Source organism: Shewanella sediminis HAW-EB3, from assembly GCF_000018025.1.
GTDB classification, from domain to species: Bacteria; Pseudomonadota; Gammaproteobacteria; order Enterobacterales; family Shewanellaceae; genus Shewanella; species Shewanella sediminis.
In genome coordinates this window covers 346,029-403,699 of sequence record NC_009831.1, presented here as the reverse complement: position 1 = coordinate 403,699, position 57,671 = coordinate 346,029, and the positions used below count along the sequence as shown (strand labels likewise).

The 57,671-nt window shown below is 48.7% G+C and carries 53 protein-coding genes and 1 pseudogene (2 of these 54 cut by a window edge); 41 read left to right on the top strand and 13 right to left on the bottom strand.

The features are described 5' to 3' along the window. A protein-coding gene (locus tag SSED_RS01785; RefSeq protein WP_190273182.1) for a sigma-54-dependent Fis family transcriptional regulator crosses the window boundary here: on the bottom strand, positions 1-1,248 show its 5' portion. The gene continues 276 nt to the left of window position 1, outside the view; only the first 1,248 of its 1,524 coding nucleotides appear in the window; it begins with the start codon at positions 1,246-1,248; its stop codon lies beyond the left edge, outside the window. A gap of 647 nt (positions 1,249-1,895) precedes the next feature. On the opposite strand from SSED_RS01785, the gene SSED_RS01780 reads away from it, so the two are divergent. From SSED_RS01780 to SSED_RS01765, 4 genes are all read left to right on the top strand, one after another. After that, a complete protein-coding gene (locus SSED_RS01780; protein WP_012140696.1) occupies positions 1,896-3,053 on the top strand; it encodes a hypothetical protein in 1,158 nt (385 codons plus the stop codon). Between the two features lie 476 nt (positions 3,054-3,529). Next, a complete protein-coding gene (locus SSED_RS01775; protein ID WP_012140695.1) occupies positions 3,530-5,089 on the top strand; it encodes a flavocytochrome c in 1,560 nt (519 codons plus the stop codon). A gap of 26 nt (positions 5,090-5,115) precedes the next feature. After that, the gene (locus SSED_RS01770) at positions 5,116-6,759 is read left to right on the top strand and encodes an HAL/PAL/TAL family ammonia-lyase (RefSeq protein ID WP_012140694.1); all 1,644 of its coding nucleotides are present in this window, start codon (positions 5,116-5,118) and stop codon (positions 6,757-6,759) included. 44 nt (positions 6,760-6,803) lie between these two features. Beyond that, on the top strand, positions 6,804-7,184 hold the full coding sequence (locus SSED_RS01765; RefSeq protein ID WP_012140693.1) for a cytochrome c3 family protein: 381 nt from the start codon (positions 6,804-6,806) through the stop codon (positions 7,182-7,184). Between the two features lie 423 nt (positions 7,185-7,607). Here the strand turns inward: SSED_RS01765 and SSED_RS01760 are convergent, their stop codons facing one another. After that, complete coding sequence (locus SSED_RS01760) at positions 7,608-7,793, bottom strand: hypothetical protein (protein ID WP_012140692.1); 186 nt, start codon at positions 7,791-7,793, stop codon at positions 7,608-7,610. 292 nt (positions 7,794-8,085) lie between these two features. Between SSED_RS01760 and SSED_RS01755 the strand changes: the two genes are divergently transcribed. Then, on the top strand, positions 8,086-9,561 hold the full coding sequence (locus SSED_RS01755; RefSeq protein ID WP_012004479.1) for a DUF3360 family protein: 1,476 nt from the start codon (positions 8,086-8,088) through the stop codon (positions 9,559-9,561). A 434-nt stretch (positions 9,562-9,995) separates the two neighbouring features. Here the strand turns inward: SSED_RS01755 and SSED_RS01750 are convergent, their stop codons facing one another. The 3 genes from SSED_RS01750 to SSED_RS01740 all read right to left on the bottom strand — a co-directional run bounded on the left by SSED_RS01750 (position 9,996) and on the right by SSED_RS01740 (position 13,210). After that, entirely contained in the window at positions 9,996-11,072 is a 1,077-nt protein-coding gene (locus tag SSED_RS01750; RefSeq protein WP_012004478.1) for a phosphotransferase enzyme family protein, read from the bottom strand. Continuing rightward, entirely contained in the window at positions 11,069-12,037 is a 969-nt protein-coding gene (locus SSED_RS01745; RefSeq protein WP_012004477.1) for an NTP transferase domain-containing protein, read from the bottom strand. The genes SSED_RS01750 and SSED_RS01745 overlap by 4 nt, the downstream gene beginning before the upstream one ends. 105 nt (positions 12,038-12,142) lie before the next feature. Further along, on the bottom strand, positions 12,143-13,210 hold the full coding sequence (locus tag SSED_RS01740; RefSeq protein ID WP_012004476.1) for a DUF805 domain-containing protein: 1,068 nt from the start codon (positions 13,208-13,210) through the stop codon (positions 12,143-12,145). Between the two features lie 366 nt (positions 13,211-13,576). On the opposite strand from SSED_RS01740, the gene gmk reads away from it, so the two are divergent. The 29 genes and pseudogenes from gmk (at position 13,577) to SSED_RS01595 (ending at position 42,623) form a co-directional block, all read left to right on the top strand. Further along, on the top strand, positions 13,577-14,200 hold the full coding sequence (gene gmk / locus SSED_RS01735; RefSeq protein ID WP_012004475.1) for a guanylate kinase: 624 nt from the start codon (positions 13,577-13,579) through the stop codon (positions 14,198-14,200). Positions 14,201-14,256: 56 nt separating this feature from the next. Next, positions 14,257-14,541 carry a DNA-directed RNA polymerase subunit omega gene (gene rpoZ / locus SSED_RS01730; RefSeq protein WP_012004474.1) on the top strand — a complete coding sequence of 95 codons (285 nt, stop codon included), beginning with the start codon at positions 14,257-14,259 and terminating at the stop codon, positions 14,539-14,541. Positions 14,542-14,554: 13 nt separating this feature from the next. Further along, positions 14,555-16,660, top strand: a complete 2,106-nt coding sequence (gene spoT, locus SSED_RS01725; protein ID WP_012004473.1) for a bifunctional GTP diphosphokinase/guanosine-3',5'-bis pyrophosphate 3'-pyrophosphohydrolase — start codon at positions 14,555-14,557, stop codon at positions 16,658-16,660. Between the two features lie 89 nt (positions 16,661-16,749). Then, positions 16,750-17,133: a deaminase RidA gene (ridA, locus tag SSED_RS01720; RefSeq protein ID WP_012004472.1), complete on the top strand. Its 384-nt coding sequence runs from the start codon at positions 16,750-16,752 to the stop codon at positions 17,131-17,133. A 67-nt stretch (positions 17,134-17,200) separates the two neighbouring features. Beyond that, complete coding sequence (gene trmH, locus SSED_RS01715) at positions 17,201-17,896, top strand: tRNA (guanosine(18)-2'-O)-methyltransferase TrmH (RefSeq protein ID WP_012004471.1); 696 nt, start codon at positions 17,201-17,203, stop codon at positions 17,894-17,896. Between the two features lie 257 nt (positions 17,897-18,153). Continuing rightward, positions 18,154-19,809: an AMP-binding protein gene (locus SSED_RS01710; protein ID WP_041421490.1), complete on the top strand. Its 1,656-nt coding sequence runs from the start codon at positions 18,154-18,156 to the stop codon at positions 19,807-19,809. A 171-nt stretch (positions 19,810-19,980) separates the two neighbouring features. Further along, on the top strand, positions 19,981-20,913 hold the full coding sequence (locus SSED_RS01705; protein ID WP_012004469.1) for a calcium/sodium antiporter: 933 nt from the start codon (positions 19,981-19,983) through the stop codon (positions 20,911-20,913). Positions 20,914-21,093: 180 nt separating this feature from the next. After that, the gene (gene recG, locus SSED_RS01700) at positions 21,094-23,169 is read left to right on the top strand and encodes an ATP-dependent DNA helicase RecG (RefSeq protein WP_012004468.1); all 2,076 of its coding nucleotides are present in this window, start codon (positions 21,094-21,096) and stop codon (positions 23,167-23,169) included. A gap of 186 nt (positions 23,170-23,355) precedes the next feature. Beyond that, on the top strand, positions 23,356-24,225 hold the full coding sequence (locus tag SSED_RS01695; RefSeq protein WP_012004467.1) for a DUF3014 domain-containing protein: 870 nt from the start codon (positions 23,356-23,358) through the stop codon (positions 24,223-24,225). A gap of 244 nt (positions 24,226-24,469) precedes the next feature. Beyond that, positions 24,470-25,186: a beta-ketoacyl synthase chain length factor gene (locus SSED_RS01690; protein ID WP_012004466.1), complete on the top strand. Its 717-nt coding sequence runs from the start codon at positions 24,470-24,472 to the stop codon at positions 25,184-25,186. Next, a pseudogene (locus SSED_RS01685) lies at positions 25,179-26,026 on the top strand (lysophospholipid acyltransferase family protein). Before SSED_RS01690 ends, SSED_RS01685 begins: the two are co-directional and overlap by 8 nt. Further along, positions 25,974-26,228 carry a phosphopantetheine-binding protein gene (locus tag SSED_RS01680; RefSeq protein ID WP_012004464.1) on the top strand — a complete coding sequence of 85 codons (255 nt, stop codon included), beginning with the start codon at positions 25,974-25,976 and terminating at the stop codon, positions 26,226-26,228. Before SSED_RS01685 ends, SSED_RS01680 begins: the two are co-directional and overlap by 53 nt. 8 nt (positions 26,229-26,236) lie before the next feature. Further along, positions 26,237-26,485 carry an acyl carrier protein gene (locus SSED_RS01675; protein WP_012004463.1) on the top strand — a complete coding sequence of 83 codons (249 nt, stop codon included), beginning with the start codon at positions 26,237-26,239 and terminating at the stop codon, positions 26,483-26,485. After that, on the top strand, positions 26,485-27,033 hold the full coding sequence (locus tag SSED_RS01670) for a COG4648 family protein (RefSeq protein WP_012004462.1): 549 nt from the start codon (positions 26,485-26,487) through the stop codon (positions 27,031-27,033). The genes SSED_RS01675 and SSED_RS01670 overlap by 1 nt, the downstream gene beginning before the upstream one ends. Further along, complete coding sequence (locus tag SSED_RS01665) at positions 27,030-28,394, top strand: AMP-binding protein (protein WP_012004461.1); 1,365 nt, start codon at positions 27,030-27,032, stop codon at positions 28,392-28,394. Before SSED_RS01670 ends, SSED_RS01665 begins: the two co-directional genes overlap by 4 nt. Further along, complete coding sequence (locus SSED_RS01660) at positions 28,387-28,764, top strand: ApeI family dehydratase (RefSeq protein ID WP_012004460.1); 378 nt, start codon at positions 28,387-28,389, stop codon at positions 28,762-28,764. The genes SSED_RS01665 and SSED_RS01660 overlap by 8 nt, the downstream gene beginning before the upstream one ends. After that, positions 28,764-30,467, top strand: a complete 1,704-nt coding sequence (locus SSED_RS01655; RefSeq protein WP_012004459.1) for a glycosyltransferase family 2 protein — start codon at positions 28,764-28,766, stop codon at positions 30,465-30,467. Before SSED_RS01660 ends, SSED_RS01655 begins: the two co-directional genes overlap by 1 nt. Further along, the gene (locus SSED_RS01650; protein WP_012004458.1) at positions 30,468-32,027 is read left to right on the top strand and encodes an HAL/PAL/TAL family ammonia-lyase; all 1,560 of its coding nucleotides are present in this window, start codon (positions 30,468-30,470) and stop codon (positions 32,025-32,027) included. After that, the gene (locus SSED_RS01645) at positions 32,027-32,506 is read left to right on the top strand and encodes an acyl-CoA thioesterase (protein ID WP_012004457.1); all 480 of its coding nucleotides are present in this window, start codon (positions 32,027-32,029) and stop codon (positions 32,504-32,506) included. The genes SSED_RS01650 and SSED_RS01645 overlap by 1 nt, the downstream gene beginning before the upstream one ends. Beyond that, entirely contained in the window at positions 32,503-33,306 is an 804-nt protein-coding gene (locus SSED_RS01640) for an outer membrane lipoprotein carrier protein LolA (protein WP_012004456.1), read from the top strand. The genes SSED_RS01645 and SSED_RS01640 overlap by 4 nt, the downstream gene beginning before the upstream one ends. Beyond that, complete coding sequence (locus SSED_RS01635) at positions 33,303-35,717, top strand: MMPL family transporter (RefSeq protein WP_012004455.1); 2,415 nt, start codon at positions 33,303-33,305, stop codon at positions 35,715-35,717. The genes SSED_RS01640 and SSED_RS01635 overlap by 4 nt, the downstream gene beginning before the upstream one ends. Next, on the top strand, positions 35,717-36,979 hold the full coding sequence (locus SSED_RS01630) for an NAD(P)/FAD-dependent oxidoreductase (RefSeq protein WP_012004454.1): 1,263 nt from the start codon (positions 35,717-35,719) through the stop codon (positions 36,977-36,979). Before SSED_RS01635 ends, SSED_RS01630 begins: the two co-directional genes overlap by 1 nt. Before the next feature lie 28 nt (positions 36,980-37,007). Next, positions 37,008-37,640, top strand: a complete 633-nt coding sequence (locus SSED_RS01625; RefSeq protein WP_012004453.1) for a DUF3261 domain-containing protein — start codon at positions 37,008-37,010, stop codon at positions 37,638-37,640. A gap of 82 nt (positions 37,641-37,722) precedes the next feature. Then, positions 37,723-38,916 (top strand): beta-ketoacyl-[acyl-carrier-protein] synthase family protein, encoded by a 1,194-nt coding sequence (locus SSED_RS01620; RefSeq protein WP_190273181.1) that lies wholly within the window; start codon positions 37,723-37,725, stop codon positions 38,914-38,916. Then, complete coding sequence (locus SSED_RS01615; protein ID WP_012004451.1) at positions 38,913-39,401, top strand: hotdog family protein; 489 nt, start codon at positions 38,913-38,915, stop codon at positions 39,399-39,401. Before SSED_RS01620 ends, SSED_RS01615 begins: the two co-directional genes overlap by 4 nt. Positions 39,402-39,407: 6 nt before the next feature. Then, on the top strand, positions 39,408-40,133 hold the full coding sequence (locus SSED_RS01610) for a 3-ketoacyl-ACP reductase FabG2 (protein WP_012004450.1): 726 nt from the start codon (positions 39,408-39,410) through the stop codon (positions 40,131-40,133). A 37-nt stretch (positions 40,134-40,170) separates the two neighbouring features. Next, positions 40,171-41,418, top strand: coding sequence for a beta-ketoacyl-ACP synthase (locus tag SSED_RS01605; protein ID WP_012004449.1), 1,248 nt, complete (start codon positions 40,171-40,173; stop codon positions 41,416-41,418). A 16-nt stretch (positions 41,419-41,434) separates the two neighbouring features. Next, positions 41,435-42,178: a hypothetical protein gene (locus SSED_RS01600; RefSeq protein WP_041421914.1), complete on the top strand. Its 744-nt coding sequence runs from the start codon at positions 41,435-41,437 to the stop codon at positions 42,176-42,178. A 124-nt stretch (positions 42,179-42,302) separates the two neighbouring features. Further along, positions 42,303-42,623, top strand: a complete 321-nt coding sequence (locus SSED_RS01595) for a rhodanese-like domain-containing protein (protein ID WP_012004447.1) — start codon at positions 42,303-42,305, stop codon at positions 42,621-42,623. A gap of 165 nt (positions 42,624-42,788) precedes the next feature. Here the strand turns inward: SSED_RS01595 and SSED_RS01590 are convergent, their stop codons facing one another. From SSED_RS01590 to SSED_RS01565, 6 genes are all read right to left on the bottom strand, one after another. Next, the gene (locus tag SSED_RS01590) at positions 42,789-43,382 is read right to left on the bottom strand and encodes an FMN-dependent NADH-azoreductase (protein ID WP_012004446.1); all 594 of its coding nucleotides are present in this window, start codon (positions 43,380-43,382) and stop codon (positions 42,789-42,791) included. Between the two features lie 192 nt (positions 43,383-43,574). Further along, positions 43,575-44,048 carry a thioesterase domain-containing protein gene (locus tag SSED_RS01585; protein WP_012004445.1) on the bottom strand — a complete coding sequence of 158 codons (474 nt, stop codon included), beginning with the start codon at positions 44,046-44,048 and terminating at the stop codon, positions 43,575-43,577. 2 nt (positions 44,049-44,050) lie between these two features. Further along, positions 44,051-44,488, bottom strand: coding sequence for a D-aminoacyl-tRNA deacylase (dtd, locus tag SSED_RS01580; RefSeq protein ID WP_012004444.1), 438 nt, complete (start codon positions 44,486-44,488; stop codon positions 44,051-44,053). A gap of 68 nt (positions 44,489-44,556) precedes the next feature. Then, positions 44,557-45,126, bottom strand: a complete 570-nt coding sequence (locus SSED_RS01575) for a hypothetical protein (protein ID WP_012004443.1) — start codon at positions 45,124-45,126, stop codon at positions 44,557-44,559. After that, complete coding sequence (locus tag SSED_RS01570; protein WP_012004442.1) at positions 45,123-46,076, bottom strand: alpha/beta fold hydrolase; 954 nt, start codon at positions 46,074-46,076, stop codon at positions 45,123-45,125. The genes SSED_RS01575 and SSED_RS01570 overlap by 4 nt, the downstream gene beginning before the upstream one ends. Further along, positions 46,076-47,032 (bottom strand): virulence factor BrkB family protein, encoded by a 957-nt coding sequence (locus SSED_RS01565; protein WP_041421489.1) that lies wholly within the window; start codon positions 47,030-47,032, stop codon positions 46,076-46,078. Before SSED_RS01565 ends, SSED_RS01570 begins: the two co-directional genes overlap by 1 nt. Before the next feature lie 89 nt (positions 47,033-47,121). Here SSED_RS01565 and SSED_RS01560 point away from each other — a divergent pair, with 89 nt between their 5' ends. Together SSED_RS01560 and SSED_RS01555 are read left to right on the top strand one after the other, a co-directional pair. Beyond that, positions 47,122-47,349: a hypothetical protein gene (locus SSED_RS01560; RefSeq protein ID WP_012004440.1), complete on the top strand. Its 228-nt coding sequence runs from the start codon at positions 47,122-47,124 to the stop codon at positions 47,347-47,349. A 41-nt stretch (positions 47,350-47,390) separates the two neighbouring features. Further along, complete coding sequence (locus tag SSED_RS01555) at positions 47,391-48,038, top strand: DUF2959 domain-containing protein (protein ID WP_012004439.1); 648 nt, start codon at positions 47,391-47,393, stop codon at positions 48,036-48,038. A gap of 211 nt (positions 48,039-48,249) precedes the next feature. Here the strand turns inward: SSED_RS01555 and SSED_RS01550 are convergent, their stop codons facing one another. Then, complete coding sequence (locus tag SSED_RS01550) at positions 48,250-49,893, bottom strand: sigma-54-dependent Fis family transcriptional regulator (RefSeq protein WP_012004438.1); 1,644 nt, start codon at positions 49,891-49,893, stop codon at positions 48,250-48,252. Positions 49,894-50,261: 368 nt separating this feature from the next. Here SSED_RS01550 and SSED_RS01545 point away from each other — a divergent pair, with 368 nt between their 5' ends. The 5 genes from SSED_RS01545 to SSED_RS01525 all read left to right on the top strand — a co-directional run bounded on the left by SSED_RS01545 (position 50,262) and on the right by SSED_RS01525 (position 56,130). Next, positions 50,262-51,788: an FAD-dependent oxidoreductase gene (locus SSED_RS01545; protein ID WP_012004437.1), complete on the top strand. Its 1,527-nt coding sequence runs from the start codon at positions 50,262-50,264 to the stop codon at positions 51,786-51,788. Between the two features lie 66 nt (positions 51,789-51,854). Next, a complete protein-coding gene (locus SSED_RS01540; protein WP_012004436.1) occupies positions 51,855-52,193 on the top strand; it encodes a cytochrome c3 family protein in 339 nt (112 codons plus the stop codon). Between the two features lie 139 nt (positions 52,194-52,332). Beyond that, positions 52,333-53,529, top strand: coding sequence for an MFS transporter (locus tag SSED_RS01535; RefSeq protein ID WP_150104300.1), 1,197 nt, complete (start codon positions 52,333-52,335; stop codon positions 53,527-53,529). A 172-nt stretch (positions 53,530-53,701) separates the two neighbouring features. Next, a complete protein-coding gene (locus tag SSED_RS01530; RefSeq protein ID WP_223295941.1) occupies positions 53,702-54,631 on the top strand; it encodes a SphA family protein in 930 nt (309 codons plus the stop codon). Positions 54,632-54,915: 284 nt separating this feature from the next. Continuing rightward, on the top strand, positions 54,916-56,130 hold the full coding sequence (locus SSED_RS01525; RefSeq protein WP_012004433.1) for a 4Fe-4S binding protein: 1,215 nt from the start codon (positions 54,916-54,918) through the stop codon (positions 56,128-56,130). Positions 56,131-56,444: 314 nt separating this feature from the next. On the opposite strand, the gene typA is transcribed toward SSED_RS01525, so the two are convergent. After that, positions 56,445-57,671, bottom strand: the 3' portion of a protein-coding gene (gene typA, locus SSED_RS01520) for a translational GTPase TypA (RefSeq protein ID WP_012004432.1). It continues 597 nt past the right edge of the window; only the last 1,227 of its 1,824 coding nucleotides appear in the window; its start codon lies off the right edge, out of view; the stop codon is at positions 56,445-56,447.

The window sequence follows — 57,671 nt, the reverse complement described above, 5'->3', positions numbered from 1 at the left end:
TCTCTCAAGCACGTTTATCAGCTCCCTGACATTACCGGGCCAATGATACTGACTCAGAATGGCCAGCTGTTCTGGCGCAACCCGGGGAAGTTGATCTTGGTTGAATTTTGCCGACAGCATCTCGATAAAATGCTGCACTAGCAGAGGAATGTCGGTACGCCTCTGTCTCAGAGAGGGAATCTCAATCGGGAAAATAGCCAAGCGGTACCAGAGATCTTCACGAAACTCGCCCGTTGACACCATCGCCTTGAGGTTACGGTGCGTCGCGGCGATGACTCTGATATCCAGCTGCACGGAATCGTGGCCACCTACACGGGTAATGGTACTATTTTGCAATACCCTGAGTAGCCTGACCTGGACCGACAGTGGTAGCTCACCGATTTCATCCAGGAAAATAGTGCCGCCATTGGCTTGCTCAAAATACCCGGCCTTGCGAGACTCCGCGCCGGTGAAAGCCCCCCTCTCATAGCCGAACATTTCAGAATCGATCAGGCTCTCGGGAATCGCACCACAGTTGACCTTGATAAATGGCTTATTGGCGCGCAATGAGAGTTCATGAATAGCATTTGCTATGACCTCCTTACCACAACCGGTTTCGCCCAACATCAAGACTGTTGTATTGAGTTTGGCAATAGACTCAACCTGTTGCATCACATGCTTCAGACCAGAATGAGCACCGACAACACCATTACAGATGTTCAAGGTACGCTTAAGAGACTGATTCTGCTCAGCCAGAGCTTCATTGGCTCTGAGCAAGTTGCGCCCCTTAAGGTTAAAAGCGGTTATCAAAGAGAAAGTCTGCATGTGGGGCTCAAGCATATCCACATGTCGTGGCCTGAATACGCCGGCTTGCTTGGCATAAAAGCCGACGACCCCAAGGTGGGTATTTCCGGAAACCATTCTCAACAAGATGACTGATTTAATTTCGGGAATGACCTGAGGGGCGACAAATTGGGTCACAGTATCGAGCTCAATATCATTAACGATACGAATAATTGGCCTGTCGAGATCCTGAAGAGCCTCACACATCTCGTTACTGATAGGTATCCGTCTATCCAGGGTAGAAGACTGCTGATCATTTACCTGTGCGATAAACTGAATATCGCTGAAATCGGGACGATAGATATTCAGATAGATCCCATCGATTGGAAGATGGGATTTAATGTAATCAAAGTAGCTCTGTAGTGACTCTTCTAACTGAAGACTACTGCATAAACATTGAGTCGCTTTGTAATAGAACTTTTCCATTGATTCTTCTGAATGGCTACCGTTAAATATCATTGTAGTTCGTTATATTTCGTGATTCCGTGTTACCGATCAAAAAATTAACTTGATAATAACTATAGCTACCCGCCAAGTTCAATTAATGTGACATCAATATATTCCTCCGACTCAAAATCACAAAACCCCATAGGTATTTGTGATCAAGATTGTATTTATATAAATAACATGAGCCACCAACCTTTTATCAAATACACTAGCGCTATATCGCCATTACTTAAAAAGCGTTAAACAGATCGCATTAGATGCAGAATACAGATGTAACTAATTTAACGAAACCTAGATGTTTTCACGGCATTTAGTGTTATCGCTTGTTGATATTTCGTGTTTTGTTGACTCACATCTAATTAACTGCCATTTCCACGTATCATTTATAGCTTGGCATACTTACTGCTTTATTAAGTCTACGGTTATCAGTTTATATGCATAATTGATTCAGCCGATTAGAGATGAAAATAAAATTCAACTTATGCTGTTCGACAATAATTAATTGTTTGTGATAAAGGTCAAACTTTATATTTCACAGGCAAGAAAATCTGGATAACAGTGCCTTTTTATAAATGGCTGAACAGCATAAAAATAACTCAATAATAAACAGTAGTAACAGGAAAATGATGATGAAAAAATCCACTCAACTTATGCTGTCCGCTGTAGCGACAGCTGTGGCAATGGCCGGTTCGATCGGTTGTGCTCAGGCTCAGGAAGATGGGATTAATATTGGTGGCTCGGTTCGGGTCAACTATGGCCTGAAATTATACGATGACAGCTCAAAAGACAAAGGCGGAGACCTGGTTTTCGACACTGCGACCTTAGTCATGAAGGGAAAGAAGGGAGATTTCGGCCTGGCCGCCGAATATCGTTTCACCAAGAGCACCAACTTTATCAAATATGGTTACGGCTACTATGATATAGACCCTGACTGGCAGCTCCAGTTTGGTATTAACAAGGTTCCCTTCGGTAACCCTGGCTTTATCTCTAATAGCTGGTGGTTTGGCCTGCCTTACTACCTGGGCTTCGAAGATGATCATGATATCGGTATCAAGGCAGTTTATGAAAAGAATGGCTGGCATACGGATCTGGCCTTCTATAAAGGCGCCGAATATGGTCCGTCTGAGATCAAGCGCTACGCTACGGATCTCTTCACCGGCACCATAGATACCACCTATGACGGTATCGACAATGGCACCGAGTACAACAACGAAGAGACGAATCAGTTAAACCTCCGTCAAACCTACACCATGGAGCATGAAGGCGGTTCGACCACCTTTGGTGCATCGGTCGAAGCGGGCCAGATCTACAACAACAAAACCGGCAACAATGGCGACAGGTATGCCGTTGCTGCGCACATGGAGACACTCTACAACGGTTGGAAGTTGCAACTACAGGCGATGCAGTATGAGTATGACGCCGCCGATGCCGCAGACGACAACAAGATCGGTGTATCGGTCGTTAACTGGCAATATGAAATTGCCTCCAAGGGTCAGGTTTACAGCCTTAACCTCGCCAAGACAATGCCAACATCATGGGGTAGCGTTAAGTGTTACAACGACTTCGGTTTAATGACACCCGATGTTGCGGATTCAAGTTATGATGACAGCATTCAAAATGTTACAGGCTGTGCGGTTTCAGCTGGCCCGACTTACACCATGATCGATTTTATCATGGGCAAAAACATGACATTCTCAACGAAGAATAATGACCATGTTGGCCTGCCTGAATTTGGCGACGATCTGGACAAGCGTATTAACATTAACTTCGGATATTACTTCTAAGCCTTATCCATTACATATCGGATAAGCATATAGAAATATCACGAAGTAATTAAAGATTTAATTCCCTGCCGCCATTATTGTGATGGCACCTTAAAAAGGTTCTATGATATATAGAGCCTTTTTCATTTACTGTCACAAACTAATCTTTTTATAGATAGAGTTGTTTCCCCTCTACAGTTTCCCTGTTTACTTACCATCTAAAGATACTAGGCTTCTATTTTTCAACTCTATGAAATAAAAATAAAAATAACACATTAGTATATAGCATTATCTAACCGTTCTTACTGACCGATATTTCAAGTTCAACACGAAACTTCGTGGTCCCAATTCATCATATTTCGTGATTTGGTGTTGCAGATCATAAACCGTCGCCATTCTCGCCAATTTAGAGCAGTTGGCATAGTCACTGCAGTTACCTGTGTAATAAAGAAGATAAACAGATCGATATGCCCGGAAAGATTAAGGAACACACGAGAATGAGTGACAAACAACCAATAAGCCTTCGCAGACGTCAGCTAATTACCGGAGGAGCAGCACTCGCCGTTACCGGTCTGGGAGCCTCTCTGGCTAAACCTGTCAGTGCCGCATGTGTGCCGGCCGAAGAGGTCAAGTTTGATGAAGTTGTCGACATCATAGTGGTAGGTAGCGGTTTTGCCGGCATGTCGGCAGCATTGCAGGCCCGGGAAGCCGGAGCCAGCGTAATGGTGGTGGATAAGATGCCTGTCTTCGGTGGTAACTCCACCATCAATGGCGGCGCCATGGCCGTGGCCGGCTCCCCTCTACAGCAGCAAAACGGTATTAAGGACTCGGTAGACACTATGGTGGCCGACATGCTTGAAGCGGGCCGTGGCATGAATGATGTCGAGATGCTCAAGCTGGTATGTAATGGCACCGCCGAGTCGTGCCAATGGCTGACCGATTATGGCGTTAAGTGGAAACCCTTTGTGCAGCACTTTGGTGGTCACTCTATTCCACGTGTGCTTCAAACAGTCGAAAGCTCGGGGGCCGGTATCATTCGCCCTCTGGTCAAGGCAGCCAAGAAACGCGGCATAGATATGCGCACCCAGACCAAGCTGGAGTCTTTTATTGAGGATGACCAGGGACGCGTAACGGGTATCGAAGTTAAGGCCAACTACTTCTTCCCTAAAGAGCGCTCCGGTGTGACTCGCCGTTACGGTGCCCGCAAGGGGATCATCATGGCCACCGGCGGCTTCGGTCGTGACATCGAATATCGCAAGATGCAGCAACCTAAACTCACCAAAGAGTTGGATTCCACTAACCATCCGGGCGCCAATGCCGATGCGCTGAAGCAGATGATGCTGATCGGCGCCAACCCCATCCACCTGGATCAAATTCAGCTGGGCCCATGGGCCTCTCCAGATGAGAAAGGTTTTGGCACCGCATCACAATTTAACACCATCGCGACCTACCCCAGAGGCATAGTGGTCGATGCACGTACCGGTAAGCGTTTCTTTAACGAACTGGCCGATCGTAAGGCCCGCGCCGACGCCATCATGACCCGTCGTGACGCCCAGGGACAACCAGTTTATCCCATCGGCTTTACCAATGCCGAAGGCGCCAGCAAGGCTCAGACTCTGGATTGGGGATTGAAATATAACGTCATCAAGAAGGCTGACACGCTCGAAGAGCTGGCCAAGATCTATGGCATTCCCGCCGATGCCCTCAAGGCACAGGTAGAGAGCTGGAACAAGGCCGTCGATACCGGCGAGGACAGCGAGTTTGGCAGACCCATGCAGAAGGCGATGAAGCTGGAGCAAGGTCCCTGGTACGCCGTCCGTATGTGGCCAAAGGTTCATTACTGCATGGGTGGCGTCAAGGTAAATACCCGCTCTGAGGTGTTGCATCTGGTGACCTACAAACCAATTGCAGGACTGTTCGCAGCGGGTGAAGCAACCGGCGGTATCCACGGCGCGAGTCGTCTCGGTGCCTGCGCCGTTGCTGAAGGTGTCGTCACAGGCCGTAACGCCGGCCAAATGTGTGCCGCATCAAAAAGTATTGTGTTGAAACACGTATAATTAAGTCAAATATAAAAAGGGTTAAGATGATGAATAGTAAGCAAGTTGTTATGGCCTCTCTGGCGTTAAGCCTGATGTCAGGAAGTGCACTGGCAATGGATAGTGTGGTTTTAGATGGCCAGCATATGACACAAGCACAAGCGTGGGCAATTGCCGACGGCGCTAAGGTCAAGATTGGCGATAAGGCAGCTAAAAACCTGGTTAAGGCTCATGAGCTATTGATGGATGCGGCACGTTTAGGTAAGCCGGTCTATGGTTTAACTGTCGGTGTCGGACTGAACAAAGATCAGAAGCTATTTACCGCCGATGGCAAGCTAAGCAAGGCCGTAATGGAGGCCTCTAAGAGCTTCAACTACAGCACACTACGTGCTCACAGCGCTGCGATGGGAGAAGCCGTACCGGTTCGCCTGACCCGTGTCGCACTGGCTGTACGCCTAAACACCATTCTATCAGGTCAAACTGGTGTTCAACCATACGTTGCCGAGCTATACCAGCAGTACCTGAACAAGGGGATCACCCCGGTTATCCCATCTAAGGGCACTGTAGGTGAGGCCGATATTTTGATGGCATCCCATGTGGGTCTGGCCATGATCGGTGAGTGGGACGTGTTCTATAAAGGTAAGCGTGTCAGCAGTGTTAAGGCGATGAAGGATGCCGGCGTTAAGCCACTTAAGCCTATCGGTAAAGATGCGCTCTCTATCCTCTCTAACAACTCTGTCGCGGTTGCCTATGCCATGAAGGGTTACCGGGATGCATCACACCTGATGACGGTTTCGCCAACGGTATTCAGCCTTAGCCTGGAAGGTCTGAACGGCAACGTATCTCCATTCCTGCCTCAGACTAACGATATTCGTCCTTTCCCTTACATCAAGGAAGCAACAAGCGAAATTCTTAACCAGCTAGATGGCAGCTACCTGTGGCAGCTGAACGATCAACGTTCACTACAAGATCCACTTAGCTACCGTACAACCGCTTATACTTTTGCGGGTGCTAAGAAGGCACTGGCCGATCTGGGCGAAGTTATCGATGTACAGATTAACCACTCAGATGATAACCCAGGCGTGATTCTTAATGCATCGAAGGATTACACTCAGCATCCTCAGGTCGCTAAGTATCTTATCGAAGGTAAAGGCGGGGTATTCCCGACCACTAACTTCGAGCCGCTACCAGTTGCCTTGGCTGTTCAGGGACTCAGCGTGGCATTGACCCATGTGTCTCACAACAGTGTGATGCGCACCGTTCATCTATCAGATAGCCATTTCACTAAGCTATCTCGCTTCCTGGGTGCACCTGGTAACAATGGTCACGCTTTCGGCGCTATCCAGAAGAACTTCGTCGATATGCAGGTGCGTAACAAGCATTTGGCCAGCCCGGTTTCATTCGACGGCATCCCGGTTGCGGGTAATATCGAAGATACATTCACTAACCTGAAACTGGCTTCGGATAACCTTATCCAGATAGTCGATAACACCAACTACATCTATGGTCTCGAACTGCTGCATTCAACTCAGGCCATCGATCTGCGTAAGCTGACCAATCCAAACCTGGATATGGGTAAAGCGACCAAGGCTATGTACAAAAACTATCGCAAGCAGGTGCCATTCGTTGAGTTAGACCGTCCATTTACGCCGGATATCAAGGCGTCTTACGACTTTATCGCTCAATACTAAACGGTTAGGCGGGGCAGGTTTCTGCCCCGCAATAGGATTTCAAGATGTTTAAAACCCTTAATACTTTATTGTTAGCCTGCTTATTAGTGGCCCCGGCAGCTTCTGCGGTGCAGATGAAGGATTATCATAAAGAGATCATGACAAATGATAACGGCAAAGTTGAATGTGCCGCATGTCATGGTGATGCAAAACGTAAAACCATTCCTGCGGCGAGTCAGTGTGAGTCTTGCCACGGCAGCAGCGATGATATGGCCATGCAGACGGCGCGCCCGGAAGATGCGGGACACGATGTAGAACCGAATCCTCATGACAGCCTGCATTACGGCACCGACCTGCCTTGTACTTACTGCCATCAGGAGCACAAAGAGAGTACGGTCTACTGCAATCAATGTCATGAGTTTGAATACCCTGACATGAAGCGTTAACAGAGCTTATACCGATTGGTATTACATCACAGTCTCATTACATTTTTTGGAATAACCGGCTTTAGCTCCCAATCTCATTAAGTGAAGGTATTTTTCCGTCGTCCCGTGACCTTAAGGTCTCGGGACGTTTTTTATGGTGGACTTTAAGCAATAAATGGAACTGAGTTGGTTTTTTTTTGGCTCATCATTGACTAATGGAGGGGATTACCTATAAGACTGACCAGTATATTTACCGACTTCCGTCAGGTAGGTGCGATGTATACACCTTGAAACACAATGATGAAAAGGACTTCTCGTTAAACAAAAAGCTCGATGCTGACCGATGTACTTCCAAGCCTCGCCATAACCACCTCGACTCTAAATGCTGTAATATTCTAAGCTTAGTAAAAGCTTACAGACCCATCTAGAATTATGGTGGCCATGTTATTGGCCAACATCTGCACCTGCAGATACAGGTCCCCAATATGAGAAGCTCACACCACCAAGCGTTTCACGAGCGGAGATAAAAGCATCCATTTCGGTAAGCACGCCGGGTTGAAAGATATCTGAACGATGATTGTGGGCTACAACTTCAACATCCAATGCCGACGCAACCAGGCTCGGAGGCATATCGTTGAGCTCCAATGCAACAATATTCACTTTAGCTAAGTTATTATTGGCCTTAAAAGCCTCGACTTCTTGTCGTTGAATTCACTGTCGCCTTACGGTCATCTCTTTAGAGAATGGCTGAAATGTGATCAATAAATCTTTTTGTAGCCAAAATTTGTCGATGCGCATAGTAAGTCGCTTCTCCAGCTGGAGAGAAGGCTTGCATATTTCCCCTTGCCCGGTTAGATGCTTATCTCCTTCCTTTTTGACTACACTTATTTAATCGAAGCCTAAACAACAAGGTGAGCTGTCTATGTCAGAGAATAGGCAAGAGGGGTCCGTAAATAGCGAGTTAAGCTATCAACAAGCCCACAAACCCGCTAGTGACTTTGAAACCCGCGAAGCATATCTCAACAATGAATTGATCATAATGAGGTTCAGGCGCTGGCGACTTCATCTGCCTTTTAGAGATTTTGGTATTGAACCAGAAGATTTAGTACCGGCGCTGGCAGCCACTATAGGTAAAGTCGTCATGGTGACCGCCATGGCCGCGGCCTTTGCGGTGCAGTTTGGGCTAACACCTGAATTTGTTGCTGAGAATGTTCGTTATGAGCTTCTGATTGCTGGTGTGTTATTTGTCATTCTATTTTCAGCTTTGCTCAACCCAAACACCAACCTTGCGGGCACCCATGGCCCTATGATCCCGCTGATTCCGCTCATTGCAGCAGCAGGGGGCCACCCGTTAGCACTGGGCATCATGGTAGGGCTTTTCGGTTTATTGCTGAGCTTCAGTAAGGGAGGCTCAAAGCTAGTCAAACTAACGGGGGAAGGCGTTCGAGGGGGCTTGCTTATTTATCTTGGGGCTGTAGGTTTAATCGGTCAAATCACTAAACTCGAGCTTTGGTCTGGTAGTATCGGTCAGGGAGCCGTGTCTTTTGGCGTGATACTGGCAACCATTGTTATCTATGCCTATCTCGCTAAAATCCATAAACGCTGGCTGGCCATTCCCCTTTGTTCACTTATCGCCGGTCTTGTTGCCTTCGCAATGGGAACACCTTTTGAGTTTGTAACCGAACCCGGCCTGCCCCATTTCAGTCCAAGTTATTGGTGGGGTGAATCGACAGGTTGGCAATTAGGTTGGCCCAGCATAAGCCATTATGTCGCCGTTATTCCCTTTGCTATTTTGGCCGTCGCCATGTGGTCACCTGACTTTCTAGGCCACAGGGTCTTCCAAGAGTTGAATTACCCTAAAAAAGCCGAAGGCGTGTTGATGAATGTGGATGACACCATGACTGTGTGCTCAATTCGCCAGATTGTCGGCTCTATCCTCGGTGGCGGTAATTTAGCCTCATCCTGGGGAACCTATATGATCCCAGCCGCGATAGCTAAACGCCCGATTCCCGGCGGTGCGGTACTTACGGGCATCATGTGTGTGCTGGCCGCTGTAATTGGCTATCCAATGGATCTCGCCATGTGGGAGCCAGTGCTGAGAGTCGCATTGCTCGTTGGCGTTTTCTTACCGCTACTTGAAGCCGGAATGCAGATGGTTAGAGATACTCAGGATTCACAAGCTGCAGGGATTTGTTTGTTCTCATGCGCTTTTGTTAACCCTGTTTTTGGTTGGGCGTTAACTATGCTACTTGATAATATGGGTTTTATTGGCGACAAAACTCGCAGTGAAAAGTTATCATTGATGGACAAGCTGATCATTCCACTAACCGCCTTTATTATTTGTGTAGGCTCACTTGCACTCGTCGGGCAACTTCCGGGGATTCCTGCACTGCTGTAAAGAAAATCACATTAACTATGGGGTCTTTGTTTATTTTTTTGCGCAGCTTCGACTTTGACCGCCCTAGGGGGCGGCTCACTGATAGTGCCTTTTCTCCTGAAGCAATAACGAGCAAAGCCACCCATAATTATTTATACAAATTACTCAATAAACTACTCTTACAACCAAGCCATTAAACTAAGCAAAGTCAAAGCCACCCATTGTTAATCAATAACATATCGAGTCTAAAGCGAGTTATCAATGAGTCACATACCGATTGGTTCAAACGAACAAGTCAACGACATATTCAAAGTCGGCAATACTGTCAGCAGTCTTGTTTAAGAGGGGAGATGAAGTGCTTCTGACAAGGCTCCATCAAGAGCCCCGTATATGAAGAGTCGGTTCCGGGGGGGCAAAGGAACCGACTCTGATTTGAGGCTTACCGTCAGTATTTGTTATCCTGAGACATTAAGATATGACGTCAGACTCTTCTCTTGATCAAGCAGGCTTTTATAGAGGGTGAACTGATTCGCAGCACGCTCCAGGTTGTGATTCTCATGATGGATATGGAAATAGACATCACCATTGAGATGATCGGTTAAGAAGCGTACCCCGATCATCAGGCAGATAACACGAGCACCCAGCCAGAGACTTGCTCTCTCCTCACGGCTCAGCACATCCCCCAACTCACTCAGGTAGCCACGGCAGATAGCTGCGAAGACAGACTCACGCACACGAACATTTTCCAGCGCCCTAGAGTCCTCCTCTTCCGGCGAGCAGAAGGTACGGACCATGTCGCCAAAGTCGTACATCAGATGTCCTTTCATGCAGGTATCTAAGTCGATGATTGCCAGGCTGCTCATATCACGCTTATCGAATAACATGTTATTGATCTTGGTGTCGTTATGGCAGGTCCTGAGTGGCAGCTTAAGTGAGATTTCGTTTAACTCTTTCAGCAGTGATTGCTGAGAAAGCGCGAAGTCGACCCACTCTCGACAGGTGCTAACTCTCGCTTTAGCGTCTTTGGCAACGGCTTCCTGTAACTGCTCGATACGACCCGGTAGATGATGAAATTGCGCTATGACATCGGCAAGCTCTGTGGCATCGAGAGAGCTTAAGGCAGATGAAAAATGACCAAAGGCTTTTGCGGCGGCAAAGGCTTCATCTTCAGTACTCACCACATCGATGCTGTGGCTATGTGGAAGATAATTGATCGCTCTCCAGAACCCCTGTTCACCTAGGTCTACTGCCAGCTTTCCATCCTGAGTTCGAATCGGCTCGACCACGCTAAGGGAATAGGCACCCCGTGTTTTCTTATTTAACAGGTACTGTGCAATTTTATCGGCATTTTCGACTAATGCATTTGGTGTCTTAAATACCTGAGTATTGAGTTTCTGCAGGACAAGCTCACCCTGGCTCCAGCGCACCAGAAACGTATCGTTGATGTGACCATTCCCCAGAGGGGACACTGATGTATCCGCAGACGGAATACCATAAAATGGCAGCACAGACTGCCTAATAAAATCGATCACGCAACCACTCCATTCTTCTTATTTACAAGCTCATTGAGCTTATTTTGCACCCACGCTACATCCTGAGGGTAGGTCACTCCAAACCAGGGCTCTTGAGCCGTTTCGACCCGTATCACTCTGGCTTCTTGTTCATTATTAGGTTGTTTATTAAGTTTTGCTGAATCCATATGATGCTGAATGACGGTGGGCAGGTAGCACTCCGCTCTTTGTTCATGGCCATGCTCAACTATAAACTGATTCAGTGCATCCTCTAGGACAGAAAAAATAGCGGCTGAGAAACCCCAACAGGTCATAGAGACAGGTGTAGAGGACTTCAGATTGCCAGACTCACCATCACATAAACCCACTAAACCTTGGGGCTCTTGCCTAATATCGGTCCACTCGGCAACACCTTGCAGCACACCTTGATCGACCCGACACACGCCTCTATTCACTCCGCCATGTTCAGACAGGGTTAGATGCAGTGGATAAGCCACCAACATCCACTCTTGCGGCCTGTTTCGTAAACCTTGAGCCAACAGTTCGAAAGCGGTATCACCATAAAAATCGTCGGCATTAATCACCGCCATTAAGCCTTTAACTTTGTGGCGCGTACACCAGAGTGCATGCGCAGTACCCCAAGGTTTCAGCCTATGGTCAAAGGTATCGAAATGAGTTAACGCTTCTGCCGGGAGATCATCAATTTTTTGATAGCAAAAATGGTATTGGAATTCAGATGACACCTGAGGTTTGACTCGCTCACAAAACAGAGACTCGAGCTGTGCTTCGAGCTCGGGCCTTATCACCAGGACAACCTGAGTGAAACCTGCCTTATATGCCGATATGGTTGACAGTTCCAACATGGTTTCGCCATTTGGCCCTAAGGCGGCCAACTGCTTATCTCCACCGAATCGACTACCGAGTCCCGCCGCCATAATGACTAGCGTTAACGGTCTATTTTCATTCATGATTGCTGTAAGCGTCATACACTAAATTTCTACACCATTATTCGGTCGCCGCTACTTAGCGAACCATGCACAACCGGAAAGTCTAAAGAGAAAGCCAATTTTTATCCAGCTATAAAACCCAGCCTATAAATAGGGGATAAAAGATCCACTCTTTGCCAGCGCAGACTGACTACCTTTCAGGCTAAAATCATAGCCACAGAGCTTCACGCTACCGCGGCGTGCGATATCGCTGATAATGGATTCGGTATCGAGCGGTGAGAACCTGGCTTCTATGCCTGTATCCGGCATCTGCTCCACAGTTACCGGGCGATAACGCGTACCATTATTAAAAATCAGATGAGCACAGGTTTTGTCTCCCTGAGCCGTTGCCAGAGACCAGATAGTTCCGGGCTCCTCGGTTTCCCCCAGCCAGCGCATCACCAATAGATCATGTTCCAGGATCAGGCTGAATCCATCGGGAAGCTTAACTTCATCCCTTTTGACGATAATCTGAGGCGCCGATACCTCCGGCTCTTGTGCGACATCTTCATCGCCTGCCGCCCCGGAAAATAGCGACCACACTCCGGCGATGAGTATCATGCATGATAGCCCGCCAACCGAGGCCAGAAGCAGCCTCCTGTTTTGCTTAGCCCATGAGCTCCATTGCTCCAATGAGATACCATCGAAACCTCTGCCGGTTTCCTCATATGACTCAGGCTCTTCAACCTGCTCAGACATGTTATCTGAAATGTGTCCCCCAACAGGCGCCGCTGAGCCGTCTAAGGTTGGCTCAACCCTCTTACGTCCTTTCCCGCCTGCGGTCATGGCAGCGGGTCCGGAATAACCCTGATGATAATGGCTGTTTTTACTCGCCGATCTCTGCATCGCCAGAAAGCCTGTTATAAGAGTGGCAAAGACGACACAACTTGCAGAAAAGCTAAGACTGTCGCCATAGACAAGAGAGAGAACAAAAAACAGCAGAGGAATAAAGCTCAAACCGAGCAACCAAGCCGGTCTGGCTGCATCGCGCATACGGCGCAGACCGCTAAGGCCAAGGAGAGGCGTCAAGAACAGGCCAATGATGATCAGTGCCGAACTGGCTCCGATAAAGATGAACCCTAATAATAAAATAAGGTAAGCCAGCGCACTGATAAGCGCAAATCTAGGACCATTATCTCGTCCCCGGACACAAAAGAGCGATCTATACTGCATGAATTTCGATACCTAACAATAACTTTCGAATGGGAAATAACTAGCTTAAACGGCGCAATAAACGCCCAAAAAATGCCTCGATATCAAAATATCACTTTGGCCTCAGCTAAATAACCAGCTTTAACTGCTAACAGACTAACCAATTTCTCTCTCAAAGTCAGTGCCAGCTTGAAAAATTCAGCTGCCGGATCTCTTTCTCCGTTTGCAGTAACATCTGACTCCCCTACTGCTTCATAAAAAGTGCCTGAGGCAGATCTTAATTGAAGTAAACTGACACTAGCGCCACGCCCTTGCTAGGCTGTATAATATCCGGATCACCCGTAAATGCGGGCAACCTTTCGTTTTCACCTTTTGGATACTTAGCAAATGACCGCACGCGGAAACCTATTTATCGTATCGGCACCGAGTGGTGCGGGTAAGTCTTCACTGATATCGGCACTATTGAAAGATAAACCGACTGACAAGCAAGTTTCTGTGTCTCATACCACGCGCCAGCCGCGCCCCGGTGAAGTGAATGGCCAACACTACCATTTTGTTACTGTCGAAGAGTTCAAAGCATTAATTGAAGAAAACGCGTTTTTCGAGTGGGCCGAAGTGTTCGGTAACTACTATGGCACATCGCGCAGAGTTATCGAGCAGACCCTTAATGAAGGTATCGATGTGTTTCTCGATATCGACTGGCAAGGGGCTCAGCAGGTTAAGAAATTGATGCCTGAATCCATAGGGGTATTTATTTTACCGCCTTCGAGAGCCGAATTAGAACGCCGCCTGGCGGGTCGAGGTCAGGATAGCAATGAGATCATCGCAGGCCGTATGGCGCAAGCCGCATCAGAGATCTCACATTATGCTGAATACGACTTCATCATTATTAACGATGACTTCGATACCGCCCTCGCCGATTTAATCGCCATTATTCGCAGCCAACGCTTAACTGGTGCTGGCCAAATTCATGCTCAAAATGATATGATTAAAGATCTGTTGGCAGACTAGCTGTCATCATGTACAATTTTGCGTCATTTTTTCATCCTAACACTGGAGTTCCATACATGGCTCGCGTAACTGTAGAAGACGCCGTAAACCAAATCGGCAACCGTTTTGATATGATCCTGGTTGCAGCGCGTCGTGCTCGCCAAATCGCTGTGCAGGGTAAAGACCCTATGGTTGAAGAAGAGAACGACAAGCCTACGGTTATCGCTCTTCGCGAAATCGAATTAGGTTTAGTCACTGCTGACACTTTGGATGCCGATGAGCGCCAAACTGTTCGTGAACGTGAAGCGGCAGAAATTGCTGCTGTTGCTGCGATTGCTGAAGGTCGTAACAACGTAATATAAGGAGTATATCCACTTGTATCTGTTTGAAGGTCTCAAGGAGTCTGCATCGGGTTATTTAGAACCTGATCAGGTAGAATTACTCAAGCAGGCCTATCAGGTGGCGCGTGATGCCCATGAAGGTCAAATGCGCACAAGTGGTGAACCTTATATCACACACCCGGTTGCGGTAGCCCGCATCCTGGCCGATATGCGTCTCGATCATGAGACGCTTATGGCTGCCCTCCTGCACGACACCATTGAAGACACACCGGTTACCAAAGAGGAGCTCGCTGAGATTTTCAGTGAATCCATCGCCGAGCTGGTCGAAGGCGTCTCCAAACTCGATAAGCTAAAATTCCGCGATAAGAAAGAAGCCCAGGCCGAAAACTTCCGTAAGATGATGATGGCAATGACTCAAGATATTCGAGTTATCCTGATTAAATTAGCCGATCGCACTCACAATATGCGCACACTCGGAGCACTCAGACCCGATAAACGTCGCCGTATTGCCAGAGAAACCCTCGAAATTTATGCACCCATCGCTAATCGTCTCGGTATTCACAATATCAAGATAGAGCTGGAAGACTTAGGCTTTCAAGCCTATTACCCAATGCGTTACCGTGTGCTTAAAGAGGTGGTTAAAGCCGCCAGAGGCAATCGTAAAGAGCTGATCCAAAGCATCGAGGCCGCGGTGCATACTCGCCTCGAAGACACCGGATTGCAGGGCACCGTTAAGGGCCGAGAAAAGAATCTCTACTCCATCTATAACAAGATGCGTAGCAAGGAACTTCAATTCCAGGAAGTGATGGATATCTATGCCTTCCGCGTAATTGTCGATTCCATAGACACCTGTTACCGCGTCATGGGTGCTATGCATGGGCTATACAAGCCTCGCCCGGGACGTTTCAAAGATTATATCGCTATCCCTAAAGCCAACGGTTACCAATCCTTGCATACCTCATTGTTTGGTCCTCACGCTGTACCCGTTGAGATACAGATCCGTACCGAAGATATGGACCAGATGGCTGATAAAGGGGTTGCGGCACATTGGGTCTACAAGAAAGGCAGTTCCGCAGAACAAGGGACCACGACACAAGTCCGTGCCCGTAAGTGGATGCAGAGCCTGCTGGAATTGCAGCAGAGCGCCAGTACCTCGTTCGAATTCGTCGAAAACTTTAAGACCGAGCTCTTCCCTGAAGAGATCTATGTCTTTACTCCCGAAGGGCGCATTCTCGAACTTCCCGTCGGTGCAACACCCGTCGATTTTGCCTATGAAGTTCATACCGATGTGGGTAATACCTGTGTCGGCGCGCGCGTGAATCGTCAGGCCTATCCACTTAGCCAGCCATTGATCTCGGGGCAAACCGTTGAAATTATTACGGCCAAGGGGGCCAGGCCCAATGCCGCCTGGTTGAACTTTGTTGTTACGGGTAAGGCTCGCGCTAAGATCCGCCAGATATTGAAGAGCCTCAAAGAGGTCGACGCGGTAGCACTGGGTAAGCGTCTGTTAAATCATGCATTGGGCGAAACTAAGTTAGATACTATTTCGGCCGAACAGATCGACAGCGTCGTCAACGACACCAAACATAACACCTTAGATGAGCTATTGGCCGATATTGGCTTAGGCAATGCCATGAGCATTGTTATCGCTCAGCGACTTCGTGGCGATCAGATAGAGCAGCACGAAGATAAAGACTCCAACATGATGCCGATCAGAGGCGCCGAAGGCATGCTGGTGACCTTTGCCAACTGTTGTCGCCCAATCCCCGGCGATGCCGTCATCGCCCACGTTAGCCCGGGCAAAGGCCTGGTCGTACACATGGAAAGTTGTGCCAATATTCGTGGTTATCAGGGTGAGCCGGATAAATATATTCCAGTCCAATGGGACAGCGCAGAGGGCGTCGAGTACCAGGCGAACTTGCGAGTAGAGATAGTGAATCATCAAGGAGCCTTGGCTAAAATCACCTCGATTGTTGCCGCCGAAGGCGCCAATATTCACAATCTCAGCACCGAAGAGCGTGATGGCAGAGTCTTCCTCATCAATCTGCGCGTTTCAGTCAGAGACCGAATTCACTTGGCCAACGTGATGCGACGCATCAGAGTATTACCTGAAGTATTACGTACATCCCGTAATCGCTAGACTTCGGAATGACTGAGTTTCGTATTCATTTAGTTTTGTAAGCGTTAAATTCCTAATCGATAGTTAGTTAACAAAACAGAGAGAGTGTTATGGCAGAAAAAATCATCATCGCCACAGATAAAGCTCCACAAGCGATCGGCACCTATTCTCAAGCCGTAAGAGTTGGTAGCACCGTCTACCTTTCGGGTCAGATCCCACTGAATCCGGAAACTATGCAGATGGTCAGCGATGAGTTTGAAGCGCAAGTGGTCCAGGTATTTGAAAACCTTACTGCAGTTTGTGAGGCGGCGGGTGGCTCACTCAGCGATATCGTTAAACTCAATATCTTCATGACTGACTTGAGTCACTTCGCTACCGTGAATGAGATCATGGAACGTTACTTCTCTCAGCCTTATCCTGCTCGCGCCGCTATCGGAGTTAAGCAATTACCAAAAGATTCTCTGGTTGAGATGGATGGAGTCATGGAGATTTAATCTCTATCTCTGCACAGTTAGGGCGCTGCGGCGCCCTTTTGTTATTTAAACCTATTAGAAGTAAGCCATGAGTCCAGAACGCTTTGCACGCATCAATGAGATGCTAGACAACCGCCAGCCAGATCTCACCCTCTGCCTCGATAAAGTCCATAAGACCAATAATATCGCCGCGGTCATACGTACCGCCGATGCCGTGGGGATCCATCAAGTTCACGCCATCTGGCCAGATCTTGATATGCGTGTCTCTGGCAATACAGCTTCGGGTAGCCAGCAGTGGGTCAAGACCATCAGGCATGATCATATGGACGAGGCCCAGACGCAGTTTCGTGCTCAGGGAATGCAAATTCTGGCGACTAATTTTTCTGAAGATGCGGTAGATTTTCGCGAGATTGACTATACACGCCCCACCGCCATTATCTTAGGTAATGAGCGAGATGGCGTGAGTCCGGAGGGGATCGCTGCGGCCGATCAACATATCATCATACCTATGATAGGCATGGTCCAATCCCTGAATGTATCGGTAGCATCGGCTCTCATCATGTATGAGGCGCAGCGTCAGAGAGAGGCTGCGGGAATGTACGGCCAGCGCAGACTCGATGAAGACTACTGCCAGGTAAAACTGTTCGAACAGGGTCATCCGATTTATGCTAAAGCCTGCCGACGTAAAAGCATCCCCTATCCTAAGGTAGATGCGTTGGGACAGATTGTCGCAGACGCAGCCTGGTGGGAAAGGATGCGGTCACCACAAAAAGCAGTCAAGTAAACCTATTTGAAGCTCTGTTAACGGGTCGGCCAGACACACCTGAACGACCCGAACAGTCACAACTCATATCCTCAAAAGCCCCTTCCCCTCAATTTCTACTTTTTGCTTTAGCCCTCCAACTATTTATTCTCCAAAGAATTTGTCATAGATCACATTTTTCGCCATACTCAAAGACGTAGTCGAACAGATATCGAACACATATAAAAAGAACTATTCTGTTCGGCCTGATTTTAACAATAATAATTATGGAATCGCTGATGGAATCGACAATTAAAACCCCTGTAGAGATGCTAGCCCATTGGGTCGACAAGCTCGGTAACAACACCTACCTGAGACAACCCATCAATGGTCAATATAAAGATTTTAGCTGGGTAGAAGTTCAGCAGAAGATGCAACAGATAGCCGGTGCACTGAGACACTTAGGGTTAAAGCCCGGTGATAAGGTCGCGGTATTATCGAAAAACTGCGCCGAATGGTTTATTACCGATCTCGCCCTGATGCATGGGGGGTACATTAGCGTTCCCATCTATCCCACGGCCAACGCAGACACCATACGTTATGTCCTCGAGCACAGTGAAGCGAAAGCCATCTTTATCGGCAAGCTGGATTATTGGGCCGATCAGGAAGCTGGCGTAGGTGGTGATATCCTTAGAATGGCAATGCCCTACGACACTATGCCGGCACAATACCAGTGGGACAGCCTGCTCGAAATGGGCCAACCTCTAATCGATGCGCCCTTCGCGACACCGGATCAGACCATGACCCTGATCTACACCTCGGGGTCAACCGGCAAGCCCAAGGGTGCGATACTGAACTTCGCCAGTTATGGCTGGACCTGTAAGGCTGTGGTCCGGGATCTGAAAACGGACATTGAAGACAGGCTGATCTCCTATCTGCCCCTGGCGCATATTACCGAACGCGTTGCGATGGAGGGCTCCTCATTTTATTCCGGCAGCAGCGTCGCATTTGTTGAGAGTCTCGATAGTTTTGTCACCGATGTTCAACGCGCAAGACCCACGGTCTTCTTCTCTGTCCCACGGCTGTGGAGCCTGTTTCAGCAAAACATTATAGAGAAGATCGGCTATAAGAAGCTCAATTTTCTGCTTAAGGTGCCGATCCTCAATAATATCGTTAAGAAGAAGATCCATGAGGGTCTGGGGTTAGAGCACTGCCACCTGCTAGGTTCTGGCTCGGCGCCTATTCCACCGTCTCTGATCGCCTGGTATCACAAGATAGGACTCAACATCAGTGAAGCATGGGGCATGACAGAGAACAGTGCCTACTCGATTATCAACTACCCATTCGATCCCGCTAAAATCGGCACAGTCGGCCGCGCAATCGAGGGATGCTCCATTAAACAAACTGAGTCCGGAGAACTGTTGGTTAAGAGTCCGGGATTGATGACGGGTTACTATAAACAACCTGAGATGACCGCAGCCTGTTTCGATCCCGATGGTTACTTCCATACCGGCGATCTTTGTGAAATCGACAACGATGGCTGTGTCACCATTACCGGGCGGGTAAAAGATAACTTTAAAACGTCCAAAGGAAAGTATGTCGCGCCGGTACCTATTGAGCGCAAGCTTGCCCAGGATCCTCATATAGAGCTGCTCTGTGTCATAGGTTCGGGTCTGCCCCATCCTATAGCCCTGGTACAACTCTCCGAGGGCGCATCACTGCAGCCAAGAGAGGAGGTACGCACCTCCTTGAAGGCGACGCTGGACAGCATCAACCCTAACCTGGAGTCCCATGAGACCTTAGATGCAATAATTGTCGTCTCTGAACCATGGGACGTCGATAATGACGTATTAACTCCGACACTGAAGATAAAACGCCATGTGTTAGAAAAACGTTTCAGTGAAAGAGTAGATGGGATCCGTGGAGGCAAGGTTCGCTGGGAAGAGGAGCTGTAACCTTTAGCAGCCACTCTTAGTTACCTTATTTAAAGCATGCCATTGGGCATGCTTTTTTGTTATGGGAACCTTCAAAATTAACGAAATTTAATCCCCTCATCGCTTATTTTTATTGCCTGTGCGGGCAAAATACTTATGCTAGCCATCCTGAAATTATCCTGGTGAAAAAGCATGCTCATTTTACTGTCCATTATCGGCGGTTTCCTAATATTAACACTCGGTGCCGAGGCCTTGGTTCGAGGTGCGAGCGCTATCGCACTGAGACTGGGAATTGCACCTCTGGTTATCGGCTTGACCATAGTGGCATTTGGTACCAGTGCACCCGAGCTAGCCGTAAGTTTAAAGTCTGCACTCGCTGGCAAGAGTGGTATCGCACTGGGTAATGTCATCGGCTCAAACATCGCCAATATTGGCCTTATCTTGGCAATAACCGCCTTAATCCGACCCATCCAGGTGCAATCTCAGATGGTAAGACGCGACATTCCTATCATGATTGTCGCCTCACTCCTTTTCTGGGGCTTACTGCTCGACGGTGGCCTAAGTTTCTGGGATGGTGCCCTGCTCACCACGCTATTGGTCGGCTATTTGGGCTTCAGCTATATCAGCTCAAGAAATGAGGGCAATAGTGAAGAGATCGATGAACGACCACAAAGTCCGCTGTTATCTGTGGTCCTGATAATCCTTGGTATTACCATGCTGGTCACAGGCGGGATCCTATTTGTCGATGGCGCCGTAGAGTTAGCCAAAACCTTAGGGATCAGCGAAGTGATCATAGGGCTGACCATAGTCGCCATAGGAACAAGTATGCCTGAACTTGTCACCTCGGTTGTGGCCGCGAGAAAAGGAGAGAGTGATATAGCCATAGGCAATATTGTCGGCTCAAACCTATTCAATATTCTTGGCATATTGGGTATCACAGCACTCATACATCCCATTGCCGCCGGGGGAGTACAAAGTCTTGATTTGATGGTTATGCTGCTATTGGCAATCCTCATCTTACCCTTCGCCTGGTCGGGTTTTAGGATCGGTCGCCGGGAAGGGGGGATTCTATTAGCCGGATATATCTCATATATCGGCTACCTCGTGGCTCAAGCTACAGCTTAGTCTTCACCCTCTACCCAAAGGCCGCACGACTCGTCCGGCTAGGAGATAGTGCCAAGGTTTAAGCCACAATACCGCCCATAGGATTGCCATAGCCGGTTTATCTGATAGTATATGTATATAAACACAGTGATTGAGTATTATCTAAACGATTACACTCAACTAATCAGATTGGTATTGTGAGTGAATAGACTCGACCTTGTTCCCGTAACTGAGCTTAAAGGCGTTGCCAAGAAGATGGCCGAACGCTTGGCTAAGCTCGGCATTCATACGGTACAGGATCTGCTGTTTCACCTGCCCCTGCGTTACGAAGATCGCACCCAGATCTATCCCATCGCCTCACTTTATCCTGGTAACTACGGTACAATCGAAGCCGTCATTCAATCCAGCCAGATTATTCAGGGCCGCAAGCGCATGCTGACCTGTACCGTGAGAGATGACACCGGCAGCCTCACCCTCAGATTCTTCAACTTCTCTGTCGCACAAAAAAATGGATTAGAGAATGGATTAACCATTCGCGCCTATGGCGAAATTCGCCGTGGAAAACATCAGGCAGAGATCATTCATCCGGAATATAAGCTGGTACAGACCAATAGCGACCTTCCCTTGAGCGATACCCTCACGCCAGTCTATCCGACAACCGAAGGCCTCAAACAAGCCAGCTGGATAAAGCTGACGGAGCAAGCCTTAGCCCTGCTCGAAGAGGGAGGTCTGCAGGAGTTGATACCGCCGGAGCTTCAGCCCAATAACTTGAGCTTAAAAGCTGCTTTAATGCTGTTGCATCGACCTCATAACGGCGTCAACCTATTTGAACTCGAACAAGGCACTCACCCGGCGCAACAGAGGTTAATTCAAGAGGAGTTGCTGGCCCATAACCTAAGTATGTTGAAGCTGCGTCAACGCAGTAATCGGGACAAGGCCGTCTTAATGCCTGCATCGGGGCAACTGCTTAATCCATTTTTGAAATCGCTTCCCTTTAAGCCAACCGGAGCCCAACAAAGAGTCGGAGCAGATATCTCGACGGATCTGGAGAAGCCATTTCCTATGATGCGTCTCGTTCAGGGCGATGTTGGCTCAGGAAAAACCATAGTCGCCGCCTTGGCCGCCCTGCAGGCGATTGAAAATGGTTACCAGGTCGCCATGATGGCTCCGACCGAGCTCCTTGCGGAGCAACATGCCGAGAACTTTACTCAATGGTTTGAGCCCCTGGGACTCAAAGTTGGCTGGTTGGCAGGAAAATTAAAAGGAAAGGCGAGAACACAATCTCTGATGGATATTGAGAGTGGTGAAGCCAATATGGTGATAGGTACTCACGCCATCTTTCAAGAGAAGGTCACCTTTAATAAACTGGCCTTGATCATCATAGATGAACAACACAGATTTGGCGTTCATCAACGTTTAGGACTCAGGGAGAAAGGGATAGCCCAAGGGTTCCATCCCCATCAGTTGATCATGACCGCAACCCCCATTCCACGAACATTGGCAATGACGGCATATGCAGACTTAGATACTTCGGTGATTGATGAGCTGCCACCCGGGCGAACGCCGGTTGCTACCGTGGCCGTGTCGGACTCGAGGCGCAACGAAGTGATCGAAAGAGTCAGACAAGCCGCCACTAACGATGGCAGACAGGCTTATTGGGTCTGCACCTTAATTGAAGAGTCAGAGGTACTCGAGTGCCAAGCCGCTGAAGATACCGCCGAAGAGCTTAGGCTCATGCTCACAGAGCTCAAGGTAGGCTTGGTTCACGGCCGCATGAAGTCCGCCGAGAAGCAAGCCATTATGGCCGAGTTCAAGGCCGGCAACCTGAATCTGTTAGTCGCCACCACCGTCATCGAAGTGGGAGTCGATGTACCCAATGCCAGCTTGATGATCATCGAAAACCCTGAGCGATTAGGTTTAGCCCAACTGCACCAGCTTAGGGGCCGCGTCGGCCGGGGCGCGGTGGCCAGCCACTGCGTACTTATGTATAAAGCCCCACTCTCGCCCAGCGCCACCAAGCGATTAGGTGTGCTCAGAGACAGTAACGATGGCTTTATCATTGCCCAAAAAGATCTTGAGATCAGAGGTCCCGGTGAGGTGCTAGGCACTAAGCAAACAGGAATTGCCGATATGAAAATCGCCGATCTCATCCGAGATCAGGCCCTTATTCCTCATATTCAAAAACTGGCCGTTCACCTCATGCAGCAAGCGCCGGACAATGTCGATGGTATTGTGCAGCGCTGGCTAGGCGATCGAGAGCAGTTTGTGCAGGCATAACGCTACCGTCAGGTTAATAATCGCCGCTCAATACACACTTTCAGATTAATTATTTTTTATTTCAGCTGACTTCCCTAGACAAGACCGCTGAATTTTGCAAAATGGAGTGATACCACACATATTGCTTTGGTATCAGGCCATGCACTTGGCCCTCCGTAACCGAGTCGAGCTTTCAAAGGATGTTAAATGCAAGTTAGTCAAGAAGATAGAATAGCACCGCAAGAAAAGTCTGCCGGTGCCAATACCATAGCAATCGTGGCGCTTGCCGTTGTGGTACTCATCTCCGGTGGAGCTTATTACTATTTCAGCGATACCGCAGAGTTACAACCACAAGAGAGAGCCGCCGTTGAAATACCGGACGTGCTCCCCGAAGAGCCTCTCGTCACCATTGCCGATATCCCGGAGCCAGAGATAGAAGCTGTCGTCGAACCGGTAATAGAGGTGGTTGAGACCCCTCAACCAGAAATTGAACCTCTGCCGACGTTGGAAGAGAGTGATAGTTTTGTTCATGACAAGACGGTCGTGATGGCCGACGGTATGGCGATTGAGCCCATGCTGGTCGAAAAAGATCTCGTGAGACATTTTGTGGTGTTTGTCGATAACCTGGCGCAGGGAGAACTCGCTCGCAAGGTCAGTCCGCTCAAGGGGCCTGAGAGAGTATTTACCGTTTCAGAGATCACCAATAAAACTTACCTTAACCCGGACAGCTACCACAGGTACGACCTTTACGCCGATTTTGTTGCCAACTTAAATGAGGTGCAACTTGCTGACACCTATAAAGAGCTGACCCCGCTGTTATCTGAGGCATTTGAGGAGTTAGGTTATGGTGATATGAGCTTTAATGAGCGCATGCTGGAGGCCATCGACATCATGCTGGCGGCGCCGATTATTGAACAACCCATAGAGCTCGATGGTGTCAGCGTTAACTATCAATTTGTCGATCCTCAACTTGAAGCCCTTCCTAATGCGCAAAAATTATTAGTGAGAATGGGCCCTGAAAATAGCAAGAAGGTGAAAGCTGCGCTTCGTAGACTAAAGAAGCATCTAGCTGATTAATCGCTTTAACCTCATCCATCGAATGTAACCTGCAGCCCCCGCGCTGCAGGTTAAAAACCTACCTCATAAATCGTCCACTCCCCTCGATACATTATCACAACACCTGTAATCCAAAACCCTTCATCATAGAGATGAATCTGGTGTAGAATGAATCGGGTATGGCGACTGAAATTTAGGGTATTGCAACTCTGATATTACTCGTTATGGACAACCCGGACTCAATCGTCATATCAGAGGCAAAGCGGTGCAGTTACTATTTACAATTTGTTCTTGGGGAGCCTGGTCTCCTCGATGCCAACAGGCCAGTGATTGGAAGCGTTGGCCGGAAACAAAATTAGCTCATGATTCAGATCTGCCCAGAGCACCAAAATTAGCCCAGGTTCCGGCCATGCAGCGCAGGCGCTATAGCGCTCTGACCAAGATGCAACTCGAAGCCGCCTTTCAATGTGATGCGCCGCAGCAATGCCGTACCATCTTCAGCTCCAGACACGGAGAGCTAAATCGCACCATAGGGCTACTCGATAATGTCGTAAATCGAGAGGCCCTTTCTCCCACGGCCTTTAGCCAGTCGGTCCATAATACCGCCAGTGGGATCTACAGCATACTTAAGGGAAACCGCTCCGCCTCTACCTCGATTGCCGCAGGTAGTGAGACACTTTATCAAGCACTGGTTGAGGCTTATGCTCAGCTTCACGAAGACCCCACTCCACTCCTGTTTGTCTTTGGTGATGAACCGGTTCCACAGGTTTATAGCCAGTTCACCGACGAGCCGGAACTGCCGCTCTCTATGGCCTTCGTTTTGACGCTTACAGCGCCTGAGCCCGGTCAGCCACAGCTCACCATAGGCAATTTAACTTCGGCAGATGATCTGAGTTATGGAGAGCTTCTCCATAGTCTGGCGACAAAACAGCCCACGAGTGGAACGCTATCTAAACATCATTGGCAGTTAAGTTTTGGATAACGCTCCGGCAAAGAGACTCACCGGTATTGCCTACATTCCCAGGTGGTTAGGAGGCGTTAGCTGCTATATCGTTTTCGGGCTCGGCGGCCTGTTAACCTCGCTAACCATCTTACCTCTTCTCAGGTTTTGGCCGGGCACTAGAGAGCAAAGAGTTAGTCGGGTACAAAAAGCCGTACATATTATGTTTCGGGGGTTCGTCCATATGCTCACCAGGGCTGGGGTCATAAAAGTCACCCCGGTTAACATCACGCGACTGAGCGAGGCGAGAGGCAAGGTGGTGATCATGAATCATCCTACCCTGGTCGATGTCGTGGTATTGATAAGCTTAATGCCAAATGCCGGATGCATCGTTAAACAAGGTATCTGGCGAAACCCTTTTATGCGCGGCGTTGTGGCCTGCGCGGGTTATATACCTAACCGTGGTGCTGAATTACTTCTACTTGATTGCAAGCAAGTGTTAGACCGCGGGACTAACTTAATCATCTTCCCGGAAGGCACACGCACAGTCCTTGGCACTGTTATCAATGATTTTGCCCGTGGTGCTGCCAATATAGCACTGAGAACCAAGACAGATATTTTACCTGTCATTCTTCATACCAATGCATCTGGCTTAACTAAGCAGGAAGCCTGGTATGAAATCCCCCGTCGCACCATAGGGATGCGTGTTGAAGTAGGCGAAACTATCGATCACATCAGGTATGATACACAAGCCGGTGGCGATGCAAAAATGGCGCGTCTACTTACACGGGATCTCGAAGATCACTTTAAAAAAGAACTTAAATAAATTATGAGCTTACACAACGAAATAAAACAATTAATCATAGATTGCTTAGATCTTGAAGACGTCAGCATCGATGATATTGAAACTGATGCGGCGCTATTTGGAGAAGGCTTAGGGCTGGACTCAATCGATGCGCTGGAACTAGGCCTAGCGATTAAAAAGCGATTCGATGTGAAAATCGAAGCGAACTCTGAAGCCACTAAAGCACATTTTTATAGCGTGGCCAACTTGGCTAGCTTTATTGAATCGCAGCGAGCTTAGGAGAGATTATGCAAAGTCGTGAACAAATTCTTGAAGCCTTGACTCAGATCTTAGTCGATGAGTTTGAAATCGAAGCCGAAGATATCACCCTTGAAGCGTCTCTCTATCAAGAGTTAGATCTGGACAGTATCGATGCCGTTGACTTAGTCATCAAGTTGCAGCAGATGACAGGGAAGAAAATTAAGCCCGAAGAGTTTAAAGCCGTACGGACCGTCGATGACGTGGTTACCGCCATCGAAGGGCTGACTAAAGGCTGATGCGCTTATTTTTACAAATAGTCACCAGTCTCTTATTGATTGGCTATCCTTTAGCCGTTTATTTTGGACTCAACTATTTGCCGGCAGGCACCATAGCCATGGTACTTTGCCTGTTTTTAATTCTGCGGTTGCTGATACAAAAGCAACAGGTAAAGTCGATGGTTTTGCCTGTATTGGTCGGTATAGGATTAACTGCCGGAAGTTTTATCGCAAAGAGGCATGATTGGTTACTTTACTATCCAGTGGTGATTAACCTTAGCATGCTACTTTTGTTCGGCTATTCGCTAAAATCGGGACCGAGTATGATTGAACGACTCGCCAGGTTGAAAGAACCTGATCTTCCCGATGAAGCGATACCTTACTTACAAAAAGTCACGCTCATCTGGTGTGGCTTATTTGTTTTCAATGGCGTCGTAGCCCTCTATACCGCTCGCTATTCCAGTTTGGAAATATGGACGCTGTATAACGGACTTATCGCCTATCTGCTCATAGGTTCGCTACTTGGTGGCGAGTGGTTGTATAGAACTATTTGGTTAAAAAAGTCATGACAGAGTTATTGAAATCTTGGTTATCCAAGGGGCCATCGAGCCAACAACTTATCAGCTTCAATCACCATGATATTGTCAACGGTGCCGCCTTTACGAGCCAGGTTACCAATATCCACCAGCAACTGATCCAATCAAAATCACAGCGTTGGTTATTGGCATGCGAAAGTAGCGACCTGTTTGCAGTGGGATTATGTGCCGCACTGCTTGCGGGCAAAGAGATAATCCTGCCATCAAACACTCAGACTGGCACCTTGAGTGAGATAACCCATGAGTTCGATGGAGTCATCTCTGATCAGCCTCTTTGTGAAGGTAAAACCTTCATCATGCTGAAGAGAGACCTCCATGAAACCAATAATGTCTGGCCAAAGTGTGACAATTACGGAAAGCTCGTTCTCTTTACTTCCGGCAGTAGCGGTCATCCCAAGGCCGTATGTAAAACACTCGAGCAGTTAGATGCTGAAGTCAGCATCCTTGAGAACACTTTCGCCAAGCATCTTCCGCACTGCAGCGTGATATCGACCGTTTCTCATCAACACATCTATGGACTGTTGTTTAAGATCCTGTGGCCACTCGCGGCCAGCCGTCCATTTTTGAGCGATATTGTCGAATACCCGGAAACGCTGACCTATTACACCAGTTTATTCCCCAACCTTTGCTTGATCAGTAGCCCGGCTCAGTTATCCCGTCTTCCGGAATCATTGGATAACGAACGCCAGTTAAGATCGCCAAGCCTAGTATTCAGCTCTGGCGGACCGCTTAATTTCGAGGCGGCCCAAGGCATCGCTCACTGTTATGGCCGACAACCCATAGAGGTTTTCGGCAGCACAGAAACTGGCGGAGTAGCCTACCGTAGACAGACTCAACAAGATCAAGCCTGGCGCGTTTTCGACAGCATTGATATCCGCCAAGACGATAAAGATGGCGCCTTGCTGCTTAAATCACCCTATCTTGAGAATGATAAATGGCTGAGATGCGAAGATAAGATCACTCTTCTCAAGCCCGGTGAGTTTCAGTTACAGGGACGACTCGACCGGGTAGTAAAAATCGAAGAGAAGCGTCTGTCACTGGTGCAGATGGAGGCCCTGTTAGAGAGCCACCCCTTGGTCAGTCAGGCGGCACTGCTTGTCTTAGATCAGCCACGCACGCAACTTGGGGCCGTCATTGAGTTATCTCAGCAAGGCAAAGAGCAGTTAGATACCGAGGGAAAGCTCAGCCTTAATAATCTGTTTAAGGCTCATCTGTTGACCCAGTTCGAACGAGTCACCCTGCCCAGACGTTGGCGCTACCCTGAAACTGTTCCCGTGAACTCTCAGGGAAAAAGATTAGCTAATCAATTATCTGAGTTGTTCGAACATGATTAAATCCAAGCTGCCCAGAGTCCTCTCGACAGACATTCAAGTCGAAGCCGTAGAGTGGCGCATATTTATCGACGCTGACTTACCATTTTTTGACGGCCACTTTCCCGAACAGGCCGTACTGCCGGGTGTAACTCAATTAGACTGGGCGATTCGTATGGGGTGTGAGTATTTCAATTACCCTGCTGACGTTGCCACGTTAGAAGTGCTTAAGTTTCAGCAGTTAATGCTGCCAAACTCTGAGGTAAGCCTGAAAATCTCTCAAAACAGCAGTAAAACAAAATTGCTCTTTAGCTATTTTGATGATGAGAAGCGATTCGCATCGGGCCGGATCTTACTGGCCTCTCCAGCCCTTGCTGATATAGAGAACAGCTGATGCAATTAGCATTGGTCATTCCGAACTTCAATCATCAAGCTGCGATCGAGAAGACCCTTGAATCACTGGCTGAGCTCGAATTTCATTGCTACCTGGTAGACGACGGTAGCAATGATGAAACGCGGCACCTGTTAATTTCTCTTGCCGATAAGTATTCATGGATCACGCTATTGCATCACCCATTTAACCGTGGCAAAGGCGCCGCGGTGACCACAGGCCTGCGAGCCGCCTATAAAGATGGTTACAGCCATGCACTACAGGTCGATGCCGACGGCCAGCATAACTTAGACGATATCCCGGCCATGGTCGCCAGAGCTGAGGCTAACCCTAAAGCCTTAATCTCCGGCCTGCCTCAATATGACGAGTCCGTTCCTAAGAGTCGATTCTACGCACGCTACCTCACCCATTTCTGGGTATGGGTAGAGACCTTAAGTTTCGATATACAAGACTCCATGTGTGGCTTTCGTGTCTACCCCCTTGCCGCCACCGAAAAGTTATTTCTGAGCCAGGCCTTAGGCGAGCGAATGGACTTCGATATTGAAGTGTTAGTTCGCCTGCACTGGGCTGGCACAGAGGTTATCCATCTACCGACACAAGTTATCTATCCCGAAGATGGCATCAGCCACTTTCAGGGATTATGGGATAATCTGCGGATCTCAGGCATGCACACCCGACTGTTTTTCGGCATGCTAAAACGTCTGCCACAGAGATTCATCAAGAACAACCGGGATACTCATTGGTCCGGAGTCGCCGAACGCGGCAGTTATTGGGGCATAAAATTACTGGCTGCCAGTTATAAACTCGGCGGACACTGGCTATGCCGTGCCATCATGTATCCCGTTATCTTCTATTTCTTCCTGACAGGTCGTAGCGCCAGAGAAGCCTCGCTCACATTTCTGAAGCAGGTAAAAAGCTATGATCCGAAGCAGCCACAACTACAAGGGAATGTCGACTGGCGTCAAAGCCTCAAACACTTCCTTGCCTTCGGTAATGCAGCCTTAGATCGCATCGATGCCTGGTGCGATCGCATTCAACTCAGTCAGGTCGATTTTCCCAACCGCGCCCTCCTTGCCGATCAGCTAGCAGCCGGTCAGGGTGCAGTATTATTGGTCTCTCATCTGGGGAACCTTGAGTTATGCCGAGCCATCTCCGTTCACCAGAAGCGGGTCAAAGTGAACGTCATGGTGTTAACGGAAAATGCCGAAAACTTTAATCGCGTCTTAAAACAACTCAACCCGGATAGTTCTCTTAACCTTATTCAGGTCACCGACTTAGGCCCGACAACCTCGATGTTGCTACAGCAGAAGATTGAAGAGGGAGAGTTGGTCGTTATCGCCGGAGATAGAACCTCATCGAACACCCAAGGCCGGGTGATCTACGCCCCCTTCATGGGAAAACAAGCTCCCTTCCCTCAGGGGCCTTTTATTCTTGCCGGGCTACTCGATTGCCCCGTATATTTAATGTTCTGCCTTCGCGAGCAGGGGCGCTACAGGGTCCACTTAGAAACATTCTCGAATACACTGAAAGGCCCCAGAAAAGGTCGAATGCAGAGACTCGAAGACGCCGTTAATAACTACAGCTCACGGCTCGAATATTATGCGCGGCGTGAACCGCTGCAATGGTTTAATTTTTTTGATTTTTGGCGTAAGGACTGCGAGATCCAGCGAACCAATTTTCAGGGTAAAGACAGGACAGATAAATAGATGACTCAGACTAATCAATCAAACCCAAACGAGATGATTGTTCATTTTGGTCACAGGGCCTTATCCCTGGAAGATGTCGTTGCAGTAGCCAAAGGCGCTAAAGCAAAGTTAAAAGAGAGTCATGATTATCAGACCTATATTCAAAAAGGGGCTAACTTCATCGATAGCCTGCTTAATGAAGAGGGGGTGGTCTATGGTGTCACAACCGGTTATGGCGACTCTTGCACGGTTACCGTTGGCCTGGATCTGGTCCATGAACTCCCCCTGCACCTCACTCGATTTCATGGCTGCGGCTTAGGCGAAATACTCTCCCCTATGCAGGCACGCGCCGTGATGGCTTGCCGACTAAGTTCGCTCGCCGTAGGTAAATCCGGTGTGAGCTACGAGCTATTGCAGAGAATTGAAAACCTGCTCAACCTCAATATCATTCCGGTGATCCCGGAGGAAGGTTCTGTAGGGGCCAGTGGCGATCTGACTCCACTCTCGTATCTGGCCGCGGTACTCGTGGGCGAGCGTGATGTCATCTATGAAGGTGTGCGTCAGCCCACCGCCGACGTGTATGCCAAGCTCAATATCTCCCCACTGAGACTGCGCCCGAAAGAGGGGTTAGCCCTTATGAATGGCACCGCCGTCATGACGGCGCTGGCGTGTTTAGCCTATGACAGAGCCCAGTATCTTAGCCGGCTTGCGAGCCGCATCACCGCGATGGCATCACTCACTCTGAAGGGGAACTCTAACCACTTCGATGATATCTTGTTCGCCGCTAAGCCTCATCCGGGACAAAACCAGATAGCCGCTTGGATCCGCGAAGATCTCAACCATCATGAGCATCCAAGAAATTCAGATAGACTCCAGGATAGATACTCTATCCGCTGCGCGCCGCACATTATCGGTGTATTGCAAGACGCACTGCCTTTCATGCGTCAGTTTATCGAGACTGAGTTAAACAGTGCCAACGATAACCCTATCGTAGACGCCGAAGGCGAGCATATTCTTCATGGCGGTCACTTCTATGGCGGCCACATCGCCTTTGTCATGGATTCCATGAAAAATACCGTCGCCAATATCGCCGATCTCATCGATCGTCAGATGGCTCTGGTGATGGATCCTAAGTTCAATAACGGTCTCCCCGCTAATCTGTCGGCATCGACAGGGGCACGGCGCGCAATTAACCATGGTTTCAAAGCCGTGCAGATAGGCGTCTCCGCCTGGACAGCCGAGGCATTAAAAAACACCATGCCCGCCAGCGTATTTTCCCGCTCTACAGAGTGTCACAATCAAGATAAAGTCAGCATGGGTACCATAGCAGCACGCGATTGTATGCGTGTACTCCAGTTGACGGAGCAGGTTGCCGCAGCCGCGCTGTTAGCCATGACGCAAGGGATAAATTTACGGATCTCACAAGAGGAGCTTTGCCACTCATCGCTGACTCCATCCGTCGCTAAGACCCTGGAGCAAGTTAAGGCTGACTTTGAACTACTGACAGAGGATAGACCGCTAGAATCTGTCCTCAGGCAGACCGTAGACAAGATCCAGCATGGTTTATGGGAAGTGTGTTAATGACTAAGCTATCGGGCAAAGCCATCTTAACCATTGAGTTAGAGATGCTGATCCCATTTCATGATGTCGACTCCATGGGGATCACCTGGCATGGCAACTATTTGCGTTATTTCGAAATAGCCCGTTGTCAGCTATTAGATAAAATCCAATACGGTTACCGGGAGATGCAAGCCTCAGGTTACTCCTGGCCTATCGTCGATCTACAGATAAAGTACGTTCAACCCAGCACGTTTGAGCAAAAGATTAAGGTTATCGCCTCACTCGTCGAGTGGGAGAATCGTATCAAGATCAACTATCAGGTCAGGGATGTCGTCACTAACCAACGACTCACCAAGGGCTACACAATACAAGCCGCCGTTGAAACTGAAACCAACGAGCTTTGCTTCGTGACGCCCGATATCTTCAGAGAAAAAATTGCCCACCTGATAGAGAAGCACGCCTCCCAAAACCCGGTAGTATCTGAGGGAAGCGGCCGATGAAGACACGCGAGAGGTCTTATAGCACATGGTTCGCAACAGGTTTATCGCGAGGGAAAAGCGTTTTCGGTTTACTCCTGCTGTTGAGCCTGAGCACATTTAACGTTCATGCGACACAATCTTCCAATTATGACACTCTTTTTGAATCATCAGCAGACAATAAAAGGCTGCAGGCATTAGCCGATCGGCTCATGATAGGAGAGAGCGCCAGCGGAAGCTTTACTCAATACCGAACACTCAAGGTTCTGAAGAAGCCCCTGATCAGTCATGGACACTTTATTTTTGATTCTCGACTCGGCCTTGTGTGGCAACAGACTCAGCCCTTTGAAACGACCCTGATATTGAAAGAGGGGGAGTTGATACAGATAGATAGCGCGGGCAGAAGGCAGGTATCCCAGGCAGGTTCCAATCAGGGAGCCGCAGCTATCGCGCAAACCATGCCGAAGTTACTGTCGGCACTGCTGAGTGGTAACTTGAGCGACTTGAGTGAGCACTTTAACCTGTACCTCAAAGCCGACGACACTCGAAACGAGCCACAAGAAGATGAACCAGCTCATTGGCAGCTGGGGTTAATCCCTAAAGATCCTCTGCTCGTCAAAGCTATCCCTCAAATGGTATTAGAGGGCGGGGAGCAGGTATCGGCCCTGATCTTACTGAGCAACAGTGGAGACAGTAGCAGAATTGAGTTTGAGCAGATAAGCAAGGCTCCACTTTCGCAAGAGCAGCGACTCTTTTTATCAGATAGGCAGGGTGAGGATTCTCCTAAGGTTCAGCCTGAAGCCAAGCCAGAACCTTATCCATGATAGATAAATTGGCACTCAGACTGAGTCAATACCCGGCAAGGCTCAAATTTGCCCTCTGGGTAATGTTGCTGTGCATCACCACGTTAACAGGCATACAGCTTTGGCAAGGCGGGGCTAAGATCCAAAGTGATATTTTGGCTATGCTGCCAAAGCTCAAAGAAGACCCCTTAACCGAAACCGCCCTCGCGCGGGTCGAAGAACAGCTATCAAACACTGTCTATATCGCCCTACTCGCCGAAGATAAAAGCCAAGCCGTTACTGCAGCGAATACATTGATAGAGAGCCTTTCATCGGACAATCGAGATGCATTCGTTGATATAAGAAGTGCCGATCTCAATCAGGCTCAGGCACTGAACCATTTCTATTTTAATCATAGATTTAATCTGTTAACTCAAGCTCAGGCAAGCGCCCTCTCATCCGGCAAGTTAAGCGAACTGCTCCGGCAGGCTCAGCTTCAGCTCTACAATGCCTTCGGCTACGCTAACAGTGGCTTAATCGCTAACGACCCTCTACTGCTTTATCCGGACAACCTGCAGGCGCTTGCACCTAAACAAAGATTACAGGTGCAACAGGGAATACTGCTGGGCCAATGGTCTCCTAACGAAACTGACGAAAGCTCAAAACCGGCGGCTAAGGTGGCCGCAATAGTGATGGCCAAAGGATTGGGTAGCGCCTTTAACCCAAACACACAAGAATTACAGATGGCCGTGTTACAAGAGGCATTCGAGACGGTCGAGTCTCAAAACAAGCAGGTAGCGTTTCTCAAAGCCGGCGCCCTGTTTCATGCCAGCGCCGCGACTAAGAGCGCCAAGAGTGAAGTCTCCACTCTGGGGCTTGCCTCACTTATCGGCGTGAGCTTACTCGTCTGGCTCGCCTTTCGCTCCGTCATGCCTCTGGGCATCGCGTTATTGACGATAACCACCAGCCTGCTAACAGCGGTAGTGATGACACTGCTTATCTTCTCAGAACTTCACCTGCTGACCTTAGTGTTTGGTACCAGCCTGATAGGCATCGCCATCGACTATAATTTTCACTTTTATTGCGAGCGACTGGCTCAAGCAGAAAAAAGTGCCAACGAGATAATTAGAAAGATATTTCCGGCGATCACACTGGCACTGCTTACCAGTGTATTGGCCTATTCCGGCATAGGTCTTGCCCCCTTCCCGGGAATGCAGCAGGTTGCCGTTTTCTGCGCTGCGGGTCTGTTCGGTGCCTATATCACCTTAAGCCTAGCCTATCCGCTACTCGCCTCGGGGCCACTTCCTTCGGGTGAAAAGCCCCTGTCTATGGCTGCGGCATACCTGACAAAATTAAATTCCATATCGCGTTTTTTGAATTATAAAATAGGGGGCGTGTTACTTGCCCTATCTGTCATCATCTCCGCATTTGGTCTTTATCAACTCACGAGTGATGATGATATTCGCAACCTTCAACAGAGCCCTGAGTCGGTATCAGATGAAGAGCAGCAACTCAGAGGTATCCTCAGTGGCGGAACCGATAATCAATTTTTGCTTGTTAGAGGAGAGACTGAAGAGCAATTACTGCAGCGACTGGAAATACTCTCCCCCAAGCTAAACAATGCAGTAGAAAAAGGATTGATTGGTAATGCTTTTAGCCTGAGTACCTACCTTCCAAGCAGAAGTAAACAAGAGGATAATTACCAGCTGCAGGGGCTTATTTATCAACAGAATTTAGCCTCGATTGTTGAAAACCTCGGGCTCGATGACTCCCTGATTTCAGACTTAGCAGAGGCGTATCAAAAAGCCAAAGGAAGCTATATCGATGCAGAATCCTTTATAAGTTCCGATGCAGGTAAACTGTTTAAGCCGCTATGGATAACGCCCACACCTTTGCAAGATCAATACGGGGCCATCGTGCTGCTTGGCGGAATAACCGAGATAGACAAACTTGAGAGTTTTTTCTCCAAACTATCCTACGTTCAGTTGGTAGATAGAGTCGGTGAGATATCCGGCGTCATGGGCCAGTACCGACAATTAACCCTCTGGCTACTCGCCATCGCCATGGCTATAGCGGCTCTCATTTTCAGCACTCGCTTCGGAATAAAACTGGCCGCTTTAGTGGTCGCAGTTCCGGCACTTTCAGCGGTTTTGACATTGTCACTACTTGGGCTGATAGGGGCTCCTCTCACACTATTTCATGCTCTGGCACTCATCCTCGTCTTTGGGATCGGCGTCGATTACAGCCTGTTTTTTGCCGAATCCAAACACCAGAGTCGAGGCGTGATGATGGCGGTCTTTATGTCTGCCAGTTCAACCATCTTAGCCTTTGGACTGCTGGCATTTAGCAGTACGCCGGCCATACATAGCTTTGGACTGACGCTCCTGTTGGGGATTGGCTTCACCTTCGCTCTATCCCCCTTTATTCAAACTTTTACAAGGACTTTTAAGTGATGCCAGCCTCTTCATCTACGCCAGAGACACTGACTGATATTGACGTTGCAATCATAGGTGCCGGGCCATCGGGTTGTATCGCCGCAAGCCTCCTTCATCAGCAAGGCAAGCGGGTTATTGTCATAGAGAAGCTACACTTTCCGCGCTTTTCCATCGGTGAGAGTCTACTGCCTTGCTGTATGCAATGGCTTGAAGAGGCAAATATGCTCGACGCGGTGAACCAGGCCGGTTTTCAGTTCAAAAACGGCGCCGCTTTTCGTTATAAAGAGCAATACACAGATTTCGATTTCAGCGATAAATTCACACCGGGACCGGGGGCAACCTTCCAGGTAGAACGCGCCGACTTCGATAAACTGCTGGCAGATACGGCTGCCGAACAGGGCGTTGATATTCGCTACGGTGAAACGGTTACAACCGTCGACCTGATCGGCAAACCAAGACTGACGGTAACCGATGCCAACGGAGAGGCATATCTTATCGAGGCCGAGTATCTATTGGATGCCAGTGGGTTTGGTCGTGTTCTGCCTAAGTTACTCGAGCTGGAAAAGCCATCGACGTTAGCCAATCGCAGTGCCATATTTACCCACATCCAAGATAATATCGGCAAAAAAGAGGTCGATGACAGGCCCTTCGACCGTAATAAAATATTGATCAGCGTTCACCCACAAAACAGGGATATCTGGTATTGGCTGATCCCATTAAGCCCTGACAGGTGCTCTTTAGGTGTCGTGGGTGAACCCCATCTCATGGGCAACTCAGACCTTGACCTGGAAGTGATTTTGATGGATATGGTCAATCAGGAACCTGGCCTGAAGACGCTATTGGCTGATGCCGAAATTCTTCGGGAGTGTGCGGAACTTAAAGGCTACTCCGCCAATGTCAGCACCTTGGCCACCGACAAGTTTGCCCTCTTAGGCAATGCCGGCGAATTCCTGGATCCGGTCTTCTCTTCAGGCGTTACTATCGCTATGCAATCGGCCTCTATGGCGACTAAATGTGTCGTGAGGCAACTCAATGGTGAAAAAATTGATTGGCAGAGTGAATATGCAAAGCCTTTGATGCGGGGAGTCGATACCTTCCGCACCTATGTTGAGGCTTGGTATGATGGTCGCTTCCAGGACGTCATCTTCTATGATGCCCCGGATAACAAGATAAAACAGATGGTCTGCTCAATCTTAGCCGGCTATGCATGGGATGAGGCCAACCCCTTAGTCGCCGAATCAGAAAAAAGGCTCAACCTTATTGTTGAGCTATGCCGCTAAACGCTGTGATTGAAGTAGAGAGTACACTATGGTCCAATTTCACAACACGATTCCTGACAGGTTGAAGCGCGGCAAAGGGATCTGTGTTCTTATCTGTCTGACGATGCTTGTCAGCGCCTGCAGCCAGACCCTGCAACGACAGACCTGCGTGGCCCTGGCCAAAGGTGTCAGCTACTGCCTTGCACCTATCCCATCGGATAATAAGGCACGCTCGGCGACCCAACAGGTAGCCATTAACGTGAATGATTCCCGCCATGAACTCCTGAGTCATTTGGAGCTGGATAGAGAGAAGCTGACGCTGGTCGGTTTGGCTCCATTAGGGCAAGCCCTGTTTACTTTAGTCTTCGATGGCGCGAGTCTGAATAGCCAACAAAGTATGTTGTTAGGTGATGAATTTAAAGCCGAATACCTGCTTGCACTCATCCAACTGATATACTGGCCACTCGAGGATGTAAATGCCCATTTACAAGGTGCAACACTAACATCTCCCGAGTGTGATGCGCCGCGATGTCGAAGAATATATGCTACGGGGAATGACACTAAAGCAGATCAGCAAGAAAGCATCTTGAAGATTCGTTTTGATAAGAGAGAGCCATGGAAGGCAGAGGTCGAACTCGCGATCCCTCAGGCCAATTTTGAACTTAAAATAACTCCGGTTTAAGTTTGTACAATTGCCCTACACAGGCATGAACACCCAAGCTATATAACCCAAGTTCTACAACATTAGTTAGATGAAAAAGATAATGACTAAAATAGCCATCTCACACATAGGACTATGCACTCCGTTAGGCCAGAGCCCGGAACAGGTATTAGCCCGACTAGTTACAGGCGATATCGGCGCGATGAAACTTCGTGACGATCTCATCCCACAGAGCAACACCTTAGTGGGAGAGGTGAACCTGCCACTACCTGAACTGCCTGACTCTCTTATGCAATTCTGTACCCGCAATAATCAGCTGTTACTCTGCGCCGCACAGCAGGTAGCAGACAGGGTCAAACAGGCTCGCGAGCAGTACGGTCCCGAGCGTATCGGCATCATATTAGGCACCAGCACTTCTGGTATTGCTCAGGGCGAAGAAGCATTAAAACATCGAGCCGAACAAGACCTGCTTCCCTCTGATTATCAGTACTCTCAGCAGGAACTGGGGAATGGCAGTGACTTTTTACGCGAATACTTTAAGACCAGCGGGCCTTGTTATACCGTTTCTACGGCCTGCTCTTCGAGTGCCAAGGTATTTGCCAGTGCGAGACGCTTACTGCAGGCAGATCTGTGCGACCTGGTCATCGTCGGTGGTAGTGACAGCCTTTGTAGATTAACTCTCAATGGTTTTAACTCGTTAGAATCCGTTTCAAAGGGCCAGTGTCAGCCTTTTAGTGCCAGTAGAGATGGGATCAATATCGGTGAAGGGGCGGCATTGTTTACCCTCGAAAGAGGCGATGCAGAAATCATGTTAGCTGGCATCGGCGAGTCCAGCGATGCCCATCATATTTCGGCGCCTCATCCGGAAGGTCGCGGTGCCATATCGGCGATACGTGCGGCAATCGATGATGCAGGGATCGGTGTCGATAAGATCAGCTATATCAACCTTCATGGTACCGCCACCCAAAAGAATGATGCCATGGAGAGTCGTGCCCTGCAGCAGGTATTTGGCAACAACATCCCTCCATGTAGCTCAACCAAGCCTCTGACCGGACATACTTTAGGTGCAGCCGGTGCCATCGAGGCCGCATTTTGTTGCCTGCTACTCACCTCGCTCAATACCGCACAGGCTCTCCCGCCACAGGTTTGGGATGGCAAACAAGACGCCAACGATCCCAGTTTACCTTTGGTCAACAAAGGACAAACTGCAGATCTTAACTATATAATGAGTAACTCATTTGCCTTTGGCGGCAGCAATGCCAGCCTGATATTTTGCCGCAAAGAAGCATTATCATGACCCAAGAATACCTTTTACCCGAACCACTGTCTCAACTCCCCGTCGCCGAGGTGGTACCCCATAGAGACCCGATGATATTAATCGATACTCTGGTTGAGCATGGACCGGATACCCTGTTAACTCAGACTAATATTACCAAGCAGAGCCCCTACTTCGATGCCGCGATTGATGCCGTACCCAATTACGTCGGAATCGAATATATGGCGCAGAGTATTGCTGCGCTCGCCGGGCTTGAGGCAAAGTCTCGTGGCGAGGCTATCCGGGTAGGGTTTCTCTTAGGAAGTAGAAAATTAAAGATGCACCGGCCAAATTACACCTTGGGTGAGAGCTATCAGACCAGGGTGACCCGCCTGTATCAAGAAGAGTCCGGGTTGGCTGTTTTCGATTGTCAGGTATTTCATGGCGATACCTTAGTTGCCGAGGCAAATGTAAATGTATTTCAGCCTCAAGATGCCCTCGCCTATATTTCAGAGAGTCAAGGATAAAGCGTGATGAACAAAAGGATATTAATAACAGGCTCCAGCAGAGGAATTGGCAAGGCGATAGCATTGCAACTGGCTGAGGCCGGATACGATATTGCCCTGCACTTTCACAGCAACCGCGAAGCGGCAGAGCTAACGAAACAAGCGCTACTCGAACATGGTGTTAACGTCTCCTCTCTCCAGTTTGATATTGCCGATCGTGAAGGGGTCAAAACCAGCATAGAGAGCGATATTGAGCAGCACGGTGCCTATTATGGCGTGGTGCTTAATGCCGGGATTAATTGCGATACCGCATTCCCGGCCATGACAGAGGATGAATGGGACAGCGTCGTTCACACCAACTTAGATGGTTTCTATAACGTCATTCACCCAACGATTATGCCGATGATACAGACCCGCCTCGGTGGCAGAATTATCACTATGGCCTCCGTCTCCGGTATTGCCGGTAACCGGGGACAAGTCAACTATAGCGCCTCTAAAGCGGGGATCATTGGCGCGACCAAGGCACTGTCATTGGAGTTGGCGAAACGAAAAATTACCGTTAACTGTATCGCCCCCGGGCTAATCGAGACCGACATGGTAGCGGATATCCCTAAAGATATGGTCAAAGAGATAGTCCCTATGCGCCGCATGGGCAAACCCTCTGAAATTGCCGGCCTGGCTAAATTTCTGATGTCTGAGGATGCCGCTTACATTACCAGACAGGTGATCTCGGTTAACGGAGGTATGATCTGATGGAGCAGAAACTGGTATTAAACGGAGATATAAATACATGAGCAGACGAGTCGTCATCACTGGCTGCGGCGGAATTTCCAGCCTGGGCCACGACTGGCCAACCATCGCCGCTAATTTAAAGGCTCAGAAGAACTGTGTCGTGCGTTTCGATGAATGGGATCGTTATACCGGCCTAAACACACGTTTAGCCGCCCCCGTAACTGACTTCGAAAAGCCGGCTCATTACTCCCGGAAAAAGGTCCGCTCTATGGGCCGGGTCTCACTGATGGCGACCCGTGCCAGCGAGCTCGCGCTTATTGACGCAGGCCTGTTAGATGATCCTATCGTGAGTTCCGGTGCCATGGGCATCGCCTATGGTTCCTCAACCGGTAGCACAGATCCCATTATCGCCTTTGGTGACATGCTAAAGAATGGCGATATGTCGGGTGTCACCGCCACCAGTTATATCCGTATGATGGCTCATACCACCGCGGTTAATGTCGGCGTATTCTTTGGCCTCAAGGGGCGTGTGCATACCACCAGTAGCGCCTGCACCTCCGGTAGCCAGGGAATAGGCTACGCCTATGAAGCGATTAAGTATGGCCAGCAAGAGTTAATGCTTGCGGGTGGCGGTGAAGAGCTATGCGCCACCGAAGCCGTGGTATTCGATACCCTTTTTGCCACCAGCACCAAGAATGATACTCCCGAGCTCAGTCCCAGCCCATTCGACAAAGGCCGTGATGGTTTAGTCATAGGCGAAGGCGCCTGTACCTTAGTACTGGAGGAGCTCGAACATGCTCAGGCTCGCGGTGCAAAGATCTATGCCGAAATAGTCGGCTTTGGAACTAACTCCGATGGTCTTCATGTGACTCAGCCCAATGCAGGTACCATGGAGGTCGCCATCAGGCAGGCTTTGAAAGACAGCCAACTGTCACCCGATGCCATTGGTTATGTGAACGCACACGGCACGGCGACCGATAGAGGCGATATTGCAGAGACTCAGGCAACCCACGCCGTCTTCGGCGCATCGATGCCTATCTCATCACTCAAGAGTTATACCGGTCATACCTTAGGGGCTTGCGGCGCATTAGAAGCCTGGGTCACTGTAGAGATGATGAATGCAGGCTGGTTTGCACCGACCCTGAACCTGACGGAGATAGACCCCGAGTGCGGTGAGTTAGATTACATTAAGAGTGATATTCGACATATAGATACAGACTATGTGATGAGTAATAACTTCGCCTTCGGTGGCATCAACACCTCCTTGATATTTAAACGCTGGTCAGACACCAACTCAACACAATAAAAGGATATTATTGATGATAAAACATATCACCTTAGCCTTAGTGCTAACCCTAAGCTCCGTTGCCGGTCAGGCACTTGCCGAAACATTTACCGAAGCCGAATATGTGGCCATTTTTAACGGTGATAATATTAATAAGCAGAAGCAAGCCATCGACTCTCTGGTACTGGCAGGTCTGTCGGATCCTAAGGTATTCGATACATTGCACGCTAAATTTAAGGCGTCACTGCCACAGGCCGTCAACAACGCCAGCATCGATTACAGCGCCTGGCTACTTAAAGGGCTAGCCTACTCCGGAGATGAGAAGTACCTGCAAACTTTCAACGAGATCATAGCAGGCGACTACCCAGGTAAGCTGAAGAAGTATGCAAAGAAGTCTATCCCGACTCTTAAGCAGTATAAGAGCTGGACGCCTATCCTAAGTGACAAGAGCCAATATGCAGCCTCTGAAACCCGAGAGGTAAATGTGATTGCTAATGCGCTGAGAAGTGATGAGTTAGAGTTAAAGCGTTACGCCGCCAAACGAATGATCAATCACTCACTGTACGCTCCCTATCTGTTATCGGTCTTAGACAGTGAACTCAAGGATCCACGCCTGCTCAAGCATGAAAAGCTCGCAATTAACACTTATGCCTACATGGCAAAGGCGCTGGCAAGCTCGGGAGAGCCGGAGTACAAGGCCACTCTGGAGCATATCGCAAAGCAAAGCTCAGAGAGAAAGTTACAAAAATACGCAAAGAAGTACCTGAAAACCTACTATTGATATCAGAAAATGTAAGCCGGATTTAAGAGATATATTTCTTGTTGCACAGAGATATCAATTAGATTAATCTTATCAAGAACAATCTAATCGATCTCATCCAAAACATCTGAGAGGGAGTGCATCAATGCTACAGTCTCTGCTATCTAAACTCGCCGGCGCCGGGCCCGATAAACGCAGCTGGGAACTCATCAAACAAGGCGCCAGGGTTATTGATGTAAGAACTCCCGAAGAGTTCGGCTCTGGGCATCTGCCGCAAGCCATCAACGTACCTCTGAGCCAAATATCGACCTGGCTGATAGATCAAGATCCTAAGCAGAGTTTCGTACTCTACTGTGCGGCGGGGATCAGGGCTCAAAAGGCCTGCGATCAGCTTAAATGCAGCGGCTTTCCCAATGTCATCAATGCCGGCTCACTGAAAGACCTTCTCAGTTATCAAGCGACTTAACCTCTACTTCAGTTATAAAAAATCCCCCAGCGACTAGTCGCTGGGGGATGGACGAACAATAGGGTCAAAATAAAGTTAGGGGTTGATAGTTCCGCTCTTGCCTCTGCCCTTTGCATTCAAACTCTTTAATACCAAACGGCATAAACAATCAAAGTGCCACCTGAATTAAGCCACTATCTTTTCTAATGCTTGCTGAGCCGACTCGATCCCCTGCTTAGATGCCTCAGGTCCCATATTAAGAGCTTCGCTATACACGGTTTCAACCTCTTCGATACCGATAAATCCAAGTACTGTCTTAAGGTAAGGAACCACATGATCTGAGGCGCCACCTTTATGTACGCCGCCTCGCGTCGTGATCAAAACGGCTCGCTTACCCGTAATCAAACCTTTAGGTCCGGTTTCTGTGTAGGTGAAACTCACGCCGGCACGCGCAACCAGATCGATCCAGTTTTTAAGCTGCGTAGGAATACTGAAGTTATACATAGGCGCTGCAATCACTATGGTGTCATGGGCTTTAAGCTCTTGAATAAGCGAGTCTGACAGTAGCAATGCCTGCTCCTGACGCGCCGATAACTGATCACCACCTCGTAAACCCGATGCAATCTCACCATCGAGCATTGGCAGAGGCTCTGCGGCCAGATCACGTACGCTGATCTCGGCTCCCTGCTGTTCCCAATGCTGCTTAAGATGCTCAACCAACTGACCGGATTGAGAGTAATCGCCTAAAATGCTCGACTTTAAAATTAGTACTTTTGACATAACTGACTCCACATCATTTTGTGATTGAGAACCGTCTCTCAATTCGATGTAGGCAGTTTAATTTACGATAAAAAAGAAAAAAAGCGGATAAAATATGACAAACAAACCTAAAAAACAGAACGTTTAAGCGATCACGACGAAGAGAGGCAGGCTCCCTCACCGGTTTAAAGTTATCCAGTGAGTGATTTAAATTTATGTATGAGGAACTGGCTGACTGACATAAATCCCTTCAAACTCGGCGCAGCAGCGATCACCGACGTATATTTCCACCACCAATTTCACCTTAACCCGACGTCCTAGAGTCAATCGAGAAAGATCAACATCCGGCCAGCTTACCTTTGCTGTTGGTGCCCCTGAAATCGGGGCTAAGTAACGAATATGGCCGTCGGCCAACACAATATCGCCGTTAACCTCTGCCAGCCTTTGCTGCAGCCACAGCATCCCCCAGCCCGTCAAAGTTGCCAGGGTATAGATGCTGCCGGCAAACATGGTTTGATGTAAGTTGATATTAGGAGATAGGGGGGCTGTGACCTTCAGCCGATTATCATGATATCCAAGCGGGGATATCTGCATAAACTCACTCACGGGGATCGTTTGATGCCAGGTTTCAGTCAGCTCCTTCAGGAGTGAAGCTATCTGCTGACCCCTCTCATCGGAAGCGGTCACCGCTACACCTGGAGATTAAAGGTAACGGGGCCATCATTGACCAGACTCACCTGCATATCGGCCGCAAATTCCCCCGTTTGAGTTGGCATGCCTTTGGCTCTGCAAAACGCCACAAACTCTTCATATAGCACTTTAGCCTGATCCGGCGTGCCCGCCCCGGAGAAACTGGGTCTTAAACCACGCCCGGTATCCGCGGCTAAGGTAAATTGCGATACGACAAGCAGGGCTCCACCGGCCTGGCTCACATTCAAGTTCATCTTTCCATTTTCATCACTAAACACACGATAACTCATGACTTTATTCGCAAGCTTCTCCATCTTAAACGAGTCATCTTCACGCTCAACACCAAGCAATACCAATAAGCCTTTATCTATGGCTCCTATTGTTTTTCCATCGACATCGACTTTAGCTTGAGTAACACGTTGGATCAGGGCTATCACGTTCAATTATCTCCAATTTAAAAAGGCCTAGAACCTAGGCCCCAGAAACTTTTAGATTAGTTTTTAGCTTACAAAGACCGAGACTGCTGCATTACCGGTATCGGCTTAATCAACTGCTCAGAACCTTTTGGCAATGAATGGCCGACCTGACGCAGCCCTTCATCGGTCCATAACATGAAACGACGTATCTCTTCGAGCTCGATGGTATTCACAAAGGTCGCCGCGCCTTGCACCTGAATAATGGCGCCGTTTTCACGCAGGGTAAACTTTGCAAAGTTAAGCTTATGATTTAACGTGCCAATCAATATGAGTAGATCTTGACTACCCACCAATTTCGGATGAACGGCGTAGAAGCGATTCATCATAATGCGATCGATCCCATCTGGATTGATACTGGGCTGAAGTACAAACTGGTTATCATCAAACTGCAATGCAATACGGCTTGGTGATGCCATGGTGGCGAGGTAGTTCTTTTTAATCAAGGCATCGAACAATGTCTTAGCGGCATCCTCATTCGTCATGCCACCTAATGTCACCCTCTCCGGTGCAATGGTTGCACTCGCCGTCGTATCGCTCTTATCGGTGGCTGCGCAGGCACTGAGCATTGTCACAAGTCCTGCGATAATTAGTTTTTTCATTTATCTATTTCCCTCATATTATTAGCCATTTCCTGTACGGCATAGACGACTTCCAGAAACATCTTATCATTGGCCAGCGCATGATACCCGCCTTTGATAAGAGTATATTTCATATCACCGGAGCCAAACTCTTCTAAAAACTTCTCAACGATAACAGAGGGGCAAACCCAGTCCATCTCGCCTTGCAGTATCACCGTATCCGCCTTTATTCCACACGCCATTTCACGCATCAGTGCATAGGCACCGAAGTATTGCTGACTGGCATAATGCAGCTCTATTTCGGCCAGACTCTTCGCCAAAGGGGTACCCGACTCCGGCAGTTCGGCTCCCGGAAGAGCGAGTGCCAACTCCCACTTCAACCAGCCACGCACATACTCGAGGCGTGTGTCGACATCCGGGTCGAGAAAGCCAGATTGATACCGTTTAAAAAGCGTATCGATCTTAGCCGAGAAAGGGGCCAGGGCGGTAAACTCTAAATAGTCCTGTGGGAATAGGGTTGCGGCCCCCTGATTACCATACAGCCAGTTAGCCCCCTCTTCATTGGGGATAAATAGCCCCCAAAGCACCTGTGACAGCACTCTTTGAGGATATAGACAACTATAGATAAATCCCAATGTCGCACCAAATGAGCCCCCCACGACACACCAGGCCGGAATATTGAGCCATAAACGCACTCTTTCGATATCGCCCAACAGGTGCAGCAAGTCGTTATGCTTCAGCTCACCATGTGGTTTGGAACGTCCGGCCCCTCTTTGATCCAGCAAAAAAATATGAAATGTGTCTCTATCGAAAAGCCTGAGGTCTTCTACAGCACATCCCCCCCCCGGGCCCCCATGAAGGAAGAGCAGCGGGATCCCATCCGGGTTGCCATGCTGCGCCAGATGCAGCACATGCCCGTCACCAACATCCAACCAGTCACGGCGAATAAATGCCGGTAAGTGGCTACTCATTATTGACGGTTTTCTTTTTTAGATTCGTTAACGGCAGTTGAGATAGAAAAGCTAATCTGCGGATCATGGGCCTCCGCCTTCTTTTCTGACTCCTCATCTTTACCCGACTGTCTCTTATCGAGATATTCAGGCATCGCAGCGGTGATCTCGGCACCTAACAAGACGATGATCCAGGAGAGATAGACCCACATAAACAGAATGGGGATCGTCGCCAGGGCACCATAAATAGCCTCATAGGTTGGAAACTTAGTCAGATATATTGCGAAGCCTTTCTTACCGAACTCAAATAACAGGGCGGCGACAATCGCGCCTAGCAGCGCATGGAAGAACTTAACCTTAATATTAGGCACCACCATATAGATCAACAGGAAGGTGGCAACCGAGAAGAACATAGGTAATCGTTCAACCAGCACGGGAACAACACCGGACAAGTCGGAGCCGTTAAATACCTTTAACGACACAACATAGGAGGTGGCAACCAGGCTCGCCCCCATCAATACCGGTCCTAAGGTCAACACCATCCAGTACATCGAAAATGACACCACCATGGAACGTTTCTCAGTCGTTCGCCAGATATTATTCAACGCCTTATCGATAGCGGAGATCAGCATGATCGCCACCACCATCAGGGCGGCAATACCCACGGCCGTCCCCTTAGATGCATTACTGACGAATTCGTTGATATAAACTTGCACCGTATCCCCGGCGGCGGGGAGGAAGTTGTTATAGATAAACCCCTCGATCTGCCCCCTGATCCCACTGAATACTGGAAACGCCGACAGCATTGACATAGTCACGGCGACCATAGGCACCAGGGAGAGCAGAGTGACATAGGCTAAGTGCCCGGCACGAATATTTATCTGATCTTCCGCCAGGCGCTGCTTTAGATGTATCATGAAGTGCCAAGTGCTCAGCACGAATGTATGAAGCTGTGTTCCATCTATCTTCTTTATCACTGCTATCTCTTGATTAAGTTGGTGTTGAATGCGTATCTTCGTACAATAAAGCTTATAACCTAAGATTTACAAGTGTAAGGAATAAATAGATGTCACAACAAGGATCGGCAGGCAATGTCATTGCCGCTATCGCAAGCTTCTTTTTCGCGGGATTAGGTCAACTCGTTCAGGGGCGCATACTCGCTGCAATTATCTTTTGTCTAGCTACCTACGCTTCATACGGTATTGCCACTTTCACTTTTGGCATATTTCTAGTCGTTGCACTCCCCTTGCACCTTTGGTGCATCATCGACGCAGCAAGGTATAAAGCCGATTAACGATCACCATTTTGGAAACCCCTGGACAAGGATCCCTACAGATGAAGAAATATATCTCTATTGCGATTATCGCCACCAGCCTGTTGCTAACAGGTTGTCAGAGCGCCTACTACGGCGCCATGGAAAAAGTGGGCTATCACAAGCGTGACATCATGGTCGACCGCGTCGAAGACGCTAAAGAGTCTCAAGAGGACGCACAGAAGCAGTTCAGCTCTGCACTTGAAGAGATGCAGGCACTGTTAAACCACGATGGTGGTGATCTGGAGGGCGCTTACAATAAAGCCAAAGATGAGTATGAGTCCGCTCAGGATGCCGCCGATGATGTCACTAAGCGTATAGATAAGGTCGAAGATGTGGCCGAAGCACTATTTGACGAATGGCAGAGTGAGATTGGTGAGATAAGTAAGGCCAGTCTGCGCCGTAACAGCGAGGCTAAGCTTCGCGAGACTAAGCGCTCATACAATCAGCTGGTAAAAAGCATGCGCCGCGCCGAGAGTAAGATGCCACCCGTGTTGACGGCCATGAAAGATAATATGCTCTACCTCAAGCATAACTTAAACGCCCAGGCCATAGGCGCCATAAAAGGTGAGTTCACCAGCCTGCAGACCGATATCTCGGGTCTGATCAAGGAGATGAACAAGTCTATCGATGAGTCGAACAAGTTTATCGCCTCTCTGGAAGGTAATTAATATAACAGGTGACAGAGCAAGACGGGCTACGCCCTGACCGACGCCAACAAACCGGCTAAAGGGCGCGCTACGCGCTGTAAAAGCTAAGACGACGCCAACGAGTTGGCTAATCGGACAAGCAGCCTTTAGCCGAAGGCGTCGATAGCTGACGTAGTCAGCGTCCTATAGCCTGCGAAGCGGGCATCCTATAGCTGACGCAGTCAGCGTTCTATCAAGCTGTCACCAGCTCCTCTGACAGCTTTCGATAATCATTGAGCTTTCGATATAGGGTCGTCTTGCCGATTTTAAGCTTCTCCATGGCAAGGGTTTTATTTCCGCCACACGACTTAAGCACAGATAGAATATATTCCATCTCCATCTCCTCCAACGACAGGGTCGGCGTTGAAAGCTGAGACTTTAATACCGGGTTTTGGGTCATGGTCTCGGGAAAGTCGCCTGGAGTGATCTCCTGGCCCATACACAGGGCAACACTTCGCTCAACCACATTCTGTAACTCACGCACATTGCCGGGCCAACCGTAGCTCAGAAGCAGCTCGGAGGCCTTCGGAGAGAAGCCGATGACATTACGATTCATATCCTTATTCACCTGCTCCAGAATAACCTTAGCAATAAACAGAATATCTTCCGCCCTGTCCCGCAGAGGGGGAATGGTCAGCTCAATCACACAGAGCCTGTAATAGAGGTCGGCCCGGAAACGATTGGCTTTCACCTCTTCGCTCAAATTTCGATGAGTGGCCGCAATGATACGTACATTGACCTTTCTGTCCTGACTATCCCCGACCCGCCTTATCTCTTTCTCCTGCAGTGCCCTAAGTAACTTAACCTGCATCGCCGCCGATATATCACCGATCTCATCGAGAAACAGCGTACCTTCGTTGGCTTGCTCAAATAAGCCGATATGATCTCTGTCGGCGCCGGTAAAGGCGCCCTTCTTATGACCGAATAGTTCACTCTCCAGCAGTGTTTCAGTCAGAGCTCCGCAATTAACGGCGACGAAGGGTCCTGAGGCGCGCGATGAATGGTCATGAATAAACCGGGAGACACGTTCTTTACCGACACCGCTCTCTCCCGAGACCACGACGGACGAGTCCACCTTGGCAATACGCCGGGCCAACTCGACAATCCGTTTCATCTCATTACTGCGGGTCACTAAGCCGGAAATGTTATGAAGGTTGGCATTATAGAGGCTCAACTGCTCCTGCTGACGCTTGAGATCCAGCTCGGTTCTCTTTAACTTTTGAGTCAGCCCTTTGAGCAGGGTATCGGCTGACTCCATGCTATAAAATGGCTGGTGAGCCTCGAGTTCATCTCCCCAATCTTCTCTGAACTTCCCCACGATACGACAAAACGGATCGCCGGCCCCGCGGCACTTGTCTTCGATAAAGTAGACTTCACGCTCCTGCTTACAGGATTCATAACCACTGGCAAACCCTGTCAGCGTCCAGCAGATGGGTTCCTCGGCAACCCCGAAGAGCAGATGATGTTGCTCCGCTTCATAGGAGTTATCCCAACACACCTGCATCGAAAAGCCTGAGGCCAAATTGTCCGAATGGTTGAAGTCGCATGTTCTGGTCAACCCAAACAACATGTGAAGGTAGGAGCCACCCTCATCTTGAGAAAATATGGTCGGATATTCTGACCGCAATAATTCCGCCGTACGCCAGCCATGAGCATAACCAAACCGAGTCAATATACTACGCGCGGCAAAATGGCCGAAGGTATCTATCAGCTCCTTACGCAGTAAACCCAAGGCTACGGCATCGAACAGTAACATGCGTTGATCTTTGAGCTTAATGATCCCCTCTTCGGGAACAAACTCCAGAAAATCTTTCGGATCTATGTCGTTTATCAGCATCTTGTTAATTTACCTAATGATTATGTACAGGTTCCAATTCGGGATAACCGTTCCTATTCGGAACTACAACACCTTGCACAAAAAACATAAAACCATACCAATTCAGTAACTTACCGATTGGCACGCAAAGTGCAATCTTAAATCACGAGACTAGGGGAATTAAGTAAACCTTATCAATAGGATGCGCTGCAACGCATATGTGATGTCTCTAATATTTTCAATACCGATCTTTTGACTGAAACTGAAATAGAAGGGCATTCGAACTCCAGCAGCAGTCATTAATTACAGATTTGTATAACGAGAAGTTAACAGAAACCCATAAATAAAAACGTGTTTTAAATCGAATGTTAAACAAGAGGTGGTACTGAATGAACAAACTTTCCATGGCAATTGCTTTGAGCTTATTAAGCGCGAGCAGTTATGCGGCAAATTACACCAAAAATGTCGATGTGGTTGTAATTGGCTCCGGCGCCAGTGGTATGGCAGCCGCGGCTGCCGCCGAAGAAAAAGGTCTGACAACCGTACTGTTAGAGAAGCAAGCGAACATCGGTGGTTCGGCGCTCTATATCGAAGGTACTTTCGCCGTTGAAACTGAACAGCAAAAATCGATGTACATTGGCCTGACCAAAGACTGGGCTTATAAGAACCATATGGAATTCAACCATGGTTTTATCAACGGTCCCTTAATGCGCAAATGGATTAATCGTTCAGACGAGTCTATCAAATGGATGGAAGAGAAAGGCGTCACCTTCCATGACGTGCGCACCCTCTTCGAAGACGGTAACCGTACCTGGCACATCTTTAAAGATGGTAAAGGCGTCGAGTTCGTGCAGAAGATGGAGCAGTCTTTCACCAAGAACGGCGGTAAGATCTACACGGAAACACCGGCAACTGAGCTTGTCTATAAAGACGGAAAAGTGGTCGGTGTTATCGCCGAAGATGGCGAAGGCGATACCTATACCTTTAACGCTAAGGGCGGTGTCATCGTTGCTACTGGTGGCTTCATCAACAACCCTAAGATGTTAAAAAAATTCGGTATCCGCACCGACCACCTGATTGTAGGTCCTAAAAAGGGTCGTGATGGCGACAGTATCAAGTGGTGGGAAGAGACAGGCGCAAGACTGGAAGGTATGAAGACCCATCTGGCAATCGGCGCATGGTTATATGGCAAAGATCCAAACACTCAGCTAAGTCACCCGGAGCATACGACAGTCTATTCACAGATGGCCTCTCTATTACGCCAGCCATACATGTGGGTTGCTAAAGACGGTAAGCGTTTCATCGATGAAAGCCAGGCGCCACTATGGCACAACACAGGCCCTGCGGTAGAACGTGTGGGTAATGGCTACTTCGCCGTCTTCGATGACAACATGAGAGAGTACATGAAGACAGATGGTATCGACATCTCTCACAGTGACTGGGTGCGTGTTGGTCATAAGCTCGACTTGCTGGACGAGGGTATCGAAGTCGGCCAAAAAGAGGGTTGGTTAGTTAAATCAAACACCATCGAAGGTCTGGCTAAAAAGATGGGGATTGATGTAGCCACCTTTAAGCAAACAGTGGTTGACGCCAACCGTTATGCCATCAACGGTGTAGATGAAGAGTTCCCTAAAAACCGCAAGTACGTTCGTTCTATGGACAAGCCTCCTTACTTTGCCGTTAAAGGTCAAAACGCCACGCTAATCACCCTCGGTGGCCCAACCACCGACACCGATATGCAGGTTCTGCGTGAGAAAGATATGAAGCCTGTTGGCGGCCTATATGTTGTAGGTTGCGAAGTGGGCGGCGTATATGGTGATTCATATAACCTGACTCTTGAGGGTATGGCCAGCTCATTCGCCATCAACTCGGGTCGTTTCGCTGCCGAGCACATCGCACAGAAGATGAAGCTGTAGTCCCCCTTAACCGAGATCCGATTTTTTGGGTCTCGGTTTTTTTTATCCAATAAAGAATAGATGATTATGAAATATTTAGCCTCCATCGCTACCGCAGCCCTGTTAATGCTTGCTGTTAACGCTCCAAGTTATGCCGGCGAACTTTCCAAAGTACATGAAGACGCAGACATCACCTGTATGGATTGCCATGGAACAGATACCCCCACTCGCAGAGGTAAAACCTCGTTATGTAAAAACTGCCATGGAGAACTGGTTGAAGTTAAGGAGTTTCAGGTAGAGGAGAGAGTGGTAAACGTCCATAAATCCCCCCATGGCGAAGTGCGTTGTACCGCCTGCCATAAGACCCATGAACCCTCCGTCTTGTATTGCAACGATTGTCATCAGTATGAAGTCGAGCTGCCTTAGAAAGCATAAATAACAAAATCCCCAGATATTTATTGTTCCCTGCAGGACCGACGACATGGCTAAGCCATGCTGTCGGTCAGCCCTCGTCTCATCTTGATGAATGAGACCTGATCACCGGAACTTCTATAGAGTTACAAGAATGGCGCATCGCAATCATTTCCAGCTCCTCTTCGTGATCAACTTTATCGTTACCTTGGGTTTTGGGATCTGCGATACCTTCTTCTCTGTGTATGTGTTTGAACTGGGAGGAAGAGGCGCACTGTTGGCCCTACCGCTGATATCCTACTCAGTGGCAAAAGCAGTTTTCAGCCCTTTTATGGGGCGGTGTTCGGACACCTTCGGCCCCGAAAAGATAATGCTTGTCTCCCTCACTATCTACCTGCTGGTCTCAGTTTTATTCTTAGTCTCTACCAACCTGTTTATCCTTGCGATCTCACGCTTACTTCAGGGCGTTGCCTGCGCCATGTTCAGGCCGGTTATTGTTTCCTTGGTCAGCGAGTCTGCCATTAAAGAGAAACGCTCCTCGATTATGGGGACCTTCGATATCTCTTTCTATGCAGCCCTGTCCTTCGGGCCGATAGTGGGTGGTTACATGAAAGATCAACTGGGGTTCTCGGCCATATTCTCAGGGGTGACACTCCTCTGTATCTTAGCCATTTTGCTCTGCACTTGCTGCGTTCGAGATAGTTCGGCTCGTGTCGCCACCACGCACTCAAGCCGCAATAAACCGTCATCCCTCATTCAGCCCATCATCCGGAGCCGAAACTTAAGAGGATTACTGGCCTTTATCTTTGGACGAGCCAGCTGCATCTCTCTTACAGGCACATTTCTTCCTATTATTTTAACTGAAGAGCTTAAGTTAACCGGGACTCAAATAGGGATAGTGATGGCCTCAAGCTGTCTCACTATCACGCTCCTTCTGCGGCCTATGGGCATGCTTGCGGATAGGGTTTCTCACGCCATATTAATCATCCTTGGCGGCATATCTGTCTCAATAATCTATTTGATCATTCCCGCCACACTCACCTTCACCCAAATTATCTTCGCAACCACCCTCCTCGGCTTATTTAGCGCCCTGTCACAGCCCGCCTGCACCGCCATGCTGGTAGAAGAGGGAACGCATTACGGCACAGGCAACACGGTGGGGATATTCAATGGTGCAATGAACTTAGGTTTTATTTTCGGCCCCATTTTTGGCGCGTTTATCTTGAGTGGCTTCGGAATAGACGCCGTATTTTACTCGGCAGGGGTAATAGGCGCTTCAACGATATTGTTATTTGCCCTAATTACTCACCCCTCTCTGCTTTCGCCTGTCGACAGCAGATGCAAAAACTAATCCCCGATCTCGAACAAGCCTGGCACAACCTAGCCGGCATCCATCGACGTAGAGAGTGAGTCACAGAGCGCACCTTAATTACAGCACAGTATTGGAAACACCGTTTATTTACCGAACCCAGATTTACCGAATAAAGATAACCACAGCATGAGATAAACTAAGGAGAATACCATTGAATAATACAGAAGGAGCTCTGCTCCGCGTGGCTGGAGTAGCAGGCCTGCTCTTGAGTACCACTTCCGCCTTTGCTGCGACCTCAGGTTCCCATTACCCGATTGGTGGCGAGGGCGTAGCAGCCGGTACACCACCACCGCCGGGAATACACTACCGAATGTACAACACCTGGTACAACGCCGATGCTCTGACCAATGATAATGGCGATGACACGGGGCTGGATGTCGATATCAATGCCTACGTTCAGGTGCATAGGCTGGTACACGTCACCGAAAAGAAACTTTTCGGTGCCAACTGGGCCTATAACGTCATCGTTCCCATGATTAACAAAGAAACCTCGATCGCCGATTTCGGTGTCGATGACAGCACCTCCTTCGCCTTGGGGGATGTCGTTCTGGAGCCTCTGGCCCTGTTCTGGTTCCGTGATAACTATGAGGCGGCGCTTGGGTTATCAGTGATTGTCCCCACGGGTGACTATGACCCTGCAGACGCCGCATCGCCCGGTATGGGCTATTGGTCAGGCATGTTAACGCTTGGAGGAACCTACTACCTGGATTCAGACAAGTCCTGGAGTGTCAGTGGCCTAACCCGTACCCTGGTGCACTCGGAGCAGGACGATACCGATATTCGTCCGGGCGCAGAATTTATCATAGAGGGTGGCATAGGTAAGCAGTTCGCACTGGATGAACATTGGTTGCTTCGTCCGGGGTTGAGCTATTGTGCCAGCTGGCAGATCAGCGATGACAGCCGGGATGGCCACGGAACATTAGCCGGTGAACGTAAGACTGGCTATGGTATTGGCGGTGAGGTCAACGTTTTCTATCTGCCCTGGCTACTTCAGGGTAACCTGCGCTACGTGAATGAGTTTGGCACCAAAAATACCGCAAAAGGTTCATCATTTGTCTTCACCCTGACCAAGTCATTCTAAGAGTTAGCCTGACATCTATCACAATAACACCGGCACCACGCCGGTGTTTTTTCGATAGCACCTCAAGTCTTTGAGGTTCTGTTTGAGGGATTTGGGTAAGCATTTGCCAGCCTCTCGTTTCGAATATGGGGATTGCACGGTATTACAACGCTGTGATCTTCGGCCACTTTTCCGCTAATAAGCCATATTTTTTTTAGACCTTCTGCACAAAAGACTCATCACCAAAGAACTTATCCAAACAATAACCCTCACACAGATACAAGTCGTTACTAAATCAGAAAAATATGAGCTTTGTTGAATCTTTAACCTTAATGCTGGCACTGGCCTACAGTGCGAGCCTGCTGTATTGGAGCGGTAAAAAGTCGGGAGCGGTTGTCACCATCATCATTGCGGTCGGAGCCGGTATAAGCTCGTTATACTGGCCACTGCTCGTGGCGCTTGCCATCGCTGCTACCTCACTGACAATCTTCACCAAACTACGACCGGAGGCCGCCAAGGGTGAACTCAGGGCTAATTCTCTGCGTGATGGTATTCAACACCTGCTTGCCCTGTCTATGTTGTTAGTCGGCGTACAATTCGCCGCTAACACCGCCATGCTCAAGGCCGGAATAACCCCTTGGCTGGCAAGGCCCGATGTCGGCGATGCGTTTCTCCCCATCGCCGGGGGAATAGAGCTCAAGGCGATTATGACCTTAGGCTTATGGGATCAGACCCACCCGGCCGCCGCAGTCATGTTGGCCGTCGTACTGTTAACAGGCTTGCTCTGTAAACGCGCCTTCTGTGGTTGGGCGTGCCCCCTCGGTCTTGCGGGAGAATATCTGTATAAGCTGAGAAAGCGTTTCATCAAACAGGAGTTCATGCCACCAGCTTGGTTAGACTGGCCACTTAGAATGCTGAAATATCTGCTGTTAGCTGCGCTACTTTATATCATTATCGGCATGCCTTCGGCCTCAATCCCGCAATACTTAGCGGGCAACTATCATAAGATAGCCGACCTCAAGATGGCGCTGTTTTTTGTCACGCCGGGACTCATTACATTAATCTGTTTCGCATTCATCTTGGGATTATCGGCCTGGCGTCGTCAGGGGTTTTGTCGTTACATCTGCCCTTATGGCGCCCTGCTTGGCATCATCAGTTTTCTCAGTCCATTTAAGATCCGCAGAAGCACTCAGCATTGCCTAATCGAAACCAAAGGGATGAACTGTGATAAATGCACCCGCGCCTGCCCGGCTAACATATCTGTTCACACCCAGAAAAACATTCGCTCCGATGAATGCCAAGCCTGTATGCGCTGCGTCTCCGCCTGCCCTAAGAGGGAAGCATTGCATTTCAGTACCCGCAATGGGATTAAGCTATCCGCAAGGGGATTAACCATCATGCTGTTACTCATTATGTTCATAATCCCATTAGGTGCCTATGTCGGCGACTTCTGGCACAGCCAAACCTTGGATCAGGATCGTATCTATCTGATACAGCATTTGAAGTCGATAGGGCATTAAAAATCAGCTTATAGGTCCTAGAACCTAGATTCCAGGACCCTCGCACCTTATGTGCAGATACTTATATGTACACAAGCTTGCTGCAAGCAATAGACATCAATGGAAGTCATGCTATTCGATATATAGCAAAGTACTCAATCTGCTCAATGAAACCAGCCTACAAAGTTACTTAAAACTTGTTAACCGACAAGTATCCCAATCTGCAGATAACAAAAAGCCCTGAACATTTTCATGTTCAGGGCTTTTTAAAGCTTAACGCTTACAGCTTAAAACTCGCAGCTACTATCTCGTAACGGCTATCTCAAAGCTAGCGCTTAAGCGTCTTTAGCCGCACGGTTATGACGCTTACGCTCGTTTTCAGTCAAGTAACGCTTACGAACACGAATGTTCAGCGGCGTTACTTCTACTAGCTCGTCATCATCGATGAACTCAAGCGCTTGCTCAAGTGTCATTTCGATATGTGGAGTCAGTACCTGTGCTTCATCGGTACCCGATGCACGCATGTTGGTAAGCTGCTTACCTTTCAAACAGTTAACTGTAAGATCGTTAGCGCGAGCGTGTAGACCAACAACTTGACCTTCATAAACTTCTGCAGCATGTGTAATAAACAGACGACCACGTTCCTGAAGGTTAAACAATGCGAATGTCAGTGCTTTACCTGTTGCGTTAGAGATCAATACGCCACGTGCACGCTGACCGATATCACCGCCTTTCACTGGACCGTAATGGTCGAATGAATGGTAGATAAGACCTGTACCAGAAGTCGCTGTCATGAACTCAGTTTGGAAACCAATCAAGCCACGGCTAGGGATAACGAAGTCGATACGAACACGACCCTTACCATCTAGCTGCATGTCTCTCATGTCACCCTTACGGATACCAAGCTTCTCGATAACAGTACCTTGATGATCTTCTTCAACATCAACGGTTAGCGTTTCGAACGGCTCACACATCTCGCCATCAATCTCTTTAACGATAACTTCTGGACGAGAAACGGCTAGCTCGTAACCTTCACGACGCATGTTTTCGATAAGGATAGATAGGTGAAGTTCGCCACGACCCGATACGCGGAAACGATCCGGGCTATCAGTCTCTTCAACGCGTAGTGCAACGTTGTGAACCAATTCCTGCTCAAGACGCTCAAGGATGTTACGTGAAGTCACGTACTTACCTTCTTTACCAGCGAATGGAGAGGTGTTGACCTGGAAGGTCATGGTTAGTGTTGGCTCATCAACAGACAATGGAGGTAGTGCTTCTACTGTAGTAGGTGCACAGACAGTGTCTGAAATTTGTAGCTGACCAAGACCTGTAATTGCAACGATGTCACCAGCATTTGCTTCTGCAACTTCGTTACGATCAAGACCCATGTAACCTAATACCTGGCCCATTTTACCGTTGCGTTTCTTGCCATCAGCGCCAATAATAGTGACCTGCTGGTTAGTTTTAACGCTACCACGCTTGATACGACCGATACCGATAACACCCACGTATGAGTTGTAGTCGATTTGAGAGATCTGCATCTGGAAATCACCTTCAGCATC

Excerpts from the sequence above, each read along its gene's own strand:
- SSED_RS01780 (WP_012140696.1), top strand. The coding sequence starts at position 1,896 with ATGATGAAAAAATCCACTCAACTTATGCTGTCCGCTGTAGCGACAGCT.
- SSED_RS01775 (WP_012140695.1), top strand. The coding sequence starts at position 3,530 with ATGAGTGACAAACAACCAATAAGCCTTCGCAGACGTCAGCTAATTACC.
- SSED_RS01770 (WP_012140694.1), top strand. The coding sequence starts at position 5,116 with ATGATGAATAGTAAGCAAGTTGTTATGGCCTCTCTGGCGTTAAGCCTG.
- SSED_RS01765 (WP_012140693.1), top strand. The coding sequence starts at position 6,804 with ATGTTTAAAACCCTTAATACTTTATTGTTAGCCTGCTTATTAGTGGCC.
- SSED_RS01760 (WP_012140692.1), bottom strand. The coding sequence starts at position 7,793 with ATGCCTCCGAGCCTGGTTGCGTCGGCATTGGATGTTGAAGTTGTAGCC.
- SSED_RS01755 (WP_012004479.1), top strand. The coding sequence starts at position 8,086 with ATGTCAGAGAATAGGCAAGAGGGGTCCGTAAATAGCGAGTTAAGCTAT.
- SSED_RS01745 (WP_012004477.1), bottom strand. The coding sequence starts at position 12,037 with ATGACGCTTACAGCAATCATGAATGAAAATAGACCGTTAACGCTAGTC.
- SSED_RS01740 (WP_012004476.1), bottom strand. The coding sequence starts at position 13,210 with ATGCAGTATAGATCGCTCTTTTGTGTCCGGGGACGAGATAATGGTCCT.
- gmk (WP_012004475.1), top strand. The coding sequence starts at position 13,577 with ATGACCGCACGCGGAAACCTATTTATCGTATCGGCACCGAGTGGTGCG.
- rpoZ (WP_012004474.1), top strand. The coding sequence starts at position 14,257 with ATGGCTCGCGTAACTGTAGAAGACGCCGTAAACCAAATCGGCAACCGT.
- ridA (WP_012004472.1), top strand. The coding sequence starts at position 16,750 with ATGGCAGAAAAAATCATCATCGCCACAGATAAAGCTCCACAAGCGATC.
- trmH (WP_012004471.1), top strand. The coding sequence starts at position 17,201 with ATGAGTCCAGAACGCTTTGCACGCATCAATGAGATGCTAGACAACCGC.
- SSED_RS01710 (WP_041421490.1), top strand. The coding sequence starts at position 18,154 with ATGGAATCGACAATTAAAACCCCTGTAGAGATGCTAGCCCATTGGGTC.
- SSED_RS01705 (WP_012004469.1), top strand. The coding sequence starts at position 19,981 with ATGCTCATTTTACTGTCCATTATCGGCGGTTTCCTAATATTAACACTC.
- SSED_RS01695 (WP_012004467.1), top strand. The coding sequence starts at position 23,356 with ATGCAAGTTAGTCAAGAAGATAGAATAGCACCGCAAGAAAAGTCTGCC.
- SSED_RS01680 (WP_012004464.1), top strand. The coding sequence starts at position 25,974 with ATGAGCTTACACAACGAAATAAAACAATTAATCATAGATTGCTTAGAT.
- SSED_RS01675 (WP_012004463.1), top strand. The coding sequence starts at position 26,237 with ATGCAAAGTCGTGAACAAATTCTTGAAGCCTTGACTCAGATCTTAGTC.
- SSED_RS01670 (WP_012004462.1), top strand. The coding sequence starts at position 26,485 with ATGCGCTTATTTTTACAAATAGTCACCAGTCTCTTATTGATTGGCTAT.
- SSED_RS01665 (WP_012004461.1), top strand. The coding sequence starts at position 27,030 with ATGACAGAGTTATTGAAATCTTGGTTATCCAAGGGGCCATCGAGCCAA.
- SSED_RS01660 (WP_012004460.1), top strand. The coding sequence starts at position 28,387 with ATGATTAAATCCAAGCTGCCCAGAGTCCTCTCGACAGACATTCAAGTC.
- SSED_RS01655 (WP_012004459.1), top strand. The coding sequence starts at position 28,764 with ATGCAATTAGCATTGGTCATTCCGAACTTCAATCATCAAGCTGCGATC.
- SSED_RS01650 (WP_012004458.1), top strand. The coding sequence starts at position 30,468 with ATGACTCAGACTAATCAATCAAACCCAAACGAGATGATTGTTCATTTT.
- SSED_RS01645 (WP_012004457.1), top strand. The coding sequence starts at position 32,027 with ATGACTAAGCTATCGGGCAAAGCCATCTTAACCATTGAGTTAGAGATG.
- SSED_RS01640 (WP_012004456.1), top strand. The coding sequence starts at position 32,503 with ATGAAGACACGCGAGAGGTCTTATAGCACATGGTTCGCAACAGGTTTA.
- SSED_RS01635 (WP_012004455.1), top strand. The coding sequence starts at position 33,303 with ATGATAGATAAATTGGCACTCAGACTGAGTCAATACCCGGCAAGGCTC.
- SSED_RS01630 (WP_012004454.1), top strand. The coding sequence starts at position 35,717 with ATGCCAGCCTCTTCATCTACGCCAGAGACACTGACTGATATTGACGTT.
- SSED_RS01625 (WP_012004453.1), top strand. The coding sequence starts at position 37,008 with ATGGTCCAATTTCACAACACGATTCCTGACAGGTTGAAGCGCGGCAAA.
- SSED_RS01620 (WP_190273181.1), top strand. The coding sequence starts at position 37,723 with ATGACTAAAATAGCCATCTCACACATAGGACTATGCACTCCGTTAGGC.
- SSED_RS01615 (WP_012004451.1), top strand. The coding sequence starts at position 38,913 with ATGACCCAAGAATACCTTTTACCCGAACCACTGTCTCAACTCCCCGTC.
- SSED_RS01610 (WP_012004450.1), top strand. The coding sequence starts at position 39,408 with ATGAACAAAAGGATATTAATAACAGGCTCCAGCAGAGGAATTGGCAAG.
- SSED_RS01605 (WP_012004449.1), top strand. The coding sequence starts at position 40,171 with ATGAGCAGACGAGTCGTCATCACTGGCTGCGGCGGAATTTCCAGCCTG.
- SSED_RS01595 (WP_012004447.1), top strand. The coding sequence starts at position 42,303 with ATGCTACAGTCTCTGCTATCTAAACTCGCCGGCGCCGGGCCCGATAAA.
- SSED_RS01590 (WP_012004446.1), bottom strand. The coding sequence starts at position 43,382 with ATGTCAAAAGTACTAATTTTAAAGTCGAGCATTTTAGGCGATTACTCT.
- SSED_RS01575 (WP_012004443.1), bottom strand. The coding sequence starts at position 45,126 with ATGAAAAAACTAATTATCGCAGGACTTGTGACAATGCTCAGTGCCTGC.
- SSED_RS01570 (WP_012004442.1), bottom strand. The coding sequence starts at position 46,076 with ATGAGTAGCCACTTACCGGCATTTATTCGCCGTGACTGGTTGGATGTT.
- SSED_RS01560 (WP_012004440.1), top strand. The coding sequence starts at position 47,122 with ATGTCACAACAAGGATCGGCAGGCAATGTCATTGCCGCTATCGCAAGC.
- SSED_RS01555 (WP_012004439.1), top strand. The coding sequence starts at position 47,391 with ATGAAGAAATATATCTCTATTGCGATTATCGCCACCAGCCTGTTGCTA.
- SSED_RS01550 (WP_012004438.1), bottom strand. The coding sequence starts at position 49,893 with ATGCTGATAAACGACATAGATCCGAAAGATTTTCTGGAGTTTGTTCCC.
- SSED_RS01545 (WP_012004437.1), top strand. The coding sequence starts at position 50,262 with ATGAACAAACTTTCCATGGCAATTGCTTTGAGCTTATTAAGCGCGAGC.
- SSED_RS01540 (WP_012004436.1), top strand. The coding sequence starts at position 51,855 with ATGAAATATTTAGCCTCCATCGCTACCGCAGCCCTGTTAATGCTTGCT.
- SSED_RS01535 (WP_150104300.1), top strand. The coding sequence starts at position 52,333 with ATGGCGCATCGCAATCATTTCCAGCTCCTCTTCGTGATCAACTTTATC.
- SSED_RS01525 (WP_012004433.1), top strand. The coding sequence starts at position 54,916 with ATGAGCTTTGTTGAATCTTTAACCTTAATGCTGGCACTGGCCTACAGT.